We start from the raw sequence: 55,463 nt of genomic DNA, 5'->3' as shown, positions 1-55,463 counted from the left end.
GCCGATCATCATCGGGCGGGTCAGGGAAGCAGGCAGGCTCATGCGGAGATCTCGATTTCTGTGTTGTCGATCAGGCGGGTGGTGCCGACGCGGGCGGCGAGCAGCACGAGGGCCGCTCCGGTGGTGGCGGGGCCAAAAGTGGCGGGATCCACGACTTCGGCGTAATCGAGGACCACGCCGTCGGCCTGGGCCAGCTCGGCCCGCACCTGGGCGGCGATGGTGGGGGCATCTGCCCCCGCGGCAGCCAGCTGGCGCGCGGTGGCCAACGCCCGGGACAGGGCGAGCGCCTGGCCGCGCTCGGTGGCGGACAGGTAGGCGTTGCGGGAAGACATGGCCAAACCATCAGCCTCCCGGCGAATCGCCACCGGCAAGATTTCCACCGGCAGGTCTAGGTCCCGCACCAGGGCCTGGATCACGGCCAACTGTTGGGCATCCTTACGGCCAAAGGCGGCGACGGCGGGCCGAGTCAAACCCAAGAGTTTGGTAACCACCGCGGCCACGCCCGCGAAGTGCCCCGGGCGCCGCTGTCCTTCCAAGGGCACGGCCACCGGCCCGGGGTCGATACGCACGTCTAGGGTGCCGCGCGGGTACATCTCGGCCGCGCTCGGCGCGAAGACGACGGCCACCCCCTCGGCCGCAAACTTGGCGACGTCGCCTGCCAGATCCCGCGGGTAGGCGGCGAGGTCCTCGGTGGGGCCGAACTGCAGCGGGTTGACGAAAACCGTGGCCACCACGTGGTCGCTCACCTCCCGCACCGCGCGCACCAGATCCAGGTGCCCTTCGTGGATCGCCCCCATGGTCATCACAACTCCCCGTCGGCCCGGGAGGTCGGCGAGGGCACGGGCCAGTTCAGCTCGCGTGCGGGCAAGCACAGGCACAGTCGGCTTAGTCATGTCTCCACCCTAGCCACCTGCGGCCCTAGGCCTCCAATGCCTCCGCTATCTCGTCGGCCACAGGCGGGTGCAGGGTACCAAGCTGCCGGGCCCGCCGCACGGTGGCGCCCGCCAGGTCCCGGTAGGTGCGCAGGGCCTCGCCTAAGCTCTGCCCGCTCGGCCCCTCCCGAGTTTCGCGCTGGGCGGCCTGCTTGAGCGCCACCAAGTGTTCGCGGATGGTGCCGACATCGCCGCGCACCACCGGACCGGTCAAGCCTTCCTCCCCCTCACGCAGGGCGCGGTCGAGGGCAGCGGTGAGCAGCGGCCGCAAAGACTCGGCGGGCACACCCGCCTGCGCGGCCACACGCACCGCCTGCGACACCAGGGTCACCAGGTGGTTGGCGCCGTGCACCAGAGCCGCGTGATACAGCGGCCGGTCCTCCTCCGCCACCACGAAAGGCTCGGCCCCCAGCTCCACGGCTAAAGCCTGCCCGATCGGAGTCAGGGCGGGGGCGCAGGTCACCGCCACCGGGCACCCCGCCAAGCGGGCGATATCCAACGATGTACCGGTGAAAGTCATGGCCGGATGCAGGGCAATACCCAACGCACCGCGGGCCACGGCGGGGGCTAAGACAGCCGCCCCGAAGCGGCCCGCCGGGTGCAGTACCAGTTGCCCGCTGCTGAAGTGCCCGAGGTCGGCCAGGCCTGCCACCAGGCCCGGGAGGGTGTCGTCGGGCACGGCCAGCAGCACCAGCTCGCTGCGCCGCACCACCTCCTCTACCGGCACCAAGGGCACGCCCGGCAACATCACCTCGGCACGCTCGCGGGAGGCCGGGGAGTGGGCAGCAGCCGCCACCACACTGTGCCCGCAGGCGCGCCAGGCGCTGGCCAACACGGCCCCGACTTTGCCGACGCCGATCACGCCGATGCCGAGGCGGCTCATGCCACCGGTGGGCTGGCCACGCTCGCCACGCGCTGCATCCATTGCTCCGGCGGCTCACTGTGGCGGGCTTGCCGGGCAAAATGCGCCGCGGTCTGCAGGGCTTGTTCGGCAGCGCGCACGTCCAAGTGTTTGGCGGTACCTCCGATTTGGAGGGCTCCCGCGGAGTGGAACTGCAGGGTGGCAAGACCCGCGGCGCGCTCCAGCGGCCCCGAGCGCAGCGCCAGGGACTGCACGCGGTTGAGCGGCACCACGGCCAACTTGCGCACGAACCAGCCGTAACGCACCAGCGCCACCGTCGGGGTAAGCACTAGGCCCCGCCGCGCACGCACCAGGGGATCGAAGAAACGCGCGCTCGGGGGACTCGGCACGAAGCCGCCGTCGGTGTGCTTGCCGAGCAGGCCCGCCCCGAGTAGGGACGGGATCCGCGCGGGTTCCACCCCGAGGTCGGGCACCGCGAGCCAGAGGGCATACTCGGCCAGGGTGCGGCTGCCCACCGGCAGCAACGTGACTTCCCCGCTGGGGTCTCCCTTGCTGTTGGACTCAGCGCGTTCGTGGCCGGGCACGCGCACGACGACCCGCCACCAGTCCTTCCCGCGCCACAGCAACGGCTGGCGGAAGACCACCATCTGAATGCGGCGCGGTGGCACGGTCAGCGCCACCGACTGCGTCAGGCCACGCTGAATACGAATGCCATCGGGCGACAACGCGGCCCGGAAACCGAACTCTCCGGCGAAGCGGTACCACACGAGACTGGCGAAGACCACGACGGTGGGGGCCAGCGAACTGAAGAGGATCGTGCCGATGGCCACGCCCTCGCTGAGCATCCAGATTCCGCCGCCGAGGGCGGCCAGCACCACCAGTATCCCGGTAAGGACGGAACCGGAGCGCAGGAGGGAAAGCAGGAACATGCCGGTGGGTACGGCATAGATCTCCCGTTCGGGGGCCTCCGGAGCCCGCAACTCGGCCTCCATCGGTAGTCCGCCCTCGAAGCCGCTCGGGATCGCCACGGCGGGGACCTGGGGGTGGGGGGCAGACGGCGCGGGGCGCGCAGCGGCGGTGACCCCGGCGGCGCGGGCGAGAATCTCGGCGCGCAGCGCCCGCAATTCGGCTTCCTTCAGCAGGCCGATCTCGATGTTGGAGCCCGTCCCGCCGGCCGCTTCGACCTTGAGGTTGCCCAAGCCGAAGATCCGGCCGAGCAGGGGGCGCACGACGTCGATGGTCTGCAGGCGGGTGACGCGCAACACCCGTTCCTTGCGCTGGAGGACCCCTTGCCGGAAGACCACAGAATCACTGGTGACGGTGTAGGTGATCCGGCGCCAGGCCAACACGAAGTAGCCGACGAGCAGCAGCAGGATGACCAGCGGCACCACCAGCACTAGCGGGCCGAAGTCTTGCCATAGGCGGCCAACGGTGGAGCTGGCCTGCCCGACGAAGTCTTCGTCCAGTTCTTGGCGGGCCTCGCCGATAGCCTGCACCACGTTGATGGTCACGACAAACAGGAGCACGGTCAACGCCTGCCAGGTGTTGGCCAGGGGCGTGATCGGCGAGACGCGGCGCCACACTACGGTCTCGGTGCGTCCGTCGATGGTTACCTGCCCCACCTGCCCAGCCGCCTGGGGCGGGAGGCCAGGGAGCGAACCGGGGGACAGCGGCGCGGTCACAGGCCCGCCAACTTTGCTTCGCCCAGTTCGGTGAGCTTGACCCGCAACCGGTTGGTTTCTGCCTCCGGCAAACCGTTGATGGTCAGATCGGTGGCGGCGGCAGCCGTGTGCAGCTTCAGTTCGGCGATGCCGAAGTAGCGAGCGATAGGCCCCCGGGAGATGTCCACATACTGCATGCGGCCGTACGGCACGATGGTTAGTCGCTGAAAGAGCACCCCGCGCCGAAAAATGAACTCGTCGGGGGTCTCGGCGTAGCCCATCGCGTGCACCTGCCGGGGCACCAGGTAGCTGAGCCAGAGCCCCAGGAGCGCCAAGACAGCGGCGCCGAAGAAAAACCAACCGTCGACGGTGATGCCGAGGATGAGGAACGGGGCGGCAAACAGCAGGAGCGTCAACCAGATCGCCACCAGCCGCACGGGAATGAGGCGGCTGGAGACGGGCTGCCACCGCAGATTGTGGGGTGCGCAAGGATCCCCACCTGCCCCCACGACAGGCGGGGCGACGACGGGCGGGCCGACCGGGGTCGGCAGGTGTGGCAGTGACATGGCTCCCCTTTCCAATACGTGTCTGAATTATCCCGGATTCGCGGCGGGTTCACTACCTGCCACCCCGCCCCACCAACACAGAGCGCACATAGCATTCTTCCAGAAACCTGTCAGCAATCTTCCCGACAATGGTCAGCATGACTGAGACTCCTGAAGCCCGACTGCTCGTCGTCGATGACGAACCCAATATTCGCGACCTCCTCGCTTCCTCGCTGCGGTTCGCCGGTTTCGAGGTGCTGGCTGCGGCCAACGGAGCAGAGGCCATGACCACGGCCCTCAACGAGAAGCTTGATCTCCTGGTGCTCGACGTGATGTTGCCCGACATGGACGGTTTCACCATCACCCGTCGCCTGCGCGAGCGGGGCATCCTCACCCCGGTGGTGTTCCTCACCGCGCGCGACGACATGACCGACAAAGTCCAGGGCCTGACTGTCGGCGGTGACGACTACATCACTAAGCCATTTGGCCTGGAGGAGGTGGTCGCCCGCATCCGCGCCGTGCTGCGGCGCACCAAGAAGGACGACGGTGCCGACGACGGGGTGCTCCGCGTGGCCGACCTCGAACTGGACGAGGACGCACACGAGGTGCGCCGGGCGGGCAAGTCCATCGAGCTCTCCCCCACCGAGTTCAAGCTCCTGCGCTACCTGATGATCAACGAGGGGCGGGTCGTCTCTAAGAGCCAGATCCTTGACCACGTCTGGGAGTACGACTGGGAAGGTGAGGCCGCCATCATCGAGTCCTACATCTCCTACCTGCGCCGCAAGATTGACGCCGTTGCTCCGGAGGGTGGGGCCCCCGCCACCGAGCTGATCCAAACTCGCCGCGGCGTGGGCTACATGATTCGCCAACCGCGCGAGTCATGACCCAACCCCCTCCGCCCTCCCCCACCCCCGCCACCCCACCGGGGCGCGCCGTCCGCCCCCGCGGCACGCGTGCCCCGGTGGGGGCGGCCCGCTCCGAGTGGCATGCCCGCCCCTTAGCCCAGCGCCTCGTCGCTGTCACCACCGGGCTGCTCGCCCTCGGGCTAGCGTTCGTTTCTGTGCTGACCGTGCAACTCATCGACACCTTTCAGCGACGCGCCCTAGATGAGAAGCTCAGCGCCACGGCCCAGGAGGTCGCGCAGCTGGCGGTCAATCTCTATCCACAGGGAGGCCAGGCGCAGGTCCCCAACGACTACTACTACTCGGTGACCATCGACAATGTGGGGACGCGCGACTACGTCTGGGGACCGGTCGCCAAGGCCCAGGGGCGCCCCAAACGGGTGGAGAAAACCTATGCCGAGGCGCAGGAGGAGCTGGTGCAGGTGGGGGGGCTGCGCCCCTTCACGCTGGAGACCGACACTCCCGGCAAGACCTGGCGAGCCGTGACCCTGCCCCTGCAACCCGCCTCGCCGGGTGCCGCGCGCGGCTCGGTAACGGTGGCGTTGTCCACTGCCCCCAGCCGTGCCCACGTCGCCCGCGCCGCCCTCACCCTGACCTTCATCTCCGGCGGGATCCTGCTGGCCGGTATCGTCTCCGCGTCCTACCTGGTGCGACGCTCCTTACGTCCGCTCCGCGAGATCGAGGAGGTGGCAGGCAAGATCGCGGGCGGTGACCTATCCACCCGCATCGAAGGCGAACCAACCACCACCGAGGTCGGCTCCCTGTCGCGGTCGCTCAACATGATGCTAGAGCGGATCGAAGAGTCCTTTGAATCGGAGACGCGGGCGCGGCAGCAGATGCAGCAGTTCGTCTCCGACGCCTCGCACGAGCTGCGCACCCCGCTGGCGACGGTGCGCGGCTACGCGGAGCTCTATCGCATCGGCGGCATCCCCGCGGGTAACGTCAGCCAGGCCATGGCCCGCATAGAGTCTGAGGCCCAACGCATGGGTGGGCTGGTGGAAGACCTTCTGAAGCTGGCTCGCCTGGGCGAAGGCAGCGAGATGAAGTTCGAACGGATCGACCTGCGGCGCCTAGCGGCACGCGGAGTCATGGATCTGCGGGTGTTGGATTCCTCGCGGCCGGTGGAGCTGGTCGTGTTGCCAGACAACGCCGCCCCCCTAGCCCCCGGGACCGTCACGGGGGTCGACGACCCCCTCCAGACCGTGCCGGGCTCCAGCGCCCCGGTGGCGGTGGCCGACGCCGACCGTCTGACCCAGGTCATCACCAATTTGCTCGGCAACGTCATCCGCCACACGCCAGCAGGTTCTCCCGTCGAGATCGCCGTGGGGCGGCGGGGTGGGCTCGGGGTCATCGAGGTCCGCGACCACGGCCCGGGGATCGCCCAGGAGGCGCGTGAACGGGTCTTTGAGCGCTTCTACCGGACGGACGCCTCCCGCTCCCGGGAGTCGGGCGGCTCCGGCCTCGGGCTAGCCATCGTGGTGGCCATCTTGCGCAGCCATGACGGCACCATTCGGGTGCTGGACACGCCAGGTGGCGGCGCCACCATGCGCGTGGAAGTACCGCTGGCAGGCCCCTCGCTGTCGCGGCGTGCGCCACGTTCTTAAGGTGGCAACTGGACAAGCGCGCCAATCGGGCGCATATTTGGACGCTGTTATGGATAACGAAGCGCGCTGCGTACCCGAGTGGTTGTTACCCGCCTTCATTCGCTCGATGCGAACCCTGGGGGCGAGTGACGAGTCCGCTGTTGCTAAGACTGGTGCCCGCCTGCTGGAGCGGTGGTGTGCCCCTCCGCGCAAGTTCCACACGATCAAGCACCTGCAGGCAGTGTTGGCTCGCCTGGACGAACTGGCTGAGTCCTCCCACCACCCGGAGGCGCTGCGGGTGGCCGCCTGGTATCACGGCGCGGTCTTTGAGGTGCCCCACCTGGGCGGCAACCCGCTGCGGTTCGGCGAAAACTATGCCGCGTCGGCGGCCCTGGCGCGCACCGAGCTAACGGCGCTAGGCCTGGACGAGGTGCTAGTTACCTACATCGCGCACCTGATCGAGCAAGTACCGCACTGCCCCCAGCACGACTTCGATGTTGCCGCCCTGCACGACGCCGAACACGCCGTCCTGCGTAGCGCCCCGCAACGGTATCGGGAGTACCGCAAGCAGGTCGGGGAGGAGTACGCGGGGGTGCCGGAGCTGCATTTCCTTGTGTGGCGGCTGGATTTCATAGACCGACTGCTGGCCCGCCCGCACCTGTATCTCACGGCGGTGGCCCGCGAATGGGAGACCGCCGCGCGCGAAAACCTTGAGTCTGAGCGCGCCAAAGCCACGGCGCAGCTACAAAAACTGGATCCGACAGGCGAGCTAGCGGCCGAGGTGCCGCGGCCGTGCGGGGCCACACCGGGACCCAGCACTCCGGTGCCGATGCCCCGCCTACCGGACGCCGACCCGTTGACCAGCCCGTTCGGCCTGTCGGTACTTAGCTCGCCCCGTGCGGGCCGCTCCACCCCCGACCCCTCCCCGGCTCCGCGGCGCCCCAACGATCCGTGGTCTTCAACCCTGGAATCATGCTTGGAGGACATCGAACCGGGCCGCCGCACCCCGCCCCGCCCGGACAAGGAGCCGGAGGCACCGTCCGCCCAGCCGGAGGGTGAGTGGCAGGACGATGAGGCAGACATGGGCGCTTCGATCGCCGATCAGATAGCCGCGGCGCGCTTGGGGCGCCGCGAGATGGTGCGCCCCGCCCGCGAACAGTCATCCACAGCTTCGGATGATCCGGACTTATCCACCAACTCGCTCTTTGGAGTTCCCGACCTGTAGGGGCCACCCGTAACGTGAGCAACAGCCACGAACTGCGTGGCACCGTGCAGGAAAGGTGCTCTCTATGCGTTACGAAGTCGACTCAGTCGAAGTCACACAAACCGCCGTCCGAATGCGCGCCACTATCGCCGCCGTCGAGGCCGAGGTGAGCTCCATGATGGGACAACTCACGGCCTTGCAGAGCTCGTGGAGCGGAGCGGCCTCGTCTGCCTTTGCCGCCCTGGCCCAAGAGTGGAAGGCCACCCAAACGCAGGTGGAAACCAACTTGACTAACATCACTGAGGCGTTGGATCAAGTTGCCAGCGAATACGCATCTGTCGAAGACCTCGCGGTGCAGACCTTCTCCGGCAGCTAAAGGCAAGGGCGGGGCGGGCCATCGGCCCACCCCGCCCGCAAGTGGTCAGCTATCAGAAGCCGCCCATGCCGCCCATGTCGCCGCCGCCCGCAGCCGGGGCCTCCGGCTCCGGCTTGTCGGCCACCACCGCTTCGGTGGTCAGGAACAGGGCCGCGATCGAGGCCGCGTTCTGCAGCGCGGAGCGGGTCACCTTCACCGGGTCGGAGATGCCAGCCGCCATGAGGTCCTCGTACTCACCCGTGGCCGCGTTCAGACCGTGCCCGACGGGCAGGTGGCGCACCTTCTCCACCACGACGCCGCCCTCCAGGCCAGCGTTGATGGCGATCTGCTTCAGCGGGGCCTCAACCGCGACGCGCACAATCGCGGCGCCGGTGGCCTCGTCGCCCGTCAGCTGCAGGCTCTCGAAGGCCGTGGTGGCAGCCTGGATCAGGGCCACACCCCCACCAGCAATGATGCCCTCTTCCACCGCAGCCTTCGCGTTGCGCACAGCGTCCTCAATGCGGTGCTTGCGCTCCTTCAGCTCCACCTCGGTGGCGGCACCCGAACGCAGCACGGCCACGCCACCAGCCAGCTTCGCCAGGCGCTCCTGCAGCTTCTCCCGGTCGTAGTCGGAGTCGGTGGTCTCGATCTCGGCGCGGATCTGGTTCTCGCGCGCCTTGATGGCCTCCGCGTCACCACCGCCGTCGACGATGGTGGTGGAGTCCTTGGTGACGACCACCTTGCGAGCCACACCCAGGTGCTCCAGGCCCGCGTTGTCGAGCTTGAGGCCCACGGTCTCGGAGATGACCTGGCCACCAGTGAGGATCGCCATGTCCTGCAGCATGGCCTTGCGGCGGTCCCCGAAGCCCGGGGCCTTGACGGCCACCGACTTGAAGGTGCCACGGATCTTGTTGAGGACCAACGTGGTCAGGGCCTCGCCCTCGACGTCTTCCGCGATGATGGCCAGCGGCTTGTTGGCCTGCACGACCTTCTCCAGCAGCGGCATCAGGTCCTTGTTGCTGGTCACCTTGGACTCGACGAGCAGCACGTAGGCGTCCTCCAGGACGGCCTCCTGCCGCTCAGCGTCGGTGACGAAGTAGGGGGAGATGAAGCCCTTGTCGAAGCGCATGCCTTCGGTGACTTCCAGCTCTAGCCCGAAGGTGTTGGACTCCTCGACGGTGACAACACCTTCCTTACCAACCCGCTCCAGCGCCTCGGCGATCTTCTTGCCGATCTCCTCGTCGCCGGCGGAGATGCCAGCGGTAGCGGCGATCTCTTCCGTCGTCTCGACGTCCTTGGCGTCCTTCAGCAGCTGCTCGACAACGGCCGCCACGGCCTTTTCGATGCCCTTGCGCAGCGCGATCGGGTTGGCCCCTGCAACCACGTTGCGCAGGCCCTCACGCACCAGCGCCTGGGCCAGCACGGTGGCCGTGGTGGTGCCGTCACCGGCAACGTCGTCGGTCTTCTTGGCAACTTCCTTAACCAGCTCGGCGCCGATCTTCTCGAACGGCTCGTCCAGTTCGATTTCCTTGGCGATCGAGACCCCATCGTTGGTGATGGTGGGGGCGCCCCACTTCTTCTCAAGCACCACGTTGCGGCCCTTGGGGCCGAGGGTAACCTTCACGGTGTCAGCGAGGATGTTCAGGCCGCGCTCCATGCTGCGGCGCGCCTCCTCGTCAAAGGCGATGATCTTAGCCATGTGTGTCTACGTTCCTTCACGTCGGCGGTGGGCAGCTGGGGGGTGCCCGCGACGGACGATGTAGCCGCACTGCCTATCGACCGCGCGCCTGCACCTCACACCCCAACCTGTGGGAATCTTGTCACTCCCACCCGGGGAGTGCTAACCCCAACTCTGGCACTCTGCGGCCGCGAGTGCAAGCGCCGTTCGCGTGCGGCGCAGCCAGACACAAAATGGGCGGGCCCATCGGCCCGCCCACCTCGCCTAGAAAACTAGCGGAAATCCTCTACCAGCACTACCGCGATCGGGGTGGAAGAGGCGATGGAAGCATCCTCCACCACGTTGCCGATGCCGAGCGCGGTAGCGATCTCCTGCGCCGCCGCGGCGTGCTCTGCGGAGGCGTAGTAGACCGTATTGGCCTCCGGGGATTCCTTGTCGAAGTTGGTGGCACTACCGTTGGCGAAGCCTGCCTCTGCAATAGTCTCGACCGCAGCTGCTGCCATCCCCTGGATGCCCGCCGCGTTGTAGACCGCCACCTGCGATTCGTAATTCACGCCCTCCGGGGCGCTAGGAGTCGGCGTCTGCTCCGGGGGCGGGGCGGGGGCCGTCGTTGCCGGTGCCTGCTCCGGGGCCGTTGCCTGCTCCGTGGCGGGCGCAGGTACGGACTGGGACGCGCCGTCGTCCGCGGCCGGGGCCGTTTGCACGCCAGCCGCTCCGCCGCCTGCCGTCGGCTGATCGCCCGACTTCGACAGCATCGCTACTGCTCCCCAGGCCAGCAACGGAATCAAAATAATTACCGCCAAGTACGGCAGCAATGGCCGCCACCAGGGCTCCGGCGCACGGTGGACACCCTCCGGCTGATCGTCAGAGACGTGGTCGAACTCGTCCATCTGGTAGTTGCTCACTCCTGGACCATACCGCGCCTACCCCCATTTCCGCTGTGAGGCACGCAATCACCTGCGACCTGACTCGGTCTACCTCTACGCTTACCAGGTGAACTCTTTACCCCCGCTCACCAGCCTCATTGCCCCCGACTGGGCGCAGGCCCTCGCTGACGTCGAGCCCGATATCCGGGCCATGGGTGACTTTCTCCGCGCCGAAGTGCAGGCCGGACGCGGCTACTTGCCGCCCGGCCCCGATGTGCTGCGCGCGTTCGTTGAACCCTTGGCGGCCGCGCGGGTGCTCATTGTCGGACAGGACCCCTACCCCACCCCTGGGCACGCCATGGGCCTGTCTTTCTCAGTCCACCCGGGGGTGGCCCTGCCCCGCTCGCTCGCCAACATCTATAAAGAGCTAGTGGCCGACATTGGCTGCCCCATGCCCACCAGTGGCGACCTAACCCCCTGGACCCGCCAGGGCGTCGTCCTGCTCAACCGCAGCCTGACGGTGCAACCCGGCAAGGCCGGCTCCCACCAAGGACGCGGCTGGGAAAAAATCACCGACGCCGCCATCCGGGCGCTGGTGGCGCGGGGCGGGCCGCTGGTGGCGATCCTGTGGGGTAGGCCGGCCCAAAGCCTCACCCCGCTGCTGGGCGAAACGCCGATCATTGCCTCACCGCACCCCTCCCCCTTGTCTGCCTCCCGCGGTTTCTTCGGCTCCCGGCCCTTCAGTGCCGCCAACGCCGCCCTGGCACGCCAAGGTGCCGACCCCATCGATTGGTCGCTGCCGTGAGCGAGCTGTACTGGGGCTCCCCCCGCCCCGACGGGAAGGTGCGGTTCGGTCGCACCGGCGCGCCCCTGGAACTGGCAAACATCGAGCGCTACATCGCGGTGGGGGATTCTTTTACCGACGGGATGATCGATCCTCGTCCCTCCGGGGTCATGCGAGGCTGGGCCGATCGCCTGGCGGTGGAGCTGTCCGCGCAGCGACTGGCCGCCGGACTGCCACCGCTGCAGTACGCCAACTTGGCCGTCAGCGGGCGGCTGATGGCCAACATCACGCAGGTGCAGCTGCCGCAGGCCTTGGACCTCTCCGGGCACCTTATCTCCATCGTGGGGGGCGGCAACGATGCCCTCCGGCCCCGTTTTAGCGCCCGTCCCCTGCTGCAGCAGTTGGACACCGCCGTGGCCCGGGCCCGCGACACGGGTGCTGAGGTACTCCTCGGCACCTACGTCGACTGCAGTGATTCCCCCCTGTTGTCGCTCCTTGACCACCGTTTCGTCGCCCTCAGCGAGGGGGTGCGAGCCATCGCCGAGCGGCGCGACGTCCGACTGCTCGACAAGTGGCTAATCCCCTCCCTCAAAGATTGGCGAGCTTGGGCCCCGGACCATATCCACTTGTCCACCCGGGGCCACAAAATAGTCACGCGGGCGGCGCTAGAGGCCCTCGGCTTGGCCGACGATCGCCACGAATGGGCCGCCCGCCCCGCGGACGCCGTCGTCCGCCTACCGTGGCGGGAAAATGTCCGCTGGCTCCGCCGGGACGTGGGGCCGTGGCTGCGACGGCACCTTACCCGTCGCCGCCCGGGCAAGGCGCCCCAACCCTCCCATCCCCGCCTAGTGCCAGTCGCCCCGGCCACCTTCCTCGACTAGCAGCAGCGGGCTGGCCCCGCCCCCGCAGGTCTGTGCCCGCCAGTTGGCAACTGGCGGGCACAGTACCCATTAGTCGTTGCCGCGGCGCCGCTCGGCCAACACCCGGCGCTGCAGCGGCTGGCAGGCCACGAGGGCGACTGCTCCCAACAGCCAGCCGAACACCAACGTGGCGACTACTGCTCCCGCCGCGTGCGCTCCCGCGTAGTAACCAAACTCGATCGCACTGCGCACCAGCGGAGCCGCCAGCAGGTAGCCCAAGCCGTAACCGGCCAGCAGGGCCAGGGCCAGGGGCGCCATGACCTCCAGCCACCGCACCCGCGTGAGGTAGCCGGGCGAGGCTCCCATATTGGTCAGGGCGTAGCTCTGGTTGGCGCGTTCAAAGATGGCGGAGGCCTGCGAGATGAGGATGCTGATGGCGGCCACCACCAGCCCCACCCCCAAGGTGATCATGGCTCCCGTGGTCATGTCGTTCTGACTCTGCTCGGCGAACGTCCGGGCCGCCCCCTGCATGTTTTGGTTGAAGGTCAAAGGCATGCGGGCCATGAAGGCAGCGATCAACGCCAGCAGGCCGACGGTGCTGACCCGCCCCCAGGTCTCGCGCGGGTTGGCCACCACGCGCCGGGCCGCCCACATGCCCGCCGGGGGCAGGAAGCGAACCACGGCCCGCGCCACCTGCTGCAACACGAAGGGGGCGGCGATGTTCACCCCGATGACGACGGCCAGCACGATGGCCCCGAAGATGACCACCCCCGCGATCTGGTCGTCCAGTTGCATCAGCGACGGGGCAACGAGGGCGACGAAGATAACCGCCACCAGCACCCCCAGGCGCCACCAGGCCAGCAGGGGGTTGCTGGCGAGTCGCGAGACACCCAACGGCGAGATGCGGACCTGACGCAGGCCCCACCAGCTGGCCGCCAACCCCACCGCCGTAACCGTGAGCCACACGGCGGCCGCCAGCCACCACGGCAGCAGCATCTCCCGCGGCGCGATGGGCATTCCCTGCATGCTTAGGTTGCTCCACAAGGAGAAGGTCAGCAGGTAGCCGAGGACCCCGAGAGCCAACCCGGCCGTGACCTGGATGAGAGTGTCGACCAGGGACATGCGGGTGACCTCCCGCGCGGACAGCCCCACCAGCCGCAGCACGGCCAGCCGCTGCTCCCGGCCCCGCGCCCCGAGGACGGCCGCGGCCTTAGCCAGCGCGATCGTCGTCGGGATAAGCAGGGCGCAGGCCACGAGCGCCAACACGAAGTAGAAGTCCAGCACCGTCTGCATCGTTGGCTCCTCCGCCACCGCCTGCGCGAGCAGACCGGTGGGGTGCTGGGAACGCTGGCGGAACATCCAGGCGCCGGCCGCCACGGTCAGGCTCGCCAGGCCGCACACTGCGAAAGCGAGCGTGGAGGCCAGGTAGAGCAATGTCTCGCCCTGCCGCGCCCGGAAGCGAGCCCGCGTCAGGTGCAGGGTCAGGCCGAACAGGCCGGTCGCGCCGCCAGTCGGGGAAGCGGCAGTCACGGTGGCACTCATCGGGCCACCTCCGCCACCAGCTGGTCGGTGTGCACGATCCCGTCGCGGATCTCGATGAGCCGCGAGCACCAGCGCGCCACCTCCCGGTCGTGCGTCACCATCACCAAGCTAGCGCCGATGCGGTTGATGGTGGCCGTCAACACCTGCATCATTTCGTGACCGGTGGCTTGGTCCAACGCGCCGGTCGGCTCGTCAGCGAAGATGACCTGCGGACTGACGGCCAGCGCCCGCGCAATCGCCACCCGCTGGGCTTGCCCACCCGACATGTCGCCGGGGCGGCGATGGCGCAGCTCCCCCAGGCCGAGGCTGGCGAGAAGCTCGTCAGCGTGGCGGAGGGCCGCCCGCCGGCGGGTGCCGGTCAGCAGCAGCGGCAGGGCAACATTCTCGCGCGCGGGCAGCTCGGGCAACAGCTGGCCGTCCTGGAAGACGAAGCCGAACTCGCGCAGCCGGGTGGCCGAGCGGGCCTTGTCGGCGAGGGCAGACAACGCAGTGCCCGCGAAGGTGACCGTGCCGTGGTCCGGCAGCAACACACCGGACAAGCAGTGCAGCAGCGTGGACTTCCCGGAGCCGGAAGGCCCCATGATGGCCACGCTTTCCCCCGCCGCGATAGTCAGGCTCACCCCGGCGAGGGCCTTGACCGTGCCGAAGCTCTTGCTGACGTTGTCAGTAGCCAACAGGGAGTGGGAAGTAGGTGCGATGTTCATAGCAATATTTCAGCCCGACTGCCGCGCGGGGACCACCGTGCCCGCTGTCGCCTTTAGGTAGAGCTAGCTCTACCTTCGCCCGCCAACGGCGAACACTAGGCTGGCTGCATGTTCTTTCGCCGTCGCTCCCCACAGGACCAGGATGTGCGCGCCGCGCTGGCCGAGCTGGCCGAGTCACGGCGCGTCATCGTCGCGGCCTACGAGGTGGAGCGGCGGCGGATCGAACGGGATCTGCACGACGGGGCGCAGCAGTATTTCGTCTCCGCCGCCATGAAGGTCGGCGAGGCGCGCCTGGCCGCCGCGGTGGCGGCCGATCCGGCGCTGGCGCAGTTGCTGGCAGAGGCGGGGCAGGCCCTGCGGGCGGGCCTGGAGTCTTTGCGCGCCACGGTGCGGGGCATTCATCCGCAGGTGCTGCTGGAGGCAGGCCTGGCGGCGGCCCTGGGCGAGGTGGCCTCGCACGCCGCCAACCAGGTGCGCATCGTGTGCCCCCATCCGCTGCCCACGCTACCGGAGGGGGTGCTGGCGGCTGCCTACTTTTTCGCCTGCGAGGCCATCAACAACGCCGCCAAGTACGCGCCGGGTGCCCAGGTGACGGTGCTGCTGACGGCAGGCCAAGATCTGCAGGTGTCGGTGGTCGACGACGGCCCCGGCGGGGCGCGCCTGGTGCCCGGGCACGGGCTGGCGGGCATGCGGGAAAGGCTGGGCGCCGTCGGCGGCAGCGTGCGCATCACCAGCCCGCCCGGCGGCCCCACGCAAGTGTGGGCGGCCATACCGTTGCTGTTGAAACCGGGAGAAAGTGGGATCGTGCTGTGACCAAGGTAGTGGTAGCCGACGACTCCGCCCTGCTGCGGGAGGGGCTAGTTGGCCTGTTGGAGCGGCAGGGGTTCACGGTAACGGGCACCGCACAGCGGGCCGACGACTTGCGGGCCCGTGTCGAGCAACTGGCGGCGGCCGGGCAGCTGCCGGACCTGGTGATCACCGATGTGCGCATGCCACCGACGATGACCAACGACGGCCTGCAGGCCGCCATCGACCTGAAGACCGCCCATCCCCGGTTGGCGATCATCGTGCTCAGCCAGTACGTGGCCGCCGTCTACGCCCAGCAGTTGTTCGCCCTGCCTGCGGGGGCGGGTGCGGGTGGCGCCGGGTATTTACTGAAGGACCGGGTGGCGGAGGTCGCCGACTTCATCGCCTCGGTACGGGTGGTCTTGACGGGCGGGGTGGTGATCGACCCGGAGGTGGCCCGCGCCATGATGCAGTCGTCGCGTTCGGGGCTGGGCGAGTTAACGCCCCGCGAGTTGGAGGTGCTGGAGTTGATGGCCCAGGGGCTGTCCAACGCCCAGATCGCCGAGAGACTGTTTCTGTCGGGGGCCGCGGTGGCCAAGCACATCTCCGCGATCTTCCTGAAACTGGGGCTGGAACCGGGCGAGGAGAACCGGCGCGTGCGCGCAATCCTGGCCTTCCTCGCCGCGGGGATGTAGCACAGCTTACCGCCCGGGTACAGGCCAGGCAGTGGGCGCGCGTGGCACGCCCGCGGCCAGCAGTAACCGAACCAGCTGGCGGCCTTCGTCGTCGTAGGCCTGGTGCCAGGTGCAGCGCGCCACCTGCCAGACCACCTGCAGGTGCCTGGCCTATGCATGGGTGACCACTTGCTGCGACTCCTTGCCGAGACACCGCGGGTACAGCGAGATCGATGGAAGAGTTCATGTTCCTACACTCGCCTAGCGTCCGCCGCGAGTGCCAGCGCCCGCTAGTTCCTGTGAATGGTTTTCCCCTGTGCATACCTTGCAGCTGGCTCCCTGGCCGGGGCGGGGTCACCAGGTGACTAATGCTGACCGTTGCACCAAACGCGGACCGTTGCGCCCAAACGCTAACGGCTTAGCAGTCACTGTATGGACTTCACGGTCCGCAAAACGCACAAAGGTCAGCGTTTGACACAACAGGCAGTGCTTGCCCTCACAGTGCCCCGCACACAGTTGCGCCCGCACCGAATAAGCGATCCTTCGACACCACCGCGTCTCAGCGTTCCCGACCCGCATTTGCCGGAAAGTTCACAAAACGGAAACCAAAGCAGACAGGGACTGCGGGCATCCTGCAGAACGAACGAGCGCCACCGTTAAGGCTTTATGTAGGTCGCGCCAGCGCCGACCTGCTCCGCTATGCTCGGCAGCGCAGCCGGGACCGGAACGATCCATTCCGGCAGCGAAGAAGACGATATCTGGTGGTTGTCCAGGGAACGCTGGCACACGTGAAAGCGCACGCCAGCAGCGGCGGCGCGGGCCATGCTAGCGCGCCAATCATGTTCGCCTTGCAGCACATAGATGGCGGTCCCGTTGATCACCACCACGAGCTCGGGGCCGTACCCCTGCTGGACCATATTGGCCAAGTTGCTAAGCACCGCAGGCCACCTATCTGCCTCGGTAACGTGCAGGAGGTAGGCGCAGGTTTTCATAGACCCGATTGTAAGTGAGGCCCCGAAGTCGGGGGCGGATTCCCGCTGGCAACTCCCAGTGGACCCACCCCATCGTGGCCAGCTCGACGACCTCGGCGTACTGCCAGACACGCTTGGAGTGGATGAGGCTGGTTTGCAGAGCCCTTGCACGCCGGGGCGTGCTTGAGAGCGGGCAGCGCCGTGCCCGGCAGGGCGTGTTGCACATGGTTTGCGGGCGCAGTGCACAGCCGGTACCGAAGCTGGGCGGATCTCATCGGCCCGGCGGGCTTGGGCAAGCTCGCGCTTGCGGCGCTTGGCTCGAGGCCAGCAATCCCTTCGTGAAAAGATGGAAGCCGTGAAGGCACTTCTACAGAGAGGGTGAACAATGGGCAAATGGTTTGCGCAGGCGCAAGAAATCGAGCGTTTACGTCGTGAGAAACAACGACTCTTGAAGCTTGTCAAGCAGCTGCAGGAACGCCTTGGTGAGGCGGGCAGTGTCGATACCTTCGGCGTTTCAGCCGAGGAGCGTCAGCTTGCCGCTTCCGGACGCAAAATCGAAGCCATACGGGCGTACCGAGTGCGAACCGGAGCCGACGTTTTTACTGCGAAGGAGGCCATCGACTCCGTGGCCTAGTCACGTGTGGTCCTGTTGTGCCTGCTTCCAACGGTCATGGTCGAGCGCGCTCTGGCGTCAGGGAACGCCCCGCAATCCTGCAGGGTTCTGTCTCCCAATGGACCACCAGCGGAGCCACCTGCGGGACTCGAACCCGCGACCGTCCGCTTACAAGGCGGGCGCTCTACCAACTGAGCTAAGGTGGCGCGCCCCTATTGTGCCACGTGGCCCTGGGTGCCCTGAGACGACCTACGTCACACCACCCCAGCCAATCAGGAAACTTAGGGAACCCTAACCATAGACAAACTAGCTTTCTGGACTTTCTCCATTTTTATGACTATGGTGTCAGCATGACGATCGATCACGACCGCCAACAGCTGCGCACCGTCGGACTGCGGGTGACAGCCCCCCGGCTGGCCACCCTCGCCGTGGTGCGGGAGCAGCAGCACCTGACCGCGGAAGCCATCGCGGACCAAGTGCGCGAGCGTCTCGGGTCGATCTCCAAGCAGGCCGTCTACGACGTGCTGGCCGCCCTCACCGACGCTCACCTCCTCCGCAAGGTGGTGCTTGAGGGACGGGGCGCCCGCTACGAAGTGGAGTCTGGCGACAACCACCACCACGTGTGGTGCACGCGCTGTGGCAAGTTCCAGGACATCCCCTGCGTCAAGAAATCCGCCCCCTGCCTGCAGCCCCCCATCGACCTGGGCTACACCATCGAGGTTGCCGACGTGGTGTACCGGGGACTCTGCCCCGATTGCCAGGCGCAAGATCACCAGAACGAAGGAAATTAGGCATGACGACGTTTGACCCCACCAAGCCCTCCACCACTGAGTCCGGCGAACCGCGCCAGTCCGACTCCTACTCCCTCAGCGTCGGGCCCAACGGGCCGCTGCTGCTGCACGACGTCAATCTGGTGCAGAAGCTTGCCCGCTTTGACCGCGAGCGAGTCCCGGAGCGCTCTCCGCACGCCAAGGGCTCCGGCGCCTTCGGCGAGTTCCGCGTGACCGGCGATGTCTCGGCCTACACCAAGGCCGACTTCCTCCAGCCCGGCCGCACCACGCGGGTGCTGCACCGCTTCTCCACCGTCGCCGGGGAACTCGGCTCCCCCGACACCTGGCGAGATGTGCGCGGCTTCGCGGTGCGCTTCTACACCCAGGAGGGCAACTTTGACCTCGTGGGCAACAACACCCCGATCTTCTTCCTGCGCGACCCCATGAAGTTCCCCGACTTCATCCACTCGCAAAAGCGCCTACCCGACTCCGGCCTGCGGGACGCCAACATGCAGTGGGACTTCTGGACGCATTCCCCGGAGAGCGCGCACCAAGTCGCCTACCTCATGGGTGACCGCGGCCTGCCCCGGACCTGGCGGCACATGAACGGCTACTCCTCCCACACCTACATGTGGGTCAACGCGGAGGGCGAGAAGTTCTGGGTGAAGTACCACTTCCTGACCAACCAGGGCGTGGAGAACATGACGACCGCCGAGGCCACCGAACTGGCCGGTAAGGACGCCGACTTCCACCGTCGTGACCTCTTCGAGGCCATCAAGGAGGGCAACTTCCCGTCCTGGACCCTGTACGTGCAGGTCATGCCCTACGAGGATGCGAAGACCTACCGCTTCAACCCCTTCGACCTGACGAAGGTGTGGCCGCTGGCCGACTACCCGCGCATCGAGGTCGGAACCCTCACCCTGAACGAGAACCCCACCAATCACTTCGCGCAGATCGAGCAGGCCGCTTTCTCCCCCTCGAACACCGTGCCTGGCACCGGGGTGTCCCCCGACAAGATGCTGCTGGCGCGCATCTTCTCCTACCCGGACGCCCAGCGTCACCGCATCGGCACCAACTACAACCAGCTGCCAGTTAACGCTCCCGTCTCGCCCGTGAACTCCTACGACAAGGAAGGCCACATGCAGTTCAGCCACTCTGGCGCTGCGCCGGTCTACGCCCCCAACTCCTACGGGCGCGCCTACCAGGCCGAAGAGATGGTGGTGGAAAATGGCTGGGAGGCAGACGGCGCGCTGGTGCGTGCCGCCTACACCCTGCACGCCGAGGACGACGACTTCGGCCAGGCACACACCCTGGTGCGTCGCGTGTACGACGACGCCCAGCGGGCCCGCCTAGTGGAGACCGTCGTCGGCTCGCTGGCCGGGGTGGAGGAGCCTGTGCTTTCGCGGGTCTTCGCCTACTGGCGCCAGATCGACGCCGAGGTGGGCGAGGCCATTGAGGCCGCCTGGCGCGCGGCCAACTGATAGCTGACTGCCCGGGGCGGAAGGCGCTCGACCTTCCGCCCCGGGCAGCAGTGTGTCTGGGGTTAGTTAGTCGCCGCGGGGGTCGGCTGCTGGCTGGGGTCCTTCGGCACGACGGTCTGTCCGTCCTCGCTGTAGACATAACCCACATCACCGGTAGCGGCCCAGTTCTTCAGCGCCCCCTCCTGGAAGATCAGGCTCAGGTCAGCCAACTTGCCCGCCAACGTCACGGTGGGGGTGCGGGCACCGCCGTCCTCGCTCAGTTCTCGATCCGCCGAGCGCTTAGAGAACTGGTTGGAGGTCGCCGTCAGGTAGCCGGCGAAGCGATTGTCGGCGAACTTGTCGATGGTGGCCTGCGGCACGCCGACTTCCGCGGCGATCTTTTGCACGCCGGCCAGGTTTAGGTTGGAGGTGTCCTGCGTTTGGGCGGCCTGCAGGAAGTTCGCTGACAACTTGGTGTGGAAGTCCCAGGCCTTGTCCGGGTGCTGGTCCACGACCTCGGCGAAGGCATTGCCGGCGGTGACCGTGTAGGACTGCCCCAGGATGTTGACCGGGTGCAAGACCACGTTCACCTCGCCCCCTTCGATCAGTTCCCGCAGCTCCGCCTCCTTGGCGGCCTCGAACTGGGCGCAGGCGCCGCAAGAGTAGTCGAAGTACACATCGATCGTCTTGGCCTGCGCCTTGCCGGTACCCGCCTTGGTGCTGCCCGAGAAGGCCACCCCACCGTCGGCCTGTGTGTTACTAGGCCGGGTGACGTCCTCCAGGCTGGCGTTGGTATCGGGGCGATTGACTACGGCCAACACGATGGCCACCACCACCGCGATTGCGGCTAGGGCGATGCCCCCCAACAAGAGGAATCGGTTACGCCGGTCGATGCGCAGCTGCTCTTCCCGGCGGGCAGCGGCTGCGGCTCGCGCCGCCTCGCGCCGTTCTGCTTTAGAGCCAGAGCTCTTGTTACTCATCTCTTCTCCTTGTGCTGCGGCAGCAAAATCGTCTCGATCTTAACGGCAGCGCCAAAGAGTTTCCGATTCGGCCCCTAGAGCCAGGGCACGTTATTCACCAGCAGCGCAATGGCGATCGCGGCCGTCCAGCAGGCGGTGCCCACGATGATGCCGGGCGCGCCAGCCGTGCCCGCCAGCAGGCGCCGGGCCCCCGCCTGCGGCTGGTTGGTGGTGGGAAAGATCCAGCCGACAAAAGTCACAAGGAAGAGGAAGGCTGCCGCGAGCATCGGCAAGTATTGGCTCGGCACCGGCGGGGACAGCAGGTTCATCAGCTTTAGGTGCGTCAAGAACCACCAGGCCGCCGAGAGCAAGAAGACCATCGGCAACACGTTTATCAGCTGCCCGAGGATGATGCCCGGTGTGCGCACGGCACTGCGAATTACGCCCGGGCTAGCGTGGGTCTGCCGATCGTAACGCCACGTCTCGGTCCAGTGTGCGAGCGCCGAGCCGCACCCCAGTGCGAAGGTGATTATTGCGATCGGGATGAGGATCACTGCCGGGTTGGGCATGAGCAGCGTCAGCGCGCAGGCGAACGCGCCGATACCCCCCACCAGATAGGTGCGCGGCGGCTGGTAGACCTGCGGGAACGGCACCGGCGTGCGCGTGACCTGGGGGCTCCAGGCCCCACCACCGTTTTGCCAGCCCGGCGGCGGTGCGGCCAACGGCGGTGGGGCCGACTGCGGGTGCCCACCAGGACTGCTGGTGGCCCCGTACCGCGCGGTGGCGCCGACGCCCCCTTCGGCCCCCACCGCGGCGAAGCGCTGGGTGGCGGCGGGGGAGGAAAACTGGGTAGTGGCATCCGGGTCCAAGCGCGGCCGTGTTGCCGCGAGCGGTTCCCCGCCCGGCAGGAAGTCCGAACTGATAGGCACACCCGTCGGTGTCTCGGGCAAACCCGCCACCGCCAGGCGATCGGTGACCGATTCGCGGGGATCGTGTGGGAGAGGTTTTTCGACAGTGATCCCTTGCGGTGCCTGCAACCGGGTGGTCGCCTGACCGGATTCCGCCGCCACCCAGCCAGATAGGGCTTCCAGGGTGTCCTCTGGGCTGGCCCGGTGCTCCCGCTCGGGGTGCAGGGCAGCCCGCAAAATCCGTTGCAGGGGGGCAGGCGCGTCCTGGTCAGCCAGGTCGCCCCGCAACAGACGGGTGAAAATCTGCTGCCAGGTGCCCCGCCCAAACGGCGGATGCCCCAGGCCCGCAAAGGCGATGGTCGCGCTCCAGGCCCACCAGTCCCCGTGCACGCTCAGGCTGTGGGCCTCGGTGCTCTCGACGTCTTCGGGCGCCACGTAGCCGGCGGTGCCCATCACGTAGCCCCCCGCAGTGAAACGCTCGGCCTCCGCAGACTGGGCCAGACCAAAGTCAATGAGCACCGGCCCATTAGGGGACAAGATGACGTTACGGGGCGTGACGTCACGATGCAGCACCCCCGCTTCGTGGATGGCGCGCAGCGAGGTCGCCAAGTCTTCCGCCAAGGCCAGCAGGTCCGCCGCCGCAAACGGACCGTGCTGTTCGACGTCGTCGGCCAGGGTGGGGCCCTCCACCAACTCGGTGACAATGTAGGGCCGAATACCCGAGACGTTTACCTCCAGGAACTGGACGACCCCCGGCAGCTGTACCCGTGATAGCGACTGGGCTTCCCGCATCAGGCGCGCCCGCGCCTCGGCGTCGGCGGCAAGTTCGGGCCGCAGCAGCTTTACCGCCACGTCCTCCCCGCCGGGACCAACCGCGCGGTATACCGCCCCCGAACCACCGTGGCCAAGGCGCGCGGCCAGTGCATACCTGCCCACCCGCGTTCCGCGCTCCATCTTTTCCACGCCCCCAGGCTAGGGCAAAGACGCAGCCCCAAGCATCGTCAACACGAACAAACGACATCGTTCAGCGTTTTTCCAGCGCAGCAACGCGCACTATGGGGAGCAAATGTGGCACAATTCCCGCAACGACTTCAATTCCGGGGTCGTCGAGTGTGTCAACGCAGACATCACTGCTGACACCTTCACTACGGATCGTCCGGCACGTACCTGCCGGTGAAGGGAATGAATAATGGCAACCGTCACTTACGACAAGGCCACCCGCCTCTACCCGGGCGCTGAGCGTCCCGCCGTCGACGCCCTCGACCTAGAGATCGCCGACGGCGAGTTCCTGGTCCTGGTGGGACCGTCTGGCTGTGGTAAGTCCACCTCGCTGCGCATGCTCGCCGGCCTGGAAGACGTCAATGCTGGGCGCATCTTGATCGGGGACCGCGATGTCACCGACGTGCAGCCCAAGGACCGCGACATCGCGATGGTCTTCCAGAACTACGCCCTGTACCCGCACATGTCGGTGCACGACAACATGGGCTTCGCCCTGAAGATCGCTGGCACCCCCCGCGACGAGATCACCCGGCGCGTGAAGGAAGCCGCCGAGATCCTCGACCTCACGCAGTATCTCGACCGGAAGCCGAAGGCCCTGTCCGGTGGTCAGCGCCAGCGTGTCGCCATGGGCCGCGCCATCGTGCGTCAGCCGCAGGTGTTCCTCATGGACGAGCCGCTGTCGAACCTCGACGCCAAGCTGCGGGTGCAGACCCGGACCCAGATCGCGTCGCTGCAGCGGCGTTTGGGCGTCACCACGGTCTACGTCACCCACGACCAGACCGAAGCTTTGACCATGGGGGACCGCATCGCGGTGCTCAAGGACGGTATCTTGCAGCAGGTGGGCACGCCGCGCGAGATGTACGAGACCCCGGCTAACGAGTTCGTGGCGGGCTTCATCGGCTCCCCGGCGATGAACCTCGGCCGCTTCACGGTGGCGGGCGGTTGGGCCACCCTGGGCTCTGCCCGAGTGCCAGTGGCCCGCGAGACGGTGGCGGCCATGTCGCCCGAGGACGAGGGCAAGATCACCATCGGTTTCCGGCCCGAGGCTCTGGAACTGGTTTCCTCGACCGACGAGGGGTCGATTCCGATCCGGGTGGAGTTGGTGGAGGAGCTCGGTTCGGACGCCTACATCTACGGCACGTTGGCTGGCGAGGACCACGCTGAGGCGCTCGGTTCTGGCCGCGAGTCCAACCAGCTGATCGTGCGGGTGCCTCCGCGTACCGCTCCGGAGCCGGGCGGCGTGGTGAACGTCCGCATCCGCCCCGACCAGCAGCACAACTTCTCCGCCTCGACGGGGATGCGCCTGCCGTAAGGCAGATAGCGAAGTGGGGGAGCCCGGACGGGCTCCCCCACTTCTTTGCCTCCAGGCGCGATTTAGCGCTTCTTGCCGGTGATGACACCCCAGATGGCGAGCACCACCAGAGAGCCGCCGATGGCCAACGCCCAGGACTTCAGGTCCCAGAACTGGTCAACCTTGGCGTTGAAGAGCATGCTGCCCAGCCAGCCGCCCACGAGGGCGCCGATGACGCCGAGCACGAGGGTGGCAATCCAGCCGCCGCCCTGCTCGCCGGGCATGATGGCCTTGGCGATGGCGCCAGCGATGAGGCCGAGGAGAAGGAATGCGAGGAAGCCCATCATGGCTCACTTTCTGTCTATGGGAACGCACCGTTTGGCACGTCGATTACTTCCACTTTAAACGATCGAGGGATTCATGGGGGACTTTTGACCCATTATTGGAAGCTTCTAATGTTGACCTCATGAACGGGGGCCCGTGCCGCGCCCGGCACCGTCGCTGCGACCAGGGCGAGGAAGGTGAGACAATTTCGCCATGCCATCTTCGCTGCAGATCACGGCCGCTCGTCTCGATCCCGCCCTCTTGGACCTGCCGTGGGAACTCCCGTTGGAGCAGTGGCCGCAGTCCGTGCTCGCCGCCCTGCCCCGCGGTCTGTCGCGCCACGTCGTGCGGTTCGTCAACCTGAACGATCGCGTGATTGCCATTAAGGAAATCGGCGAATCCGTGGCCTACCGCGAGTACGAGCTCTTGCGGGACCTCAGCCGCATAGGTGCGCCCTCCGTGCAGCCCACCGCCGTCGTCACCAAGCGCACCAGCGTCACCGGCGAAGAGCTCAACTGCGCCCTGGTCACAGAGCACCTGCAGTTCTCCCTGCCCTATCGGGCGCTGTTCTCGCAATACATGCGGCCCGAGACCGCCACCCGCCTCATCGACGCCCTGGCCGTGCTGTTGGTGCGCCTGCACCTAACCGGGTTCTACTGGGGTGACGTCTCCCTCTCCAACACCCTGTTCCGCCGCGATGCCGGGGCCTTCGCCGCCTACCTGGTCGATGCGGAGACCGGCGAGCTCCACCCCAAGCTCACCCCGGGGCAGCGCGCCTACGACCTCGACCTGGCGCGTACCAACATCATCGGCGAGCTCATGGATCTCCAGGCAGGCGCACTGCTGGAGCCCAATATCGACACCATCGAGGTGGGCAACCGCATCGTGGAACGGTACGAGGAGCTGTGGGACGAACTGACCGCAGAAGAAACCTTCGACGCACACGAACGCTGGCGGGTCGCCGCCCGTATCCAGCGGCTAAACGAACTGGGCTTCGACGTCGGCGAGATCACCATGAACACCGACCTGGACGGCACCCACGTGTCAATCCGCCCCAAGGTGGTCGACGCGGGGCACTACCACCGGCAGGTGATGCGCCTCACCGGGCTTGATGTGCAGGAACGCCAAGGGCGGCGCATGCTCAACGACCTTGAGGCCTACCGGGCCGTCAACCAACTTGGCAATGTGCCCCTAGAGATGGTGGCGCACTCGTGGATGGCTGAGGTCTTCGAGCCGACCGTGGCCGCCGTCCCGCTGGAACTGCGTCGCAAACTAGAGCCGGCCGAGATCTTCCACGAAGTGCTGGAACACCGGTGGTATCGCTCCCAGGAAGCGGGACGAGACGTGCCTATGCACGAGGCGGTCGCCTCCTACGTGGCCGAGGTGCTCCCCGGCCGCCCCGATGAACAGTCCTACCTCTCGCTCGGTGACAGCAGCGAGATGGACGACATCTTCGGCGAAGAAAACGGAGACCTCGGCAGCTATTCGGGCCGCAGTGCCAACGCCGAACCCTGGGACAACCTCCCCTCCTAGGCAAAGCAGCGCGGGGGCGGCCCTGACCGCCCCCGCACCAATCAAGACTTGCGGCGCAACAAACGCGCGAAAGCGATCTCCGCTAGCGCATCAAACAGCAGGAGCGCGCCGCCGGTGCCCAGGAGCACCCGCCGCCCCACCGACTTGCGCCCCAGGCAGGCGCGCGCCACCAGCGCCGCGCCCACCGCCGCCTCGGCCGCTGCCGCTAGCCGCACCACCTCCGGGCGCTCCTCCACGACAGTCTCGTAGGTCTCCCACCAATCGGGCTTGTCTCCCTCTTCCTCCATCCACATCTTCACGCTGCGGCCGATCGCGTTGGTCACGCCCCGCGGCTCGTGGATCACGACGTCGTCCAGGGCCTCCAACTTGCCCTCCCCCATGACAAAGCGCCCCAAGTCGGTGGGCACATCCATGGCGTCCAGGAGGGCCAAGAAGCCGTCGTCCCCACGCTTGGCCAGGGCCTCCCCCAACGCGTGCGGGCAGGCCAGCGGGAGGAAACCGGCCACTGCCCCCACCTCGTCGCGCAGCGCGAAGGTCTGGGTGAGGTTAGCCAAGATCTGTGGGTCAGCCACCTTGCCGTCCACGAGGGGCAGCTCACCGGTCACGAACCGCGTGCGCAAAGCCCAATCGTGGATGACCCAGTTCTCCGGTGCCGAGTCATCCACAATGGTGAGGTTGGCGTCGCCGACGCTGGCACGCTGCAGCGCCACCACCGGCCCGGCGTCCTTCGGCACCGGCAGGAACGGCACCCACCAGTCTGGCCCGGCCGTGACCACAAACGCGCCCCCCTCGACCTCCCGGACCGCCATTGTGCGTTGCAGGGACTGCGCCTCCAGCGGAATGTGATGCACCGGGAAGGTGACGAAGACCAGCGTCCGCACTTCCTTGCCTTCCGTCTTCTCGCTTGGCAGCTCCAGCTCGAAGTCGGCGGGCAGCGAATCGACGGCGGTCTCCCCAAACAGCACATCGGCCGGCAACTGGGCGGCAATCTCTTGGGCTAGCTCCTCCACGCTCGGCCCCGCCTGCAAGCCCTGCGGGGTACCAAGCACCACTCCCCCAGCCATCTCCGCTAAGCGCACTTGCACCAGATTTGGGGTGTCATCGAACCACTCCAGCTGGGCCACCACACCCCGCTGCGCGAGAAAGTCGCCGAGGTCCTGGGCAGTGGCCGAACCGAGGATCACGGTGCCGTCAACACTGGCAAGCACACTAAGCATGAGATCCATCCCTTCCAAGTCTTCTACCCCCAATCACACCATGAAAACGGCGGTTGCGGTTGGTGCAATCGCCATTAATTGGGAACCACAACGGCGCTGGAGCGACTGGGCAGCACCAGGTGGCCGGTGACCGTCTGCCCGGAGAGCAGCTCCCGGCCCCGCAGCCCGGCGATCTGCGCGGTGGTGGCTCCGTGATTGGCCAAGAACAACGCTGGCCCGCGCCGCACGGCCTCCACCCCTGGCGGCAAGCCGGGCAGAGGCGGTTGCAGGCGCGCGTGGGCGGCCGCCACTGCCACTACTGCCGCCCGCCCGGCGGCGGCCAGGTCGGTTGCCAGGTACCACAGGGCCCCCTTCCCGTACGCACGCCGGGTGAGCGCGGGCAATCCCGCCAAGTCGGAGGCAGTGAAATGCGCCAGCACCTCTGTCTGCGCCTCGACAGCCAGGATCTCGGCCCACTGACCAGCCACCAATTGCGTGGCATCGCTGGCCGTCACCCGCCGCAGCGCCCGCGCCAGCGGCCCCTCCACCACCGTCAGCAGCTGTTCCTCCGCTGCCCCTGGGGTGGCCACCGCGCCCGAAATCCGGTCCACCTCGCTTAGCGGATCGGGTAACCAGGGACGGGATGGGGCACCGGTCCGGGGCGAATGTTCCAGCACTCGCACCCCTACCGCCTCCCGCAATTTACCGAGGTAACCACCCTGCACGGCACGCCCTTGCCCGTCGAGCACACCGGTGGTCGCCCCCAAGATGACCTCGCTGCCCGCCTGCGCCCACGCCACCAACTGGGCGGCCGCCGCCTCCGACAACTGGAAGAGCTCCGGCACCACGATCACGCGCGGTAGCGGCGCCTGCGTCGGCCGCTCCCGGCCTACCGGGAGAAACTCCACCGTGTAGCCAGCGTTGAAGAATGTCGAGTACCAACGGCGAATCTCCCGCACCCCCGGGCTAGCCACCGGCCCCACGGCGCTTTGCCGCGCCCACAACGCATCCCAATCCACCACTATCCCGACCTGAGCCTGCACCGGGCAGCCCGCCAGCGGAGCCAGCGCTTGCAAGGCGCGCCCCAGTTCGCACACCTCCCGCCAGGTCGGCGAATCGGTCCCCGCGTGCGGCACCATGCCCGAGTGGAAGGTCTCCGCCCCTTGCCGCGAGGCTCGCCACTGGAAGAACAGCACCGCGTCGGCACCGCGCGCCACCTGCTGCACCGACCACAACGCCAACTGCCCCGGCAGCTTTCGGGAGTTACGCTCCCGCCACTGCACCATGCTCGGGGTCTGTTCCATCAACCAAAATGGCTCACCCCGCAGCGAGCGCATGAGATCGGCGTTCAGCGCGAACTCCTCCGCCGCCCGCGGATCGGCTGGGTCGGGGTAGGCGTCGTTGGCCACCACGTCCACGTGCTGTGCCCACTGCCACAGGTCCGTTGGCACGTGCAGGCCCATGAAGTTTGTCGTCACCGGCACCTGCGGGGTCAGCTCCCGCAGGATCTCAACCTCGGCCCGGTAACAGGCCCGCAACTCGGCGTCGCAAAAACGTCGCCAATCGACCAGCTGCGCTGGATTAGCGAAGGTCGGCAGCGGTGCAGGTGGGCGGATCTGGGTGAAGTCGTCGTAGCGTTGCGACCAGAAAGCCGTGCCCCACGCCTCGTTTACCGCGGAAATAGTGCCGTAGCGCTCCACCAGCCACGCCTGAAAGGCCTGCACCGAGGTCGGGCAGAAACACTCGGACACGTGGCAGGAATACTCGTTGCCCACGTGCCACAGGCGCACCGCCGGGTGGGCCCCAAAACGCTCCGCCAGCCTCCGCACCAGCGCCGTCGCCCGCTCGCGAAACTTTGGCGAGCTCGGGCAGAACTGCTGCCGCGCCCCCCACAGCAGGCGGACTCCGTGCGCGTCCACCGGCAGCGTCTCCGGATAGTGGTGCCCCAGCCACGGCGGCGGCGAAGCGGTGGCCGTCGCCAGGTCCACCGCGATGCCCGCAGCGTGCAACTGATCTAGCAGTCGCCCCAGCCACTCCAGTTCATACGCGCCCTCCCGTGGCTCCAGCTGCGCCCAGGCGAAGATCCCCAAACTGACCACATTCACCCCGGCGGTCTGCATCAGCTCGATGTCCTGCGCAACCGTCTGGGCATCCCATTGTTCCGGGTTGTAGTCACCCCCGAAGCCCAGCCGCGGCCCCTGCCCCAAGTCCACTCTGCCCACTTTGTGTCCTCCCCGGCGCTACAGACGGGTGGGCCCGCCCCATCGGGACGGGCCCACCTCCTGTCCTAGCCTCAGCGCAGCTTCTTGCCCACCGAGCCAAGCCGCTCGCAGGCCTCCACCACGCGGGCGGCCATGCCCGCCTCAGCGGCCTTGCCCCAGGCCCGCGGGTCGTACATCTTCTTGTTGCCGACCTCGCCGTCCACCTTCAGGACGCCGTCGTAGTTCTTCAGCATCCAGTCCACAATCGGCCGTGTGAAGGCGTACTGGGTGTCGGTGTCGACGTTCATCTTGATCACACCGTTGGCCACGGCCAGGGCGATCTCTTCCTCCGTCGAACCCGAGCCACCGTGCATCACCAGGTCGAACGGGCGCTCCTTGCCCACCTTCGCCCCGACCTCTGCCTGGATCTCGCCCAGCAGTTCCGGCCGCAACTTAACGGCCCCCGGCTTGTACACGCCGTGCACGTTACCGAAGGTCAACGCCGTCAGGTAACGGCCGTTCTCTCCCAGGCCCAGGGCCTCCACCGTGGCCAGCGCGTCCTCGGCCGTCGTGTAGAGCTTTTCGTTAATGGCGGCCTCGTGGCCGTCCTCTTCCCCACCGACGACGCCGATCTCGACCTCGAGAATGGTGTTGGCCTTACGAGCCAACTCCAGCATCACCTTGGCGATTTCCAGGTTTTCCTCCAACGGCACCGAGGAGCCGTCCCACATGTGGGACTGGAACGGGGCGAGCTTGCCCTCCGCCACCAACTTGGCCTCAATCTCCAGCAGCGGCTTTATCCAGGAGTCGAGGTTCTGCTTGGCGCAGTGGTCGGTGTGCAGGGCCACCGTGACGTCGTAGTTCTTGGCGATCTCGTGCGCGTAGGCCGCCATGGCGAGCGAGCCGGCCACGCGGTCCTTGATGGTCGCGCCGGACCAGTACTCGGCACCACCCACGGAGACCTGCAGGATGCCGTCCGACTCGGCCTCAGCGAAACCCTGGATGGCAGCGGTCAGGGTCTGCGAGGAGGTGACGTTGATGGCCGGGAAGGCGAAGCGCTCGTTCTTCGCCTTGTCGAGCATCTCGTTGTAAACCTCAGGGGTTGCGATTGGCACTTGGGCCTCCTAATTCAGCGTGCGAGCTTGCCCACCTATTCTTGCACCTTTTTGCCCCGACTTTGCTGGGACGCTAGTCCGCCAACTGCGCGTGCTGCCTGATCCAACAGTGCATGGCGATCGCGGCGGCGGCCCCCACGTTGATAGACCGCGTCGAGCCGAACTGGGTGATGTGCAGCAGCCGCTGGCAGTGAGCCAACAGCTGGGCAGAGATGCCGCGCGATTCCTGCCCAAAGACCAGGCAGGCCTGGCGCGGCAACTGGGCGCTCTCCAGCGGGCGGGACGTGGGGCCGATGTCGATGCCGATCAGCTCGACGCCCGCCTGGGCCGCCCAGGCCGCCAGCGCCTGCGGGTCCGGGTGATGGCGCACGTGTTGGTAGCGGTCAGTGACCATGGCCCCGCGCCGATTCCAGCGCTTGCGGCCCACGATGTGGATCTCCGCGGCCAGGAACGCATTGGCGGTGCGCACGATCGAGCCGATATTGGCGTCGTGTTCCAGGTTCTCGATCGCGATGTGGAACGGATGGCGCCGCGTGTCCAGGTCCGCCACGATCGCCTCCAGGCGCCAGTAGCGGTAGCGATCCAACACGTTACGCCGGTCTCCAGCCGCCAACAACTCGGGGTCGTAGTGGGGAGCGGTGGGCCACTGTGCCGGTCCCCCCGGCCACGGGCCAACCCCGACCCCGCCCCAGTCGCTCGGGTCGGCCGCTGGGATGGCTGCGGCGTCGTCGGTCATGCCAGCTGCAGGTCCGTCAAGTCCAGTGCCGCGAAGTAAGGCACCCCCGCCTCCTCCGCGATGCGCTGCCCAGCACCCGTGTTGCGGTCGACGATCACCGCCACCGCCACCACCTGCGCGCCCGCCTCCCGCAGAGCCGCCACCGCCGTCAGCGGCGAACCGCCGGTGGTGGAGGTGTCTTCCAGCACCACGACGCGGCGCCCGGCCACCGCCGGCCCCTCGATCTGCCGCTGCATCCCGTGTTCCTTGGCCGCCTTGCGCACCACGAAGGCATCCAGACTGAGCCCGCGCGCCGCCGCGGCGTGCAGCATGGCGGTCGCGACCGGATCGGCCCCCATAGTCAAACCGCCCACGGCGTCGTAGTCGCCCGGCGCCAGGCCGTTTTCCTCCAGCAGATCGAGCATGACGTGCCCGACGAGCGGGGCGGCCTCGTGGTGGAGGGTCACCCGGCGCATGTCGACGTAGTAGTCGGACTGCTGCCCGGAGGCCAGGGTTACTTGTCCGCGCACCACCGCCAGCTGCCGCACTAGGGCGGCCAGGCGGGTGCGCTGCGTGTCGTTCGGAGTTTCCACCCTACCGATTGTAGGGAAGCTGACCACGTCACCCGGAACTGTGGGACAGACACAGACACGCCCGCCCAATTTCTGGGCCACAAAATAATTCGGAAAGCAATTTCCTTCTCCCTCTTGCTAAACCGATTGCGAGGTGAGTACCATCACAGCGTCCGCGATTCCCTCTCCCTAGGAGTCTTTGATGAAGAAGATTTCTCGTATCGCCACCGCTTTTGCGCTTTCCGCAGCTGCGGTCCTCACCCCTGCCGTGGCCTTTGCCGCCCCCGCCGAGGCCCCTGCCGCCGTGGCGGCGGTGACCGCCCCGGTCACGACCCCCATGTCGGTCGGCACCTACCTGCCCAAGTGCCAAGGAACGTGGCGGGTGTCCACTCGCAACGGCAAGACGTTGATGCCCTCCGTGGTGGGCATGCACCCGGGCAACAAGGTGAACATCCGCTGCTACCTGGACGTCAACTGGGGATCGTTCCCCCACGCGCCTACGACGAACTTGCAGGTGACTCTAAAAAACACCTACAAGGAAGACATCGCCACTGACGGCTACTACGGTTGGGGCACCTACCACGCCATGGTCCGCACCCAGCAGCGCATCGGGGTGCCCGCCGATGGCGAGTACGGCCCCTACACCGGGGTGCGCATGGAGTGGTTCAACATCGACGGCAAGACCAGCGGACGCCTGCGCTGACAACCTGGCCGCATGCCGAATCCACGCGCATTTCACCTGGCGCCGCTGGGCGCCCTGACCCTGCTGACCGCCTCGGCGTGCGCCGCTCTCGGCGCCGCCGAGGCGGCCCCTGTCGCGCCCGCGACCACCGCGCCTGCCACCGCAGTCGCCACTGCCCCCGCCACCAGCGCAGCCGCCCTGCCCACCTTCCAGCCCCTCGCCCCCGAGGCGATCGGCAAGGATCGCGCCCGCTGGGCCCTGCCCACCGACGCCATTAATCCCGACAGCCTCGGCTCCCTGAAGATCCATGCCGAGACCACTATTGACGACGATTGCATGGCCAAGGCGGGCTTCCCCGAGTTCACCCCGACCTGGGACGCCTTCGCCCCCGCCCCGGCCTTCTACAGCCCCTCCGGGCGGCCGGTGTTCAACCCCGAGTCGGCGAAACTTTACGGCTACCGCAACGCCCCCGACCCCCGCAATCAGCGCACCGAAGCGGACTACCAAGCCCTCGATAGCTTGCCAAAGGCCTACCAAGAGGCCCTGAGTGAGTGCACGAGTGGTGGCATTGAGGTGCCCGGAGTGGGCGAGGAGGAGAAGCAGCGGGATGCCGAGATCATGGAGAACCTCGACAATCCGGAGAAGCTCGCCGCCCTGCTGGAGAACCAGACCCCCACCATCCACAGCCAGCTCAACCGGTTGCAGGTCGACGCCTCCACCCCCGAGCTGACTGCGGCGGCCGCCGCCTGGCGCGAGTGCATGAGCCCGCTCGGCATCGCAGACCTGCCCGCGCGCCCGTGGGTCTTCATGAACCCCGGCGAGGCGCCCGAGTCCCTGATGAACCAGTGGGAGTGGCGGCCCACCGGGCAGGCGAGCGCCGACGAAATTCGTGTCGCTTCCCACGACGCTCAATGCCGGGAAAGTTCCGGCTGGTCCGAACGCTTTTACGACGCCGAATGGAAATTGCACAGCGAGTTCATAGCAAATAACAAGGCGGAAATCGAGAATATTCTCGATGAGAACAAGTTGAAAGCCAAGTATTACTTGGCGGCAATTGAACAACGCACAAGATCTCCACAGGTTCCCTAGCCTCTTGACGGCGGGGCGTCCGACCATCGGGCGCCCCGCATCCGCCTACAGGCGGCCCCAAAGTCCCCCCATGGTCGCTTGTCGGGCCCAGCAGCCGCCTGCCAGGCTGGCCGCATGAGACACATCACCCTGCTCGCTGCTGCGCGCCCGTCCGCGCGCCGTCCCAGCGCGGCCTTGACCAGCCTGCTGCTCCTCGGGGCTTGCACCGCGGCCACCGACTCCCCCGCCCCGAGCGCCGCCGCGGATGCCTCCACCGTCGCCTCCGACGCCGTGGAAACCACCCCCATCACCGCGGTCACCGACTCGCCTTCCCCGAGCGCCGCGGCCACCCCCGCTCCCAGCATCGAACCAGAGATTGCCGCCCTGCTGCCCCCGATCGACACCCACGTCACCAAAGACCTCGACCGCTGGACCCTGCCCACCGACCCCTACGACACCGCCCGCCTCACGGAGCTCAGCGTCTACCTGGGGCATCTGGAAGAAGAGAAATGCATGACGGACGCGGGCTTCCCCGAATTCAAGTGGGGCAGCGACGCGTTCGCACCCGCCCCCGACGGCTACCGGCCCGATACGCTCACGCCCCTGTTCAACCAGGACTCGGCCGCCAAGTACGGCTACCGCACACCCCCCGACCCCCGCTTCCCGCTCTCCGAAGACCGCGCCCTGGCCATCATGGAGGGCCGAGACCCCTACGAACACGAAAGCCCCGAGTTCAAGGCCGCCTACCAAACCTGCGGCACCCTCGGCCTGCAGCGTTTCCTCGGCGGCTCGCCCGACGACCAGCCTCCCGCTGACGACGCCCCGGAGCTGGAGATGGCAGAGGGCCCCACCATGGGCCCGCCCACCGAACTCGAGGTCGACGTGGCGCAGGGCGAGCTGCCTGCGGCCGCCGAACGCTGGCGCGAGTGCATGGCCCCGCTGGCAATCCCCGACCTGCCCACCGAGCCGTGGATGGAGATCCCGGCGGACATGCCCAAGTCACTACGCGACCGCTGGGATATGCGGCACACCTTCACCGCCTCCGAGGATGAATTGCGGGTTGCCACCCACGATGCCAACTGCCGGGTCAGCTCCGGTTGGCAGCAGGCCTACTACGACGCCGAGTGGGACCTGCACCAGCGCTACCTCGACAAATACCGGCCCGCCCTGGAAAACCGGATAGCCAAGGTGCGGGCCGCCGAAGTCGAACTGGTACGCGAAATCCTCAAGTTGGAGGCCGCCCTGCCCCACCGGTGATGGCCCGGCGGCGGACGGCCGGGCGTGAGGTTGCTTACTGTCACCTACACCGTTTTTGCTGGCCCGCTAGACTCAGCCCATGCGTCGACGCTCCCTGGTCATAGCGGCCCTCTGCCTGACCGGCGCCCTCCTCATCATGCTGGGCACCTGGTTTGCCGCCAAGCGGTTCCAATCCCCTGACCAGCGGCAAGCAGCCGCCGCCCCGCCAACCGCCGGTCCCATCGTCGTCGAAGTCACGCGCGGGGACCTGACCGAACAGACCACCATGAAGGCCACCGCCAGCCGCGCGGGCGAACGTTCCGTGCCCCTGCCGCTGCCCGGTGCCGTCTCGGTGCTCACCCACCCCGGCGTCGCCGCCGACACGGAACTCCTGTCCGGAAATGTCATCGCCTGGATAAACGATCGCCCCGTCTTCGCCCTGCGCGGCCCCTTCCCCCTATTTCGCGATATCGGGGAGGGAGACAGCGGCGACGACGTCCGCCTCCTGCAACAGGCCCTCGCCGACCTCGGCTACGACATCACCCCCGACGGCCACTTCGGCGCCTACACCGCCAGCCTCGTGCGGGACCTGTACGAGACCGCCGGGGCCGAGCCCGCCATTCGTGAAGTCGCCCCCGATCCCATACCGGCCCCGGCGGCGCCGGCCGCTCCCCCCGCCGCCGCTGGCGATGCCCCGACCACCCCCGTCGCGCCCGGCGGCGCTGCGGCACCCACCCCGCAGCCGGGCGCCAGCCCCGCCCCCGCCCCGCGGGCCCCCGCGCCCGCTCCGACCCCAAAAAAGCAGGTCTACCTGCCCGCCGCCGAAGTTGTCATCCTGCCGGAGATGCCCGTCCACGTCACCAGCGTGCCCGCGGTCGGGACGGTGCTGACCGCCGAAAATGCCAAACTCGCCCTCGGCTCCCGGGACCTGACTCTCTCCACTTCCGTGCCCGGCAGCATCGCCACCCGCCTGCGCGAAGGCACCCCCGGCGTGGCAACCCTCGGCCAATCCCGCCTCGAACTGCGGGTCGCCAGCATCAAAGAGGCCGACAAGAAAAGCGAGGAGGGGGAGGAGCTAGGGGTGCAAGGCGATGAATCCACCGTCGAGTTTGCTCCGCTCACCGGCGGTTTCCCCACCGAGTGGGCCGGGAAGAAAGACATCCTCATCACCCTCGACCTGACCACTCCCCGCAAGGGTGTCCTGCAAGTGCCCCAACGGGCGCTCGCCCACGATGCCACTGGCGGCGCCAACGTGCTTGTGCGCCAAAGCGACAACAGCTTCACGCAAACCTCCGTCACCGAAATCGGGTGCGTGGCAGGGCTCTGCGGCATTGAGGACGGCCCGCTCCAACCCGGCGATGTTGTGCGAGTCGACCGGTAATGGTCACCCTCCACACCGTCGGCCTCGGCCGCACCTATGCGGGCCCGGCCAGCGTCGTTGCCCTGCGCGACGTCAACATCACCATCAATCAGGGCGATTACGTCGCCATCCAAGGCCCTTCCGGTTCCGGCAAGTCCACTTTGCTAAACCAGCTGGCCCTCATCGACACCCCCACCTCCGGGGACTACCTCATCGACGGCCACTCCACCCTCGACCTGACAGACACCGGCCGGGCCCGCCACCGCAGCGCCACCTTTGCCTTCATCTTTCAATCCTTCCACCTGCTGGCTGGGCGCACCGTCCTCGACAACGTCGCCCTCGGCACCCTCTACCGCGGCCTGCCCGCCCGCACCCGCCGCACCCATGCCCAACAGAGCCTGGAGTTCGTAGGCCTCGCCCACAAAGCCGACCAACGCGTCGACACCCTGTCCGGAGGTGAGCGCCAGCGCGTGGCGATCGCCCGCGCCATCGCCTCCGGGGCCCCCGTCGTCGTTGCTGATGAGCCCACCGGCAACCTCGACCAGGCGTCCGGGGCGCTAGTAATGGACACCCTTGAGCGTCTGCACGCCCGCGGGGCCACCGTCATCATCGTCACCCACGACGCGGCCGTCGCCGAGCGGGCCCACCGCCAGCTCCACGTCCTCGACGGCCACGTCACCGAGGCCGGATCTCCCAGCCCAACTACCGCAGCCACCGCACCGACCCCGGCCGGGCGTGATTCACGGGTGCGGCTCCTCGACGCGCTCACCGATGCCTGGCGTGGCCTGACCACCAAAATCGGTCGCACCTTGGCCCTCATCGCCTCGGTGGCCCTCGGTGTCGGCTTGGCCCTCACCACCGAAGGCATAGCCCAAACCGCGCGTTTCCAGGTCTCAGACATCTTCGACGCCACCCGCAACCAGCGCGTCGCCCTCACCTCCCCCTCGCTCGACAACGGCGTGAACATCCCGCACTTGGTCTCCGCAGTCTCCGACCCGGAGGGCCTGCAACGCCTCGGCACCGTGGCCGGGCTCGAAGAAGCTGCGATTTTCGTCAACCACGGCCACGCCACCATCACCACCCGCCCCGCCGACTTCAACCCGCAGCCCTTCGACGTCGTCGGCTTTGTCGACGCCCACCTCCCGGGCCGCCTGTTCCAGGTAGATACCGCCGGGGCCGCCCTGAGCTTGTCCGCTGGCGATGTCATCCTCGGGGTGCAAGCGGCCCAGACGCTCAACCTGGGCCCGCTCAGTGCCTCCCCCGTCGTGTGGATCAACGGCCTCCCCCACCGCGTCGTCGGGATCCTCACCGACGCCGGCCTCAACGTCTCCCTGCTGCAAAGCGTCATCGTCGCCGAGGAACACGCCCCGCTGCTCACCCCCACGGTGCGCTACGCGAGCGCCGAGATCCGGGTGGTGCCGGGGGCGGCGGCGTCCGTCGCGCACCAGGCACCGCTGGCCTGGCTGCCGACCGCCGCCGATCAGATCCGCGTCGAAGCCCCGCCCGACCCGACCACGCTGCGTGACCAAATCGAGGCCAACCTGGCGACCATGCTGCTGACCCTCACCGGGGTGGCGCTGCTGGCCGCCGTCCTGTCCTTGACAAACGCCATGGTCACTGCCGTCTACCAGCGCACCGGAGAATTCGGACTCCGGCGTGCCATCGGGGCCCGCCGCCGCCACATCCGCGGGCTGGTGCTGACCGAAGCCCTGGTCATCGGGGTGCTCGGGGGCATCGTCGGCGCCTACCTCAGCGTCTTGACCATCCTCGCCGTCACCATCGCCCGCGGCTGGCAACCCGTCCTTGAGCCGGGGCTGATTCCCCTCGGTATCCTCGGCGGGGTAGGGGTTGGTCTGCTCGGCGGCCTCCTGGCCACCCGCCGGGCTGCGCGTATCGAACCATCCGACGCCCTGCGCTCTTAGCGGCCGTACAGCGACCGATTCGACAAGCGGCGCACCAAAGACCGCGGCGCCACCCGCAGCGCCCCAGCCAGCACCTTGTACGACACCGAGGGCGTGACCAGCACCTGCCGCCGGGCCACCGCCCGCAATGCGGCCGCCACCACCTGCTGGGCCGACAGCCACGTCCAGGCGGGGGCCGCCGAGATGTGCATGTTGGCCGTCTCGTGGAACTCCGTCCGCACCAAGCCCGGCAGCACTGCGCTCGCCCCCACCCCGGTGCCCCGTAGCTCCTCCGCAAGCCCCTCCGTAAACGAACGCACCCACGCCTTGTGCGCGGCGTACGTGCCCATCGCGGTGCCCGCCGTCATCGACGAGACATTGAGAATCGCCCCCCGGCCGCGGGCCACCATCGCCTGCGCTGCCGCGTGTGACAACTCCAGCACCGCGGTCACCATGACCTCTAAGGCCTGCAGCTCTCGCGCCAGGGTGCCGCCCACGAAGGGCTGGCCGAGCCCAAAACCGGCGTTGTTCACCAGCAGCCCGACGGGTTGTCCCGCTTGGTGCAGGCGCGCGGAGACCGCGGCGCGCCCCGCCGGGGTGGCGAGATCGGCGGGAAACACTTCCGCGCCCACCCCCGCGATCTGCGTTAACTGGTGCGCCAGGCGCTCCAACCGGTCCTGGCGGCGCGCCACCAGCACTACGTCATGTCCGCGTTCGGCTAGCTGCCACGCGAACTCCTCCCCCAGCCCGGACGATGCGCCAGTAATCAAAGCAGTTCCCATATCCCCAGCCTATCGGCCCTGCGCCTCCCGCCCACTCCTTGCGGCTCTCGTCAGCTGCGCACCCCGGACCCCGTCCCGGGGCAGTCCCCACCCGGCCCCTGCCACCCCGTTGCCAGTTGTCACCAGGGCGGAGTCATCTCGGCTCTCCGCGACATAGCGCCGACCTGGTGACAACTGGAAATGGCGGCCTTCGCCGAGGCAGGCGGGGCAACCGGGGCAGCCTAGGCAGGCGGGGCAGCCTAGGTAGCCGGGGCAGGCTAGGCGGGCCCACGCGACGGGTCGGCAAATGCCCCTGCGCCGCTTCCTGTCGTCACACGGCAGCGGGGCGGCCCTGGTAGCCCAGGTCCGCCCCGTCGGCGAGGATCACCCTCAGCCCTTGACCGCCCCCGCGGCCAGACCAGACTGCCAGAAACGCTGCAGGCCGAGGAACAGCACGATCAACGGCAGCACCCCCATCAGGGAGCCCACGAGCACCGCGCCCTTGTCGGCATCGAAGTAGCTCATCATGCCGTACAACCCCACCGTCACCGGTTTCATCTCGTCCAAGTCGAGCATCATGAGCGGCAGCAGGAAGTTGTTCCAGGCAGCCACGAAGATGAACAGGAAGATCGTCACCATGGCGGGAGCCAACAGCCGCAGCACGATCGTGAAAAAGATGCGCACCTCACCCGCCCCGTCGATGCGGGCCGCCTCCAACAACTCATCGGGCACCGTGTCTGCGTAGATGCGCCCCAGGAACACTCCGAACGGGCTGACGGCGGTGGGGATGATGACCGACCACATCGAGTTGGTCAGTCCCAGCTGGTGAAACACCAGGTACAGCGGCACCGTCAACAGCGCCACCGGCATGAGCAGGCCCCCCAGAATCGCCACCTGTGCGGCCCCCCGTCCCGGGAACTTGAACTTGGAGATCGCATAGCCAGCGGACACGGAGATCAGCACCCCGATGGCCCCAGCCGCCCCCGCGTAGAGGATGGAATTGGCGATCCACCGCCAGAAGTTTCCCTGCCCGTAGGAGGTCAGCGACGACACATTCTCGGCCAGGCTGATCTTGTCCGCGAACCACAGGCCGTGCGAACTGACCAGGTCCGCCGTCGACTTCGTCGCCGACACGATGAGCCAGTAGATCGGGAAGAGGAAATACAACAGCACGATGAACAAGGTCGCCCGGGTGGCGAACTTTGCCACTCGACTCGGTTCAATCGAGCGGGGATGGCTGCCCTTGGACGGACGATACGGCCGACCGTCCGGCAGAACGTGCGCGCCGCGCGTGGCGATCGTGGTGGTCATCAGTCATCCCCCAAGCGTGTCTGAACAAAGGCGTAGATCGCGGCCAGCAGCGCCGAGATTAGGGCCATGACGATGGAGATCGCGGAGGCAGGCCCGGCGCCACAGGGGCTGACCTTGCAGCCAACAGCCGAGTTGTAGGCCATCATCATCGGCGTGAAGTCGACCCCCAGGGCCGTATTTTGGGTCGCGAGCACGGTCGGCTCGTTGAACAGCTGAATCGTGCCGATGATGGACAACAGCACCGCCAGCAGCGCCGCCGACTTCACCATCGGAATCTTGATGCGCCGCACAATGGTCCACTCGGAGGCCCCGTCGATGCGGGCGGCCTCGTAGAGCTCCCGCGGCACCGACTGCAAGGCGGCCAGGAAAATCAGCATGTTGTAGCCGGTGAAGGTCCAAGTGGTCATGTTGGCCATTGAGGCAATGACCATGTTGCCCTGCAGGAAGTTGACGTCGACCCCGAGCGCCGCCAGTCCCTTCACTAGTGGGGACAACTGCGGGTTGTAGAGGTAGGCCCACACGAGGGCCGCCACCACCCCCGGGATGGCGAAGGGCAGGAAGTACGTCAGACGGTAGAAGGGCACCCACCGGGCGGCCAGCGAGTCCAGCAACAGGGCCAGGGCCAACGCCCCGAAGATCATGATTGGGATCTGGAACACCCCGAACAGCAGCACCCGGCCCAAGCCCGCCCAGAAGCGGTCATCCCCGATGACGTTCAGGTAATTCTCCAACCCCACGAACGTCTCGACTGGGGTGCCACCGCCGTACAGGCCACCGCCTGCCTTCTCGTGGAAGAAGGACGAGCGCAAGGAGACAAAGATGGGGATGAGGAACGAGACGGTGAAGAAGATGGCGAACGGCGCGAGGAATCCCCAGCCATAGCGCGCCGCGCGCCGACGGCGGGCCCGAATGTACCTCTCGTTAGCAGCGAGAAGCTTCGGGTCCACCGTCGGCGCGGCAGTTCGTGTGTCGGCCACGAGCTATTTGTCCTTCCGGTTATTGGGCCAGGGGACGACCTACCCCGTGGCGTCACACGTTTACGGCTACCCCACTAGGTGAGGCAGGTGGCTTACTTGACGGTAAGGCCAGCGTCCTTCAGCGAGCTGACGGCGATCTCCTGGGCGGCCTTGACCACGTCCTCCAGCTTGGCTTCCTTGGTCAGCACCTTGCCAGAGACCTCGTTGATCTTGGCGCCCACGACCGGCCAGGTCGGGGAGTAGGTGAAGTCAGGAGCCATGATGGCGTTGGCTTCGGCGATCGTCTTGTAGACGTCGTCGCCACCGAACTTGGCCTTGATGGCGTCCGGGGTGGACAGTTCACCGGTGGCGGCCGGCAGCAGGCCCTGGCTCAGCAGGTCGTCGATCTGGGTGTTGAACCAGTCGGCGAACTGGACGGCCTCGGCCGGGTGAGCGCAGCCGTTGATGACGGCCACGGCCGAACCACCGTCAGCACCCGTGGCGGGCTTGGCAGCGTCGAACTGCGGAATCTGGGCCACGCCCCAGTTGGTGCCCGGCTGCTTGTCGAACGCGAAGCCAGCTTCCCAACCGGCCCCGACCCAACCGATGATCTTGCCCTCGGCCAGCGCGCTGTCCCACTCGTCGCTCCAGCGGTTAGCGCTCAGCACCAGCTCCTCGTCCAGGAGGGCCTGCCAGGTGTCGATGACCTTCTTGGTCTCGGGGGTGTCGATGGAGACAACCCAGGACTCACCCTCGGTCCCGAACCACTTAGCCCCGGCGGAGGCGGCCATACCCGACAGCAGGTACTGCTGCTCGTCCGGCTGGTAGACCCCGATGTACTTGCCAGCGGCCTTGGCCTTGGCAGCGGCGGCCTTGTAGTCGTCCCAGGTGGTGGGCACCTCAATGCCCAGCTCCTTGAAAGCGTCCTTGTTGTAGTAGTAGACCAGCGGTCCGGTGTCCTGCGGCAGGCCGACGATCATCTCGCCCACCTTGCTCTGGCCGAACGGACCAGCAGCGTAGTTGCCCTCGTACTGCTTGGCGTACTGCGACACGTCCATCAGGTTACCGGCGATGAACTGCGACCCGATCTCCCCGTAGCCAACCTGCGCCAGGCAGGGGGCGTTGCCAGCCTTAACGGCCTGCCCGATCTTGGCGTAGGACTCGTCCGCCTTGCCTTCGAACTTGGTGGCGGTCACCTGGATCTCGGGGTGCTCAGCGTTCCAACGCTTCACGATCTCCTCGACCTTGACCATGCCGTCCTTGTCCGGCAGACGGTGCCAGTACTCGATCTGGACGGCCTCGCCTTCCATCTTCTCGCCCTGGGTGGCGGGTGCCGAGGACTCGGTCCCCTTGGTCTCCTTGCTGCCCTCTTCCGCCTTCTTGTCGGCGGAGCAACCCACGACCACCAGCGAAGCGGAAGCCAGCAGGCAGGCGGCGACCGACGCCTTGCGGACGATGCCCTTACGAGTGCTCATGAAATGTGCCCTCTCCGTTGAGTCAAGCGAAACGGTCACTCGTCGACCGCCTCTGCGTGATTGTGCGGCTTTCCGCCGTACTGCGAGCAGTTTAGAGCGCCATTTTCTATGGGGTCAACTTAGATTGGTCACAGTTCAGTGACACTAGCGCCCACCGCTGTCTCTCCGCCTCTCTCCCCCGCATGGTATCCCCATGCGAATCGCCACCTGGAACGTAAACAGCATCCGCACCCGCCTCGAACGCGTCCTCGCTGCCGCCCAGCGCCATCAACTGGACGTCCTGGCCATGCAAGAAATCAAGTGCCGCGACGACCAGTTCCCCACCGCCGCCTTCACCGCCGCCGGTTACGAGGTCGCCACCTGGGGCACCAACCAGTGGAACGGCGTCGCTATCGCCTCCCGCGTCGGGCTGGACGACGTCGTCCGCGGCTTTCCCGGGCAACCCGCCTGGGGGAAGGACGGTGCCACCCCCGTCGTCGAACCGCGGGCGCTACGCGCCACCTGCGCGGGCATCGACATCTGGAGCCTGTACGTCCCCAACGGCCGGGAGCTGACTGACCCGCACTACACCTACAAGCTGCAGTGGTACGCGGCCCTGCGCGAGCACTTAGCAGCCACCCACACGCCCACCCGGCAGCTGCTGGCGGTTGGCGACTTCAACGTCGCCCCCCTCGACCAGGACGTGTGGGATCCCCAGTACTTTGTCGACAAGACCCACACCTCCCCTGCTGAGCGCGCCGCCTTCACCGCCCTCGCCACCGCCGACCTGAGCGAGCTCACGCGCCCCCACGTAGATGGCTACACCTACTGGGACTACCAAAAGCTCCGCTTCCCCAAGAACGAAGGCATGCGCATCGACTTCGCCCTGGGCTCCCCCGCCGTCGCCGCGCGCGTGACTGCCGTGGAAATCGACCGGGAGGAACGCAAAGGCAAGGGGGCTTCCGATCACGTGCCCGTGATACTGACCCTCGACTAGCCGAGGTTCTGTAAACGCACCTACCTCTCAAGAGAGCAGGAAGGCGGGCTAGAGATGGGCCACAACCAGCAGGAACAGAACGTAGAAGCAGTGCCGTTGCAGGCGGTGGTGTACGTCCGTATCAGTGATGATCCGGAGGGCACGGAGCGAGGTGCGGATCGGCAGGAGGCTGATTGCCGCGCGTACGCTGCCATGCACGAGTGGGAGGTGGTGGCGGTGTTCCGGGAGAACGACACGTCGGCGTTCAAGCAGCGCACGATCACCCTGCCCTCGGGTGCGGGGGTGCGGCGAAGCAACAAGCCATCGAGGACACCTGGCACGGCGGTCGATTCTCCCGGACGGCTCGCGTTCGAACACCTCGCAGATGCAGGTGGAGGAGGTGTGGCCTGCGATTTTGGATGAGGACACTTGGCAGCAACTCGGTGACGTGTTCGACGCGAGGAAGAAGGCTCGTAACTTCCATACCCCCGGCAGCGGGGTCGCGAAGCGGCTGTATACGTTCTCGGGGCTGATCCGTTGCTCGGATTGTGGGCGGGGCGTAGCCCGTTGTGGCAGTATCAAGCCGCGAGTCTGATTCTTGAAGCTGTGCTCATGCATCCGCTCCCAGACGGGGTGACTGGTGCCACCCCTGCGTGTCGCCGTAACAAGACCGTCGAGGCGTTCCAGGAGCGCCGTACCGCCTACCGTGCTGACATCCTCGTCCACCGGGTCGAGTTCAGCTGGCGCACCTAACACGAGAGATCCGTGCCGTTGGCCTCGCCTCCTGATCGACACAGCAGGTTCAGGGTGCGGGGCCTCGCCGTGTCACCGGCATCGCGCATTCCGTTGATCTGGAAGCTGCTGGCGACGGACGGGCCTCCGAAAGCATCGACGAGTGCCGCCCCGGTAGGACTGCTGGGATGTCCGAGGTTGAGATTCCGGAACAGCGCGACGTAGCTCATGGGTTCTCAACCACCTCGATGATCGCTCGTGCCACGTCCTCGGGCGCGGTGACCATCGGCCAGTGAGAGCTATCGATCGTGCTCATGATCCACCCGTCCGCGATGTCCGTATCCGGTGCTACGGGAGGATTCGTGCGCAGGCACCTCACATAGTGGAGGCGCACATTTGCTGCGAGGGTCTGGATGGGCTGCTTGATCGCGTGTTCGGCGTAGGTGCCGATCGGCTGTGAGGTCACATGCTCCTGCAGCCAAGCGAGATCCTGATCGGTGATCCCATTGTTCGGATACATCTGGTCGAGCTGGTCGCGCGTGAACCAGGGAGTTGCGCCGTCGCGAGCGAGGCTTCGCATGAAGTCCTCTGTGCGGGACCCCATCACCTCGAACCAGGACGCGCTGGGCTGCGGGAGTACCGCGTCGAGAAAGACCACTGAGCGTAGACGCCCGACAAGTCGGTGCAATGCTCCGGCTGCAACGTATCCGGCGAAGGAGTGCGCCACGAGCGTGACGCCCTCCAGACGGCCCACCTCGGTGGCGAGGTCATCAATCCAGTCGGATAGCGTGACAGAAGAAGGGGGCGTTTCGTCATTGCCTGTTGCGCGCAGTTGTGGCGTAACAACGGTCAATCCATGCTGTTGCAGCAGCGGAGTGACCCGGTTCCAGGCCCAGGGGCCGAGTCCGCCGCCACCGACAAGAACGACGGGGCCGTGGGTAGTCATGAATGTGCTCCTATCTGCTGCATGAAGTCGCTGAGGTCGTTCACTAGTTCTGCCGCGCGTCGAGTGCGGCCATGTGCCCGCCTGTACCATGCAACGAGGTTGTTGTGCTGTTCGGAGACGGCGCGGGAAGCAAAGTCGGCCAATCCGAACTTGCTCACGGCAGTAGCTGCGGGCGAGAAGGTGGGAGGCATGCCCGATCTGCTCGTCGCGCACAGTCGCATGCTGGTGGCAACACTGTCGGTGAGCGAATACAGGGTGACGTTGGCGAAGATGAAGTTGTCTCCGATACCGAAATCGCCTCCGAGGGTGCCCTGCCAGAGGCTGTACTTGTCGAGTTGCCACGCGAGAAGTCCCACCGGCGAGTCGGCCAGAGCGAACGCGGGGGAGTCCGGCCGTTCGGCTTGGAGACGGAGGTAGGTCACATACTGCTTTAGATCGCGCCATACCCTGTCCTCGAGCGCGCCATCTGCGATAAACCCGTGAAATCCGGCGCTGACATGCACACCGACGACCCGATCTGGATCAAGAGCCCCCATGTCGCAGGCGACCGCGGAACCCCAATCCTCGCCGTGCATCGCGAAACGACTGAATCCGAGCGCTTCCATCATCTTCAACAGCAGTTTGGAGGAGTCCAACGCAGACCAGAACGCTCGCGGTAGCGGGGATGCGCCGAAGCCCGGCATCGAGACCAGCACCGGCTCAGAGCACACTTTTCGCAGTTCACCGATGACGCGATGGATCAAGAGGAACGATGTCGGCCACCCATAAAGCAGCAGAGGAAGAACGTCCTCACCCGGAAACCGCAAGACATGCAGGTCGATACCATCAACTCGCACCATTGCGTGCGACTCGGCCTCCGCATCGTTGTTCGCTGGTTCGAGCCAGTCGATCCATCGTGTTACTGCTTCGCTAACAACGAGGTGGCTCAGGCCATAGTTGCCGTCAATCATGGCTACGGTGGCTGGAAATCGTGCTGTGCGCAGGCGGTTATGCAACTGGCGTGCTGCCGCATCCAAGTCGGGCAGCACGCCAGACAAGAGTTGGTAGCATGCTGTCATATATCGAGGATACCGCAGAATGACAGTATGCTGTCAATCGGAGGGGCATGGAGCAAGTCATTAACGCAACGCTGCACGCCATATGGGAGGCCAATCGCTTACTCCGCGACGAAGGCGAACGTATGGCCACATCTGTGGGGCAGACCCATGCGCGCCGCATGGTGCTTCAGACGGCCGGGGATGGCGCCACCGTTCCCGACATTGCCCGCCGCTTGCGCCTACAACGTCAAAGTGTCCAGAGGGTAGCTGATCAACTCGTTGAGGAGGGGTTTGCCTACTACGAGGATAACCCCCATCACCGGAGGTCAAAGTTGCTCCTGACGACACCAGCAGGCGACGACGTGCTGACCCGGCTGGCAGAAGTCCACAACGACTGGATCAGCGAGATCGGTGAGCTTGCCTCCTCCGCGCCCTGGGAGGACATGCGCAGAGGACTCGAAACGCTGATCGACGTGCTCAAGGCAAAGAATCCAGTGACACCGAACGAGTAGCTTCCCGTCAATCGGTCGTCACTTTTCCTCACAACAACGCATTTCTCCGGCCCCGTCGGCAGCACAGCCCATCCCGCCGAAGGACACGGTCAAAGGCTCGCCTCAAGAATCACCAGCCCTCAACTCCTCCTCCCCCTCCCGGCTTCAAACAGGCTATCCACGTATGCCACCGTGGGTGGGGCGTGCGCACCTCCTTCATGAGACGACTCATGAAGGAGGCAAGGATGAAGGGCGGGGTGATCCTGTTTCGCGGCACAGGTGCCGCCGCTCGCTGCGCAGCACAGTGGCACTGTGGGATCGTTCGACTACTCAAACCTGGGATACGCGGTGCTAACCAGGCTGCTCGAAGTCGTCACCAAACGCGACTGGTGGACGCTCGCCACCGAGAGCGTCTTCGGCCCGCTCGGGATCAGGGACGTCTCGATAGACCTTGCCCCGGAGCGTCTACCGGTGATACGCACCTGGACGGGCGGCATCCGTAAACAGTGGAACGACACTGGCCCGTTCATCGGCGCAGGCGGCGTGCACGGCATGTTCAACACGCTCGAACAGTACGCCACGGCCAGCGTCCGGCAGACTGTCGGCAAAAGGCCCCTGGGGTGGATGGACGACCCCACGCTCTGGTGGCACAACGGCCTCAACAAGGATCACGGAGCACTCATCGGGGTCTCGCACGACGGCTCACGAATCGTTACCGTGCACACCCTCGGATACAACGCCGGTCACGAGGACAAACTCGCTGCCAGGCCCGAACGTCGGCACCCCCGCGGCTGAAAGCTCAGCGATTCGCCAGGGCTTCGGCTCTACGCCCCTCTCTATCAGTAGCCTGAGACTGCGCATACGCGCACGATCACAGGTGAGTGCTCTTAGGGCACCTCGACTAGGCGCGCGCCAGCAACTCGGCGTTCAGGTCAGGCCAATGCCGCACATGCGTGGTTCCGAAAGGCTGCGCCCCGAGGAACACGGCCGCCACCCCTCGCTGCGGTTCCACCCACAGGAAGCCACCCGCCTGCCCGAAATGACCGAAACTCGCTGGGCTGTGGGCCGCGGAAAGCCAATGCGGAGACTTGTCCCCCTTCAGCTCTGGACCCAGCGCCCACAAGTTGTCGTGTTGGCGACCGTAGCCCGGCAGCACCCCCGGTAGTCCCGCGAATGCCGGGCTGGTCATGGTGGCGTGGGTTGCTGGAGACAGCAGGCGGGGGCGGAGCAGCTCCCGGGCTAACCGGATGAGGTCACTTGCTGGCCCCCGGACGCCGTGCGCTGCCGAGGCCCCAAACTGGGTGTGCTCCATTCCCAACGGCCCGAAGACCTCCTGCGCGATCCAGGTGTCTAAAGGCAACCCGATCGCGTCCTCGATGATTGCTCCGAGCACCTCGTACCCAAAGTTGCTGTATATCCGCCGCCGCCCGGGGGCGCTGACCACTTGGTCGCGCTCAGGATCCAGGCCCGCTGCGTGGGCGAGCAGATGCGCCACGCTCGCCCCCGGTGGCCCGGCGGGTTCCTGCAACGTCAGCAACCCGCGTTCCACGGCTTGGTGGGCCGCGAGCGCCGTGGCGAGTTTGGTGATGCTAGCCCAGGCGAATGGCTCGTCCAGGTGCCCCTCGCGGTAGATCTCCCCCTCGGCGTTCGTGAGTACGAGAGCGGCAGGGAAAGGGAACACGTCAAGTAGCGCCATGCCCCCACCCTGACGCACTGGGCCCGCGCCTGGCAAGGCAGCCCCAGGGGGAGACCGGCAAGGAACCCCGCGGCAGTGACTCCGCCCACACCTGCCATCCACCACGCCAGTTGTCACCGGGGCGGTGGCATGTCGGTTCTGCCCGAGATAAACCCGCCCTGGTGACAACTGGAGGGGGCGGGCCAGGTGGCCAGCAGGCGCCCGCACACAGGGGGTGGCGGCCAGGCCCTGTGGGCCTGGCCGCCACGTCTCATCCCTCGGCAGCGGCTGCGTTCCTTAGGGCTAGGCGGCCCGCAACACTAGGCCAGGGCCCTCCGCCGCGCGATCCACCTCGACCTCGCCCCCGTCGCTGACCTGCCCGGCCAGCAGCAGGCGCGCCAGTTGGTCTCCAATCTCCCGTTGGATGAGGCGCCGCAGCGGCCGTGCCCCGTAGGCTGGGTCGTATCCCTCGCGAGCAAGGTAGTCACGCGCCGCCGGGGTGACGCTCAGGACGATGCGCCGGTCGGCCAGGCGCGCCTGCACCGCCCGCAGCATGAGCTCGACAATTTCTCCCAGCTCGTCGCGGCTGAGAGCATCGAAAATGACGATGTCATCCAACCGGTTGAGGAACTCGGGCTTAAAGGCGCTGCGCACCATCGCCATCACGCTTTCGCGCCGTTCCTCCTCCCCCAGGCCAGGCTCGACCAGGAACTGCGAGCCGAGGTTGGAGGTGAGAATGAGGATGACATTGCGGAAGTCGACCGTACGGCCTTGCCCGTCGGTGAGGCGTCCGTCATCCAACACCTGCAGCAGGATGTCGAAGACCTCCGGGTGCGCCTTTTCCACCTCGTCGAGCAGCACGACGGAGTAGGGCCGCCGCCGCACGGCCTCGGTGAGCTGCCCGCCCTCTTCGTAGCCCACGTAACCGGGGGGAGCCCCGACCAGGCGGGCCACCGAGTGCTTCTCGGAGTACTCCGACATGTCGATGCGGACGATGGCGCGCTCGTCGTCGAAGAGGAAGTCGGCCAGCGACTTGGCCAGCTCGGTCTTCCCGACCCCCGTGGGGCCGAGGAAGAGGAAGGAGCCGGTGGGCCGGTTGGGGTCGGCGACGCCTGCCCGCGCCCGCCGCACGGCGTCGCTGACGGCCGCCACCGCGGGCTTTTGCCCGATGAGGCGCGCCCCGAGCACGCTTTCCATGCTGAGGAGCTTTTCGGTCTCGCCCTGCAGCAGCCGCCCGGTGGGAATGCCGGTCCACGCCGCCACCACCTCGGCGATCTCCGTCGGGCCGACCTCTTCGGCCACCATGGGTTGAGCCTCGCGTCCCTCGGCCCGTTCGGCCTCCTCGGCGCGCGCCAGCTCGGCCTCCAGGGCCGGAATCTCCCCGTACAGCAGCCGCGAGGCAACCTCGTAATTGGACTCGCGTTGCGCGTTATCCGCCTGGGTGCGCTTCTCGTCCAACTGTTGCCGCAGTTCCCCGACGCGGTTGTGTTCGCTCTTCTCGGCCTCCCACCGGGCGGTCAGCGCCGCCAGTTCCTCGCTCTTGTCGGCCAGGTCGGCGCGCAGGCGCGCCAAGCGTTCCTGGGAGGCCTCGTCGTCGAACTCGGCCAGGTAGGACTCCTCCATGCGCAGCCGGTCCACCTGGCGCCGCAGCTCGTCGATTTCGACGGGCGAGGAGTCCAGCTCCATGCGCAGGCGCGAGGAGGCCTCGTCGATGAGGTCGATGGCCTTGTCGGGTAGCTGCCGCCCGGTGATGTACCGGTCGGACAGCTGGGCGGCGGCCACTAGCGCCCCATCGGAGATGGTGACCTTGTGGTGGGCCTCGTACTTCGGGGCGATGCCGCGCAGGATCGTCACGGTGTCCTCGACACTTGGCTCGCCCACGAACACTTGCTGGAAGCGCCGCTCCAGGGCGGGGTCCTTTTCGATGCGCTCGCGGTACTCGTCAAGGGTGGTGGCTCCCACCAGCCGCAGTTCGCCGCGGGCCAGCATCGGTTTGAGCATGTTGCCGGCGTCCATGGCTCCTTCGGAGGCGCCGGCCCCGACGACGGTGTGGAGTTCGTCGATGAAGGTGATGATCTGCCCGGCGGAGGCGGCGATTTCCTCCAGCACGGCCTTGAGCCGCTCTTCGAATTCACCGCGATACTTGGCCCCGGCGACCATGGCCGCTAGGTCCAGGGAGATGAGGCGCTTGTCGCGCAGCGATTCCGGGACATCCCCGTCAACTATGCGCTGGGCGAGTCCCTCAACGACGGCCGTCTTGCCGACGCCTGGCTCCCCGATGAGGACGGGGTTGTTTTTGGTGCGGCGAGACAGCACTTGGACGACGCGGCGGATTTCCGCGTCACGGCCGATGACGGGGTCGAGTTTGCCGTCGCGGGCGGCGGCGGTCATGTCACGCCCGTATTTGGTTAACGCCTGGTAGGTGCCTTCGGGGTTGGGGCTCGTCACTCGCTGGCCCCCGCGCACGGTCGGCAGGGCTTCGGCGAGGGCGGCGCGGGTGGCCCCATTTTTGCTCAGGGCCTGCCCGGCCGGACCGGGGTCGGCTGCCAGGGCCAGGAGCAGGTGCTCGGTGGAGACGTACTCGTCCCCCAGGGCGGTGGCTTCTTCCCCTGCTTGCGTCAGCACCTGTCCGAGGGCGCGCGAGGGGTTGGCTTGTCCCACGGTGGCCCCCGAGGCGCTGGGCAACGCGGTGAGGGCGGCGCGGGTGGCGCGCCCGATGGCGGCTTGGTCGGCACCGAGGGCCGTCAATAGGCCGACGGCGACGCCGTCAGTTTGTTCCAGCAGCGCGGACAGTAGGTGCACTGGTTCTATGTGCGGATTGCCCGCCGCCGTGGCGTGCTGCATTGCCGAGGAAATGGCTTTCCCCGACATGGTCGTGAGCTTGTCCATGTGTTTCCTCCCAGCGAAGTGTGTGGTCTGTGTAGTCCAACGCCCACAAAGTTGAGTCTGTTCCACTCAACCCTACCCGTTTTGGTGTACTACCTCACACTTTCACTCCGCGTTGTCGCCATCCTGCGACCGCGCAACCCGGTCGAGTTTCCCCCGCGACTGCTAGGCTCCCTCCAGGAGCTGGCGCCGTGGACGCCGGCCAAGGACGAAAGGAGGCGCCAATATGGGACTTGGTGACCTGACGAAGAAACTCAAGGACGCCCTCACCTCTGACAAGGTCGAGGAAGTCAGCGACAAGGGCATCGACCTCGCCGCGAAGGCCGCCTCGAAGGTGACCGGCGGCAAGTTCGACGACAAGATCGCTGACGCCGCCCGCAAGGCCGACGCCGCCATTGGCAAGGCTGACGGCCTCGCCGACAAGGTGGAAGGTCTGGCCGAAAAGGCCGACGGCCTCGTAGGGGACGAAGAAGAGCCCAGCTTCTAAGCCAGGGGGCCCGGGTGGCGACACACCATCCGGGCCTTTTTTGTGTCTATTTTCGGTGCGACAGTGCGCCGCCCGCCCTTTGCCGGGGCCGGGCAGCGGCCTGTGGAGGCGTAGGTGTGGCACGATAGCGGAGCACCTCACGCAAAGGAGCACCGATGAACCACGCCACTGGACCTCTCCCACCAGGGCCCAGTTTGTGCACCCGGATCGCATCGGCCACCCATATCGGCCCCGTGCGTTCTGTTAACGAGGATGCCACCACCATCTCGCCCCGCCTGGTAGCTGTCGCTGACGGAATGGGGGGACACGGTGGCGGGGACGTCGCGGCGGCCATCGTCACGCGCCACCTGTTTAATTCCTCTGCCGAGCTGTGGCACACCGCGGAAGAGATCACCCGAGTGTTGGAGGCTTCTGCGGCCGAGATTCGCCGCCTACAATCTGAGCGCTCCGCCCCCGGCACCACCATCGTCGCCGCCTGTGCGACCGTGCAAAGTGGCCTGCCAGCCTGGCTCATCGTGTCCATTGGCGACTCGCGGGCCTACATCTTCTCGGGGGGAGCCCTCCGCCAGGTCACCCACGACCACTCCCAGATCCAGGAGATGCTCGACGCGGGCCTCTTGAGCCCCGAGCAGGCCGCCGTCTCCCCCTACCGCAATGTGATCACCAATGCCCTCGGTGCGGGCATCACCAACGTGCAACCGGATTTTTTTCTCATCCCGGCGCGTCCCGGCGATCGGCTGCTCCTCACCTCGGATGGCGCGCACGGGGTGCTGGCGCCCGAACATTTGGCCGAATTAGTCGCTGCCGGGGACACCCCGCAGGTGGTGGCCGATTCCATTTTGCTGGCCGCTCTCACCGGCGGGACGCAGGATAATGCCACCGTGGCGGTGCTGGAAGTGCTCAGCGCCTCACCTGCCTGGCCCGATACAGACGCTCCCGATCCGAATACGCTGTCCCGTGTAAGTTAATGACCGCTGAAGGACTTTCGATGACTACTCCTCACCTCACTGTCCGCCCTGGGGGCGGCCTGGTAGCCAGCTACCCTGGCGGAGTCATGCTGCTGGGGCCCGGCTCTTGGTCATCCGCCCGCCGCATCTGGTCTCGCCTGGAGCAAGGAATCGACCCGCACAAAGCGGTCGAGGACGGCCAAGACGTGCTGATCATCTCCAACGACGGGGAGCGACGTTTCCTCTACCGGCGGGGCAATATCGCGGTCGATGCCAGTCAGTCCTACGACATGGTGGAGATCGCGTGGGAGGAAGACTCGGGCGGCTGGTACGGCGCCTTCGTGCCCGCCACGGCCGAGATAGAGGCTTCGGTCGACGGCCCGTGCTATCGCGGCTTGCTGCCGCTCACTTCCGGCATGGCCACCGCCTTCTCCATCCGGCTGGCGGGGGTGAAAAACACGAACGACGACGCCCCCGCCCCGAAGGTCGCGGCGCACGCCAGTGACACTCCGCCGCCCGCCAGCCCCAAGAAGGCGACAGTTGTCGAGGAGGCCCCCCGCCCCGAGCCCGCTGCCCTGCCCGGCCCCGTGCTGGAGCCAGTAGAGTCGCCGGAATCGCAGCCGTACTCCACGGATGCGCTGGCCGGGTTGGACGACGCCAAGACTGAGGCCCTGAGCGTGCCGCTCCACGTGCTGCCCGACGTCAACGATCAATCGTTCGCCTTCTCGGCGGACCTGCCGGCCCCGGTGGGACACGAGCCGATCGTCGACCTGCCGACGGTGCCCTACACCGCCAACCCAGACGACACGATCGCCCAGCTGCCTGGCGAGCACTTTGGCAACCTGACTCCACCGAACAGCCCGGACATGGAAGACCGCACGCTCACCCAGGAGCAATACCAGGCGCTGGTGGGCGACGGCCCGGTTAGCAACGCGGCCACTCCCGTGTTGCCGGGCGCAGGGCCCGCGGTTGATCTGGTGGTCTCCACGGGGCATCGGATCGCGTTGGAGCGCAGTGCGGTGCTCGGCCGGGAACCGCGCAGCGATGTATACGGGGTAGGCACCAACCCGCACATGGTGGCCCTGCCTTCCCCCGCGGGCGAGATCTCGCGGGTGCACGCCGCGTTTGTCCGCCACGGCTCCGGCTTCGCCGTGGTGGACCTGGGGGCGGCCAACGGCACCTCCGTGCTGCGCTCGGGGGTGTCCCACAAGTTGGTGGCGCACACGCCGCTGCTGCTGGAGCAGGGCGATATCGTCGATATCGGCGAGGGCGTGACGGCTTGGCTGGAGCCCCGCCTGTAGGAGCGAGCATAGCAAGGGGGCAAGGGCGAAAAGCGTCCTTGCCCCCTTGCTATGCCGGTATCGACCGCGCCTGGGTCTCCGGCTGCGCCCACCGCGGAGCGGTGGGCGCAGCCAGCTAATTAGTCACGCACGCCTTGCGGCTTTCGGAGCTGCGCCCGTCGCTCGCACGGGCCGTCACGACCACACAAATCTGGCCGGGCGGGGCGGCGAAGGTAACTCGCTTGTCGCTGGTTTCTTCGGCCACCGAAGGCAGGCCCTCCCCCTCAGCCTCGTACAGGAAAGTGTGCGGTTCAGCCACGTGGTAGTCCCACGTCGCCTCCACCTGTCCATCGGCGATAACCACCTGCAGCCCAGTTACTGGCGGCAGATGCAGCGGCACCGGATCTTGCGCCTGCGTGGGGGCCTGGGTCGGCAGCTCGGCGATCGTGCCCGGCTGCCCACGCAGGGAAGCGATGAGGGCAATCACCCCCACCAGCACCAGCGCCACTCCCGCGCCGATCGCCCACTTGCTGGCCGGCCGGGCGGGCGGGGTCGGGGGGGAGACGGAGGAGCGCGCGGGCTGGGGCCCGCCGATCCCGGACCAGGCGGGCACGTTCGGATTACCCGCGCGCACACTCTGGCCAGGTTGCGCCCCAAGAGCCGGGCGTCGGGCCACCACGGTGCGATTTTCGGTCTCGGAGCGGGCCGGGCTGGGCGGCGGCGCCACGAAGTCCGCAAACCCGGGCACCTCACTGCCGAGCACCCGCGGCCGCCGCACGACGGTGACCCCCGCCTCGGCGTCGTCCATGGCCAAGGACTCATGGGCGTCAACATCGGTGAGCACCGTGATCGGGGTGTGCGGCTGCCCGATCTCTGTCTGGATGGCTTGCAGGGCCTTGGCCAGCTCCATGACGGTGCTGAAGCGATCTTCGGGGCGCTTAGCCAGACCCTTGCGCAACACCGCGTGCAGGGAAGCCGGGGCGCCCGGCAGCGGCAGGGGCGGCAATACGCCCTTTTGCACCCGTTGCGCCAACGCCAGCGGCGTGTTGTCGCCGCCGGGCACCTCGTACGGACTGCGACCGGTCAGGAAGCTCCAGGCCGTGGCGCACAGGGAGTAGATGTCTGCGGCGGGCTGGGCGAGCGCCCCAGCCACGTGCTGCTCGGGAGCGGCCCAGGGGGCGGAGAACCCCTCACGGGCGCGCCCTTGCGCGGTGGTGCCCTGGTGCGTGGCGATTCCGAAGTCAGTGAGCACGGGCGTGCCGTAGGTGGTCAGCAGGATATTGCCGGGCTTGATATCGCGGTGCACGATGCCCATGCGATGCAGCATTTCGACGGCGCCGCCCACATGAATTATGTAGTGCAAGGTCTCGGCCAGCGACAGCGGCTCGCTCCGCACCCGGTTGCCGAGGTCTGCCACCGGGCAGTACTCCATGGCGATGTAGGCCCGCCCGTCCGCGTGGTGCCCCAGCTCGATAAGGCTGGGCACCGCCGGGTGGGTGGCCACCCGCGCCATCAGGGAGGCCTCGATGGCGAAGTCATCCCGCAGCTCCTGGGAGGCACTGCGGCGCGGGATCTTGATGGCGACAGGCCGCTGGAGAATCGGCTGCCGATAGAGGAAGACGTCGGCGAAGCCACCCGCTCCGAGGAAGCGGATCGGTTCGTAGCCAGCTAGCTGGGGCGGATGCGGGGTCGCATTCACGCCTGGTCCTCCT

Annotated in this window: 54 protein-coding genes and 1 tRNA gene (2 of these 55 cut by a window edge); 26 read left to right on the top strand and 29 right to left on the bottom strand. The window is 67.1% G+C overall.

Annotation, left to right across the window (positions count from 1 at the left end; translation table 11 throughout):
• The 5 genes in view from panD to BSZ40_RS07695 are tightly spaced (at most 25 nt apart) and all read right to left on the bottom strand, a layout consistent with a single transcriptional unit that may run on beyond the window.
• On the bottom strand, positions 1-42 hold the beginning of the coding sequence (gene panD, locus BSZ40_RS07715) for an aspartate 1-decarboxylase (protein WP_073824898.1). It extends 426 nt beyond the left edge of the window; the window shows 42 of its 468 coding nt (coding positions 1-42); the start codon lies at positions 40-42; its stop codon lies off the left edge, out of view.
• On the bottom strand, positions 39-893 hold the full coding sequence (panC, locus tag BSZ40_RS07710) for a pantoate--beta-alanine ligase (protein WP_073824896.1): 855 nt from the start codon (positions 891-893) through the stop codon (positions 39-41). Before panC ends, panD begins: the two co-directional genes overlap by 4 nt.
• Positions 894-918: 25 nt before the next feature.
• Positions 919-1,815, bottom strand: coding sequence for a Rossmann-like and DUF2520 domain-containing protein (locus BSZ40_RS07705; RefSeq protein ID WP_245793964.1), 897 nt, complete (start codon positions 1,813-1,815; stop codon positions 919-921).
• Positions 1,812-3,476 (bottom strand): PH domain-containing protein, encoded by a 1,665-nt coding sequence (locus BSZ40_RS07700; protein WP_084542713.1) that lies wholly within the window; start codon positions 3,474-3,476, stop codon positions 1,812-1,814. The genes BSZ40_RS07705 and BSZ40_RS07700 overlap by 4 nt, the downstream gene beginning before the upstream one ends.
• On the bottom strand, positions 3,473-4,021 hold the full coding sequence (locus BSZ40_RS07695) for a PH domain-containing protein (protein WP_084542712.1): 549 nt from the start codon (positions 4,019-4,021) through the stop codon (positions 3,473-3,475). The genes BSZ40_RS07700 and BSZ40_RS07695 overlap by 4 nt, the downstream gene beginning before the upstream one ends.
• A gap of 137 nt (positions 4,022-4,158) precedes the next feature.
• On the opposite strand from BSZ40_RS07695, the gene BSZ40_RS07690 reads away from it, so the two are divergent.
• From BSZ40_RS07690 to BSZ40_RS07675, 4 genes are all read left to right on the top strand, one after another.
• Positions 4,159-4,884: a response regulator transcription factor gene (locus BSZ40_RS07690; protein WP_425425647.1), complete on the top strand. Its 726-nt coding sequence runs from the start codon at positions 4,159-4,161 to the stop codon at positions 4,882-4,884.
• On the top strand, positions 4,881-6,506 hold the full coding sequence (locus BSZ40_RS07685) for a sensor histidine kinase (RefSeq protein ID WP_073824889.1): 1,626 nt from the start codon (positions 4,881-4,883) through the stop codon (positions 6,504-6,506). Before BSZ40_RS07690 ends, BSZ40_RS07685 begins: the two co-directional genes overlap by 4 nt.
• 49 nt (positions 6,507-6,555) lie before the next feature.
• Entirely contained in the window at positions 6,556-7,710 is a 1,155-nt protein-coding gene (locus tag BSZ40_RS07680; protein WP_073824886.1) for an HD domain-containing protein, read from the top strand.
• Positions 7,711-7,774: 64 nt separating this feature from the next.
• Positions 7,775-8,065, top strand: coding sequence for a WXG100 family type VII secretion target (locus tag BSZ40_RS07675; RefSeq protein WP_073824884.1), 291 nt, complete (start codon positions 7,775-7,777; stop codon positions 8,063-8,065).
• A 52-nt stretch (positions 8,066-8,117) separates the two neighbouring features.
• Here BSZ40_RS07675 and groL read toward each other — a convergent pair whose 3' ends face one another.
• Positions 8,118-9,743 carry a chaperonin GroEL gene (groL, locus tag BSZ40_RS07670; RefSeq protein WP_073824881.1) on the bottom strand — a complete coding sequence of 542 codons (1,626 nt, stop codon included), beginning with the start codon at positions 9,741-9,743 and terminating at the stop codon, positions 8,118-8,120.
• Between the two features lie 251 nt (positions 9,744-9,994).
• Positions 9,995-10,627 carry a LytR C-terminal domain-containing protein gene (locus tag BSZ40_RS07665; protein ID WP_073824880.1) on the bottom strand — a complete coding sequence of 211 codons (633 nt, stop codon included), beginning with the start codon at positions 10,625-10,627 and terminating at the stop codon, positions 9,995-9,997.
• An 88-nt stretch (positions 10,628-10,715) separates the two neighbouring features.
• Here BSZ40_RS07665 and BSZ40_RS07660 point away from each other — a divergent pair, with 88 nt between their 5' ends.
• Positions 10,716-11,393, top strand: a complete 678-nt coding sequence (locus tag BSZ40_RS07660; RefSeq protein ID WP_073824877.1) for a uracil-DNA glycosylase — start codon at positions 10,716-10,718, stop codon at positions 11,391-11,393.
• Positions 11,390-12,253: an SGNH/GDSL hydrolase family protein gene (locus BSZ40_RS07655; protein WP_143180915.1), complete on the top strand. Its 864-nt coding sequence runs from the start codon at positions 11,390-11,392 to the stop codon at positions 12,251-12,253. The genes BSZ40_RS07660 and BSZ40_RS07655 overlap by 4 nt, the downstream gene beginning before the upstream one ends.
• Positions 12,254-12,322: 69 nt before the next feature.
• Here BSZ40_RS07655 and BSZ40_RS07650 read toward each other — a convergent pair whose 3' ends face one another.
• Both BSZ40_RS07650 and BSZ40_RS07645 read right to left on the bottom strand, forming a co-directional pair.
• Positions 12,323-13,774, bottom strand: a complete 1,452-nt coding sequence (locus BSZ40_RS07650; RefSeq protein WP_073824876.1) for an FtsX-like permease family protein — start codon at positions 13,772-13,774, stop codon at positions 12,323-12,325.
• Positions 13,771-14,478 (bottom strand): ABC transporter ATP-binding protein, encoded by a 708-nt coding sequence (locus BSZ40_RS07645; RefSeq protein ID WP_073824873.1) that lies wholly within the window; start codon positions 14,476-14,478, stop codon positions 13,771-13,773. Before BSZ40_RS07645 ends, BSZ40_RS07650 begins: the two co-directional genes overlap by 4 nt.
• A 108-nt stretch (positions 14,479-14,586) precedes the next feature.
• Between BSZ40_RS07645 and BSZ40_RS07640 the strand changes: the two genes are divergently transcribed.
• Together BSZ40_RS07640 and BSZ40_RS07635 are read left to right on the top strand one after the other, a co-directional pair.
• Positions 14,587-15,291 (top strand): sensor histidine kinase, encoded by a 705-nt coding sequence (locus tag BSZ40_RS07640; protein WP_073824870.1) that lies wholly within the window; start codon positions 14,587-14,589, stop codon positions 15,289-15,291.
• A complete protein-coding gene (locus tag BSZ40_RS07635) occupies positions 15,288-15,959 on the top strand; it encodes a response regulator transcription factor (RefSeq protein ID WP_073824867.1) in 672 nt (223 codons plus the stop codon). The genes BSZ40_RS07640 and BSZ40_RS07635 overlap by 4 nt, the downstream gene beginning before the upstream one ends.
• Before the next feature lie 635 nt (positions 15,960-16,594).
• On the opposite strand, the gene BSZ40_RS07630 is transcribed toward BSZ40_RS07635, so the two are convergent.
• Positions 16,595-16,930 (bottom strand): DsrE family protein, encoded by a 336-nt coding sequence (locus BSZ40_RS07630; RefSeq protein ID WP_073824864.1) that lies wholly within the window; start codon positions 16,928-16,930, stop codon positions 16,595-16,597.
• A 364-nt stretch (positions 16,931-17,294) separates the two neighbouring features.
• On the opposite strand from BSZ40_RS07630, the gene BSZ40_RS07625 reads away from it, so the two are divergent.
• Positions 17,295-17,543 (top strand): hypothetical protein, encoded by a 249-nt coding sequence (locus tag BSZ40_RS07625; RefSeq protein WP_073824861.1) that lies wholly within the window; start codon positions 17,295-17,297, stop codon positions 17,541-17,543.
• A gap of 112 nt (positions 17,544-17,655) precedes the next feature.
• On the opposite strand, the gene BSZ40_RS07620 is transcribed toward BSZ40_RS07625, so the two are convergent.
• A tRNA-Thr gene (locus BSZ40_RS07620) sits at positions 17,656-17,728 on the bottom strand.
• A gap of 144 nt (positions 17,729-17,872) precedes the next feature.
• Between BSZ40_RS07620 and BSZ40_RS07615 the strand changes: the two genes are divergently transcribed.
• The gene (locus BSZ40_RS07615; RefSeq protein ID WP_073824858.1) at positions 17,873-18,313 is read left to right on the top strand and encodes a Fur family transcriptional regulator; all 441 of its coding nucleotides are present in this window, start codon (positions 17,873-17,875) and stop codon (positions 18,311-18,313) included.
• 2 nt (positions 18,314-18,315) lie between these two features.
• A complete protein-coding gene (locus BSZ40_RS07610; RefSeq protein WP_073824855.1) occupies positions 18,316-19,773 on the top strand; it encodes a catalase in 1,458 nt (485 codons plus the stop codon).
• A 62-nt stretch (positions 19,774-19,835) separates the two neighbouring features.
• Here BSZ40_RS07610 and BSZ40_RS07605 read toward each other — a convergent pair whose 3' ends face one another.
• Together BSZ40_RS07605 and BSZ40_RS07600 are read right to left on the bottom strand one after the other, a co-directional pair.
• Positions 19,836-20,732: a DsbA family protein gene (locus BSZ40_RS07605; RefSeq protein WP_073824853.1), complete on the bottom strand. Its 897-nt coding sequence runs from the start codon at positions 20,730-20,732 to the stop codon at positions 19,836-19,838.
• 74 nt (positions 20,733-20,806) lie between these two features.
• Positions 20,807-22,573 carry a serine/threonine-protein kinase gene (locus tag BSZ40_RS07600; protein WP_084542707.1) on the bottom strand — a complete coding sequence of 589 codons (1,767 nt, stop codon included), beginning with the start codon at positions 22,571-22,573 and terminating at the stop codon, positions 20,807-20,809.
• 235 nt (positions 22,574-22,808) lie between these two features.
• Here BSZ40_RS07600 and BSZ40_RS07595 point away from each other — a divergent pair, with 235 nt between their 5' ends.
• The gene (locus tag BSZ40_RS07595) at positions 22,809-23,930 is read left to right on the top strand and encodes an ABC transporter ATP-binding protein (RefSeq protein WP_073824847.1); all 1,122 of its coding nucleotides are present in this window, start codon (positions 22,809-22,811) and stop codon (positions 23,928-23,930) included.
• A gap of 62 nt (positions 23,931-23,992) precedes the next feature.
• On the opposite strand, the gene BSZ40_RS07590 is transcribed toward BSZ40_RS07595, so the two are convergent.
• Positions 23,993-24,256 (bottom strand): GlsB/YeaQ/YmgE family stress response membrane protein, encoded by a 264-nt coding sequence (locus tag BSZ40_RS07590; protein ID WP_245793961.1) that lies wholly within the window; start codon positions 24,254-24,256, stop codon positions 23,993-23,995.
• Between the two features lie 190 nt (positions 24,257-24,446).
• On the opposite strand from BSZ40_RS07590, the gene BSZ40_RS07585 reads away from it, so the two are divergent.
• Positions 24,447-25,766, top strand: coding sequence for a DUF4032 domain-containing protein (locus tag BSZ40_RS07585; protein ID WP_073824841.1), 1,320 nt, complete (start codon positions 24,447-24,449; stop codon positions 25,764-25,766).
• A 41-nt stretch (positions 25,767-25,807) separates the two neighbouring features.
• Here BSZ40_RS07585 and BSZ40_RS07580 read toward each other — a convergent pair whose 3' ends face one another.
• The 5 genes from BSZ40_RS07580 to pyrE all read right to left on the bottom strand — a co-directional run bounded on the left by BSZ40_RS07580 (position 25,808) and on the right by pyrE (position 31,586).
• Entirely contained in the window at positions 25,808-26,983 is a 1,176-nt protein-coding gene (locus BSZ40_RS07580) for a hypothetical protein (protein ID WP_124852516.1), read from the bottom strand.
• Between the two features lie 74 nt (positions 26,984-27,057).
• On the bottom strand, positions 27,058-29,184 hold the full coding sequence (locus tag BSZ40_RS07575) for a beta-galactosidase (RefSeq protein ID WP_073824835.1): 2,127 nt from the start codon (positions 29,182-29,184) through the stop codon (positions 27,058-27,060).
• 71 nt (positions 29,185-29,255) lie between these two features.
• On the bottom strand, positions 29,256-30,278 hold the full coding sequence (gene fbaA, locus BSZ40_RS07570) for a class II fructose-bisphosphate aldolase (RefSeq protein ID WP_073824832.1): 1,023 nt from the start codon (positions 30,276-30,278) through the stop codon (positions 29,256-29,258).
• Positions 30,279-30,351: 73 nt separating this feature from the next.
• Entirely contained in the window at positions 30,352-31,014 is a 663-nt protein-coding gene (locus BSZ40_RS07565; RefSeq protein ID WP_073824830.1) for a TrmH family RNA methyltransferase, read from the bottom strand.
• Positions 31,011-31,586, bottom strand: a complete 576-nt coding sequence (gene pyrE / locus BSZ40_RS07560) for an orotate phosphoribosyltransferase (RefSeq protein ID WP_073824827.1) — start codon at positions 31,584-31,586, stop codon at positions 31,011-31,013. Before pyrE ends, BSZ40_RS07565 begins: the two co-directional genes overlap by 4 nt.
• Before the next feature lie 181 nt (positions 31,587-31,767).
• Here pyrE and BSZ40_RS07555 point away from each other — a divergent pair, with 181 nt between their 5' ends.
• The 5 genes from BSZ40_RS07555 (at position 31,768) to BSZ40_RS07535 (ending at position 37,833) form a co-directional block, all read left to right on the top strand.
• On the top strand, positions 31,768-32,268 hold the full coding sequence (locus BSZ40_RS07555; RefSeq protein WP_073824824.1) for a peptidoglycan-binding domain-containing protein: 501 nt from the start codon (positions 31,768-31,770) through the stop codon (positions 32,266-32,268).
• Between the two features lie 12 nt (positions 32,269-32,280).
• Positions 32,281-33,336 carry a hypothetical protein gene (locus tag BSZ40_RS07550; protein WP_073824821.1) on the top strand — a complete coding sequence of 352 codons (1,056 nt, stop codon included), beginning with the start codon at positions 32,281-32,283 and terminating at the stop codon, positions 33,334-33,336.
• Between the two features lie 114 nt (positions 33,337-33,450).
• Positions 33,451-34,572 (top strand): hypothetical protein, encoded by a 1,122-nt coding sequence (locus BSZ40_RS07545; RefSeq protein WP_073824818.1) that lies wholly within the window; start codon positions 33,451-33,453, stop codon positions 34,570-34,572.
• 79 nt (positions 34,573-34,651) lie between these two features.
• Positions 34,652-35,932, top strand: a complete 1,281-nt coding sequence (locus BSZ40_RS07540) for a peptidoglycan-binding domain-containing protein (RefSeq protein WP_073824815.1) — start codon at positions 34,652-34,654, stop codon at positions 35,930-35,932.
• A complete protein-coding gene (locus BSZ40_RS07535; RefSeq protein WP_073824813.1) occupies positions 35,932-37,833 on the top strand; it encodes an ABC transporter ATP-binding protein/permease in 1,902 nt (633 codons plus the stop codon). The genes BSZ40_RS07540 and BSZ40_RS07535 overlap by 1 nt, the downstream gene beginning before the upstream one ends.
• Here the strand turns inward: BSZ40_RS07535 and BSZ40_RS07530 are convergent.
• The 4 genes from BSZ40_RS07530 to BSZ40_RS07515 form a co-directional block, all read right to left on the bottom strand.
• Positions 37,830-38,594 carry an SDR family NAD(P)-dependent oxidoreductase gene (locus BSZ40_RS07530; RefSeq protein ID WP_073824811.1) on the bottom strand — a complete coding sequence of 255 codons (765 nt, stop codon included), beginning with the start codon at positions 38,592-38,594 and terminating at the stop codon, positions 37,830-37,832. The two genes, BSZ40_RS07535 and BSZ40_RS07530, sit on opposite strands and share 4 nt — an antisense overlap.
• A 369-nt stretch (positions 38,595-38,963) precedes the next feature.
• On the bottom strand, positions 38,964-39,884 hold the full coding sequence (locus BSZ40_RS07525) for a carbohydrate ABC transporter permease (protein WP_073824809.1): 921 nt from the start codon (positions 39,882-39,884) through the stop codon (positions 38,964-38,966).
• Complete coding sequence (locus BSZ40_RS07520) at positions 39,884-40,795, bottom strand: carbohydrate ABC transporter permease (protein ID WP_222842762.1); 912 nt, start codon at positions 40,793-40,795, stop codon at positions 39,884-39,886. Before BSZ40_RS07520 ends, BSZ40_RS07525 begins: the two co-directional genes overlap by 1 nt.
• A gap of 158 nt (positions 40,796-40,953) precedes the next feature.
• Complete coding sequence (locus BSZ40_RS07515; protein WP_073824807.1) at positions 40,954-42,315, bottom strand: ABC transporter substrate-binding protein; 1,362 nt, start codon at positions 42,313-42,315, stop codon at positions 40,954-40,956.
• 193 nt (positions 42,316-42,508) lie between these two features.
• Between BSZ40_RS07515 and BSZ40_RS07510 the strand changes: the two genes are divergently transcribed.
• The 3 genes from BSZ40_RS07510 (at position 42,509) to BSZ40_RS11905 (ending at position 44,023) form a co-directional block, all read left to right on the top strand.
• Positions 42,509-43,291, top strand: coding sequence for an exodeoxyribonuclease III (locus BSZ40_RS07510; RefSeq protein WP_073824805.1), 783 nt, complete (start codon positions 42,509-42,511; stop codon positions 43,289-43,291).
• 54 nt (positions 43,292-43,345) lie between these two features.
• Positions 43,346-43,693 carry a recombinase family protein gene (locus BSZ40_RS07505; RefSeq protein WP_073824803.1) on the top strand — a complete coding sequence of 116 codons (348 nt, stop codon included), beginning with the start codon at positions 43,346-43,348 and terminating at the stop codon, positions 43,691-43,693.
• Positions 43,694-43,882: 189 nt separating this feature from the next.
• Positions 43,883-44,023: a hypothetical protein gene (locus BSZ40_RS11905; RefSeq protein ID WP_158020881.1), complete on the top strand. Its 141-nt coding sequence runs from the start codon at positions 43,883-43,885 to the stop codon at positions 44,021-44,023.
• A gap of 205 nt (positions 44,024-44,228) precedes the next feature.
• Here the strand turns inward: BSZ40_RS11905 and BSZ40_RS11900 are convergent, their stop codons facing one another.
• Both BSZ40_RS11900 and BSZ40_RS07490 read right to left on the bottom strand, forming a co-directional pair.
• On the bottom strand, positions 44,229-44,948 hold the full coding sequence (locus tag BSZ40_RS11900) for an alpha/beta fold hydrolase (RefSeq protein WP_073824800.1): 720 nt from the start codon (positions 44,946-44,948) through the stop codon (positions 44,229-44,231).
• Positions 44,945-46,006 carry an alpha/beta fold hydrolase gene (locus tag BSZ40_RS07490; RefSeq protein WP_073824797.1) on the bottom strand — a complete coding sequence of 354 codons (1,062 nt, stop codon included), beginning with the start codon at positions 46,004-46,006 and terminating at the stop codon, positions 44,945-44,947. Before BSZ40_RS07490 ends, BSZ40_RS11900 begins: the two co-directional genes overlap by 4 nt.
• 47 nt (positions 46,007-46,053) lie before the next feature.
• Between BSZ40_RS07490 and BSZ40_RS07485 the strand changes: the two genes are divergently transcribed.
• Both BSZ40_RS07485 and BSZ40_RS07480 read left to right on the top strand, forming a co-directional pair.
• Entirely contained in the window at positions 46,054-46,497 is a 444-nt protein-coding gene (locus BSZ40_RS07485; RefSeq protein ID WP_073824795.1) for a MarR family winged helix-turn-helix transcriptional regulator, read from the top strand.
• Positions 46,498-46,788: 291 nt separating this feature from the next.
• Positions 46,789-47,271 carry a serine hydrolase gene (locus BSZ40_RS07480; RefSeq protein ID WP_158020880.1) on the top strand — a complete coding sequence of 161 codons (483 nt, stop codon included), beginning with the start codon at positions 46,789-46,791 and terminating at the stop codon, positions 47,269-47,271.
• A gap of 106 nt (positions 47,272-47,377) precedes the next feature.
• Here the strand turns inward: BSZ40_RS07480 and BSZ40_RS07475 are convergent, their stop codons facing one another.
• Entirely contained in the window at positions 47,378-48,172 is a 795-nt protein-coding gene (locus BSZ40_RS07475; RefSeq protein WP_073824791.1) for a serine hydrolase domain-containing protein, read from the bottom strand.
• A gap of 282 nt (positions 48,173-48,454) precedes the next feature.
• Complete coding sequence (clpB, locus tag BSZ40_RS07470; RefSeq protein ID WP_073824788.1) at positions 48,455-51,040, bottom strand: ATP-dependent chaperone ClpB; 2,586 nt, start codon at positions 51,038-51,040, stop codon at positions 48,455-48,457.
• A 223-nt stretch (positions 51,041-51,263) separates the two neighbouring features.
• On the opposite strand from clpB, the gene BSZ40_RS07465 reads away from it, so the two are divergent.
• The 3 genes from BSZ40_RS07465 (at position 51,264) to BSZ40_RS07455 (ending at position 53,772) form a co-directional block, all read left to right on the top strand.
• On the top strand, positions 51,264-51,524 hold the full coding sequence (locus tag BSZ40_RS07465; RefSeq protein WP_073824786.1) for an Rv0909 family putative TA system antitoxin: 261 nt from the start codon (positions 51,264-51,266) through the stop codon (positions 51,522-51,524).
• A 233-nt stretch (positions 51,525-51,757) separates the two neighbouring features.
• The gene (locus tag BSZ40_RS07460) at positions 51,758-52,492 is read left to right on the top strand and encodes a PP2C family protein-serine/threonine phosphatase (RefSeq protein WP_158020879.1); all 735 of its coding nucleotides are present in this window, start codon (positions 51,758-51,760) and stop codon (positions 52,490-52,492) included.
• 20 nt (positions 52,493-52,512) lie between these two features.
• A complete protein-coding gene (locus BSZ40_RS07455; RefSeq protein WP_158020878.1) occupies positions 52,513-53,772 on the top strand; it encodes an FHA domain-containing protein in 1,260 nt (419 codons plus the stop codon).
• A 115-nt stretch (positions 53,773-53,887) separates the two neighbouring features.
• Here the strand turns inward: BSZ40_RS07455 and BSZ40_RS07450 are convergent, their stop codons facing one another.
• Both BSZ40_RS07450 and BSZ40_RS07445 read right to left on the bottom strand, forming a co-directional pair.
• Positions 53,888-55,450, bottom strand: coding sequence for a serine/threonine-protein kinase (locus tag BSZ40_RS07450; protein ID WP_073824779.1), 1,563 nt, complete (start codon positions 55,448-55,450; stop codon positions 53,888-53,890).
• A gap of 12 nt (positions 55,451-55,462) precedes the next feature.
• Position 55,463 carries a 1-nt sliver of a transglutaminase-like domain-containing protein gene (locus tag BSZ40_RS07445; protein WP_073824777.1) on the bottom strand. 2,267 nt of this gene lie beyond the right edge of the window, so just 1 of its 2,268 coding nucleotides falls inside the window; its start codon lies beyond the right edge, outside the window; its stop codon straddles the right edge of the window (only 1 of its three bases is visible, at position 55,463).

Origin of the sequence: Buchananella hordeovulneris, from assembly GCF_001907235.1 — a bacterium.
GTDB lineage: Bacteria > Actinomycetota > Actinomycetes > Actinomycetales > Actinomycetaceae > Buchananella > Buchananella hordeovulneris.
This window is presented reverse-complemented; position numbering and strand designations above follow the sequence as displayed.

Excerpts from the sequence above, each read along its gene's own strand:
- panC (WP_073824896.1), bottom strand. The coding sequence starts at position 893 with ATGACTAAGCCGACTGTGCCTGTGCTTGCCCGCACGCGAGCTGAACTG.
- BSZ40_RS07705 (WP_245793964.1), bottom strand. The coding sequence starts at position 1,815 with ATGAGCCGCCTCGGCATCGGCGTGATCGGCGTCGGCAAAGTCGGGGCC.
- BSZ40_RS07695 (WP_084542712.1), bottom strand. The coding sequence starts at position 4,021 with ATGTCACTGCCACACCTGCCGACCCCGGTCGGCCCGCCCGTCGTCGCC.
- BSZ40_RS07690 (WP_425425647.1), top strand. The coding sequence starts at position 4,159 with ATGACTGAGACTCCTGAAGCCCGACTGCTCGTCGTCGATGACGAACCC.
- BSZ40_RS07685 (WP_073824889.1), top strand. The coding sequence starts at position 4,881 with ATGACCCAACCCCCTCCGCCCTCCCCCACCCCCGCCACCCCACCGGGG.
- BSZ40_RS07680 (WP_073824886.1), top strand. The coding sequence starts at position 6,556 with ATGGATAACGAAGCGCGCTGCGTACCCGAGTGGTTGTTACCCGCCTTC.
- BSZ40_RS07675 (WP_073824884.1), top strand. The coding sequence starts at position 7,775 with ATGCGTTACGAAGTCGACTCAGTCGAAGTCACACAAACCGCCGTCCGA.
- groL (WP_073824881.1), bottom strand. The coding sequence starts at position 9,743 with ATGGCTAAGATCATCGCCTTTGACGAGGAGGCGCGCCGCAGCATGGAG.
- BSZ40_RS07650 (WP_073824876.1), bottom strand. The coding sequence starts at position 13,774 with ATGAGTGCCACCGTGACTGCCGCTTCCCCGACTGGCGGCGCGACCGGC.
- BSZ40_RS07645 (WP_073824873.1), bottom strand. The coding sequence starts at position 14,478 with ATGAACATCGCACCTACTTCCCACTCCCTGTTGGCTACTGACAACGTC.
- BSZ40_RS07640 (WP_073824870.1), top strand. The coding sequence starts at position 14,587 with ATGTTCTTTCGCCGTCGCTCCCCACAGGACCAGGATGTGCGCGCCGCG.
- BSZ40_RS07630 (WP_073824864.1), bottom strand. The coding sequence starts at position 16,930 with ATGAAAACCTGCGCCTACCTCCTGCACGTTACCGAGGCAGATAGGTGG.
- BSZ40_RS07625 (WP_073824861.1), top strand. The coding sequence starts at position 17,295 with ATGGGCAAATGGTTTGCGCAGGCGCAAGAAATCGAGCGTTTACGTCGT.
- BSZ40_RS07615 (WP_073824858.1), top strand. The coding sequence starts at position 17,873 with ATGACGATCGATCACGACCGCCAACAGCTGCGCACCGTCGGACTGCGG.
- BSZ40_RS07610 (WP_073824855.1), top strand. The coding sequence starts at position 18,316 with ATGACGACGTTTGACCCCACCAAGCCCTCCACCACTGAGTCCGGCGAA.
- BSZ40_RS07605 (WP_073824853.1), bottom strand. The coding sequence starts at position 20,732 with ATGAGTAACAAGAGCTCTGGCTCTAAAGCAGAACGGCGCGAGGCGGCG.
- BSZ40_RS07600 (WP_084542707.1), bottom strand. The coding sequence starts at position 22,573 with ATGGAGCGCGGAACGCGGGTGGGCAGGTATGCACTGGCCGCGCGCCTT.
- BSZ40_RS07595 (WP_073824847.1), top strand. The coding sequence starts at position 22,809 with ATGGCAACCGTCACTTACGACAAGGCCACCCGCCTCTACCCGGGCGCT.
- BSZ40_RS07590 (WP_245793961.1), bottom strand. The coding sequence starts at position 24,256 with ATGATGGGCTTCCTCGCATTCCTTCTCCTCGGCCTCATCGCTGGCGCC.
- BSZ40_RS07585 (WP_073824841.1), top strand. The coding sequence starts at position 24,447 with ATGCCATCTTCGCTGCAGATCACGGCCGCTCGTCTCGATCCCGCCCTC.
- BSZ40_RS07580 (WP_124852516.1), bottom strand. The coding sequence starts at position 26,983 with ATGCTTAGTGTGCTTGCCAGTGTTGACGGCACCGTGATCCTCGGTTCG.
- BSZ40_RS07565 (WP_073824830.1), bottom strand. The coding sequence starts at position 31,014 with ATGACCGACGACGCCGCAGCCATCCCAGCGGCCGACCCGAGCGACTGG.
- BSZ40_RS07555 (WP_073824824.1), top strand. The coding sequence starts at position 31,768 with ATGAAGAAGATTTCTCGTATCGCCACCGCTTTTGCGCTTTCCGCAGCT.
- BSZ40_RS07550 (WP_073824821.1), top strand. The coding sequence starts at position 32,281 with ATGCCGAATCCACGCGCATTTCACCTGGCGCCGCTGGGCGCCCTGACC.
- BSZ40_RS07545 (WP_073824818.1), top strand. The coding sequence starts at position 33,451 with ATGAGACACATCACCCTGCTCGCTGCTGCGCGCCCGTCCGCGCGCCGT.
- BSZ40_RS07540 (WP_073824815.1), top strand. The coding sequence starts at position 34,652 with ATGCGTCGACGCTCCCTGGTCATAGCGGCCCTCTGCCTGACCGGCGCC.
- BSZ40_RS07535 (WP_073824813.1), top strand. The coding sequence starts at position 35,932 with ATGGTCACCCTCCACACCGTCGGCCTCGGCCGCACCTATGCGGGCCCG.
- BSZ40_RS07530 (WP_073824811.1), bottom strand. The coding sequence starts at position 38,594 with ATGGGAACTGCTTTGATTACTGGCGCATCGTCCGGGCTGGGGGAGGAG.
- BSZ40_RS07525 (WP_073824809.1), bottom strand. The coding sequence starts at position 39,884 with ATGACCACCACGATCGCCACGCGCGGCGCGCACGTTCTGCCGGACGGT.
- BSZ40_RS07515 (WP_073824807.1), bottom strand. The coding sequence starts at position 42,315 with ATGAGCACTCGTAAGGGCATCGTCCGCAAGGCGTCGGTCGCCGCCTGC.
- BSZ40_RS07510 (WP_073824805.1), top strand. The coding sequence starts at position 42,509 with ATGCGAATCGCCACCTGGAACGTAAACAGCATCCGCACCCGCCTCGAA.
- BSZ40_RS07505 (WP_073824803.1), top strand. The coding sequence starts at position 43,346 with ATGGGCCACAACCAGCAGGAACAGAACGTAGAAGCAGTGCCGTTGCAG.
- BSZ40_RS11905 (WP_158020881.1), top strand. The coding sequence starts at position 43,883 with ATGCATCCGCTCCCAGACGGGGTGACTGGTGCCACCCCTGCGTGTCGC.
- BSZ40_RS11900 (WP_073824800.1), bottom strand. The coding sequence starts at position 44,948 with ATGACTACCCACGGCCCCGTCGTTCTTGTCGGTGGCGGCGGACTCGGC.
- BSZ40_RS07490 (WP_073824797.1), bottom strand. The coding sequence starts at position 46,006 with ATGACAGCATGCTACCAACTCTTGTCTGGCGTGCTGCCCGACTTGGAT.
- BSZ40_RS07485 (WP_073824795.1), top strand. The coding sequence starts at position 46,054 with ATGGAGCAAGTCATTAACGCAACGCTGCACGCCATATGGGAGGCCAAT.
- BSZ40_RS07475 (WP_073824791.1), bottom strand. The coding sequence starts at position 48,172 with ATGGCGCTACTTGACGTGTTCCCTTTCCCTGCCGCTCTCGTACTCACG.
- clpB (WP_073824788.1), bottom strand. The coding sequence starts at position 51,040 with ATGGACAAGCTCACGACCATGTCGGGGAAAGCCATTTCCTCGGCAATG.
- BSZ40_RS07465 (WP_073824786.1), top strand. The coding sequence starts at position 51,264 with ATGGGACTTGGTGACCTGACGAAGAAACTCAAGGACGCCCTCACCTCT.
- BSZ40_RS07455 (WP_158020878.1), top strand. The coding sequence starts at position 52,513 with ATGACTACTCCTCACCTCACTGTCCGCCCTGGGGGCGGCCTGGTAGCC.